This window comes from Wolbachia endosymbiont (group B) of Longitarsus flavicornis (assembly GCF_964028135.1).
In the GTDB taxonomy this organism is placed as follows: Bacteria; Pseudomonadota; Alphaproteobacteria; order Rickettsiales; family Anaplasmataceae; genus Wolbachia.
In genome coordinates this window covers 864846-922516 of the sequence record NZ_OZ034758.1, presented here as the reverse complement: position 1 = coordinate 922516, position 57671 = coordinate 864846, and the positions used below count along the sequence as shown (strand labels likewise).

General features: G+C 33.8%; 49 protein-coding genes, 1 tRNA gene and 10 pseudogenes (2 of these 60 cut by a window edge). 29 read left to right on the top strand and 31 right to left on the bottom strand.

What is annotated here, in order from left to right:
* Positions 1-77 carry the 5' end (the start) of a DUF3857 domain-containing protein gene (locus tag ABWU45_RS04280; RefSeq protein ID WP_353277923.1) on the bottom strand. Its footprint begins 1807 nt before the window's first position, so the window shows 77 of its 1884 coding nt (coding positions 1-77); it begins with the start codon at positions 75-77; the stop codon falls past the left edge of the window.
* 149 nt (positions 78-226) lie between these two features.
* Positions 227-1696 (bottom strand): AAA family ATPase, encoded by a 1470-nt coding sequence (locus tag ABWU45_RS04275; protein WP_353277921.1) that lies wholly within the window; start codon positions 1694-1696, stop codon positions 227-229.
* 251 nt (positions 1697-1947) lie between these two features.
* Between ABWU45_RS04275 and ABWU45_RS04270 the strand changes: the two genes are divergently transcribed.
* The 3 genes from ABWU45_RS04270 to ABWU45_RS04260 all read left to right on the top strand — a co-directional run bounded on the left by ABWU45_RS04270 (position 1948) and on the right by ABWU45_RS04260 (position 5047).
* The gene (locus tag ABWU45_RS04270; protein ID WP_353277920.1) at positions 1948-2688 is read left to right on the top strand and encodes a DsbA family protein; all 741 of its coding nucleotides are present in this window, start codon (positions 1948-1950) and stop codon (positions 2686-2688) included.
* A gap of 353 nt (positions 2689-3041) precedes the next feature.
* Positions 3042-4400 carry a hypothetical protein gene (locus ABWU45_RS04265; protein WP_353277918.1) on the top strand — a complete coding sequence of 453 codons (1359 nt, stop codon included), beginning with the start codon at positions 3042-3044 and terminating at the stop codon, positions 4398-4400.
* Between the two features lie 53 nt (positions 4401-4453).
* On the top strand, positions 4454-5047 hold the full coding sequence (locus ABWU45_RS04260) for a TIGR02217 family protein (protein WP_353277916.1): 594 nt from the start codon (positions 4454-4456) through the stop codon (positions 5045-5047).
* Between the two features lie 73 nt (positions 5048-5120).
* Here the strand turns inward: ABWU45_RS04260 and ABWU45_RS04255 are convergent, their stop codons facing one another.
* Complete coding sequence (locus ABWU45_RS04255; protein WP_353277914.1) at positions 5121-5894, bottom strand: hypothetical protein; 774 nt, start codon at positions 5892-5894, stop codon at positions 5121-5123.
* Positions 5895-6130: 236 nt separating this feature from the next.
* Positions 6131-8788, bottom strand: a complete 2658-nt coding sequence (locus tag ABWU45_RS04250; protein ID WP_353277912.1) for a 2-oxoglutarate dehydrogenase E1 component — start codon at positions 8786-8788, stop codon at positions 6131-6133.
* A gap of 393 nt (positions 8789-9181) precedes the next feature.
* On the opposite strand from ABWU45_RS04250, the gene ABWU45_RS04245 reads away from it, so the two are divergent.
* The gene (locus tag ABWU45_RS04245; RefSeq protein ID WP_264683127.1) at positions 9182-10549 is read left to right on the top strand and encodes a hypothetical protein; all 1368 of its coding nucleotides are present in this window, start codon (positions 9182-9184) and stop codon (positions 10547-10549) included.
* A 7-nt stretch (positions 10550-10556) separates the two neighbouring features.
* Here ABWU45_RS04245 and trpS read toward each other — a convergent pair whose 3' ends face one another.
* The 5 genes from trpS to ABWU45_RS04220 all read right to left on the bottom strand — a co-directional run bounded on the left by trpS (position 10557) and on the right by ABWU45_RS04220 (position 15439).
* Positions 10557-11555: a tryptophan--tRNA ligase gene (trpS, locus tag ABWU45_RS04240; RefSeq protein WP_353277910.1), complete on the bottom strand. Its 999-nt coding sequence runs from the start codon at positions 11553-11555 to the stop codon at positions 10557-10559.
* 15 nt (positions 11556-11570) lie between these two features.
* Entirely contained in the window at positions 11571-12131 is a 561-nt protein-coding gene (locus tag ABWU45_RS04235; protein ID WP_264683123.1) for a nucleotide exchange factor GrpE, read from the bottom strand.
* Positions 12132-12193: 62 nt separating this feature from the next.
* On the bottom strand, positions 12194-13180 hold the full coding sequence (locus ABWU45_RS04230; protein ID WP_353277908.1) for a polyprenyl synthetase family protein: 987 nt from the start codon (positions 13178-13180) through the stop codon (positions 12194-12196).
* A 10-nt stretch (positions 13181-13190) separates the two neighbouring features.
* Positions 13191-13505: a 30S ribosomal protein S16 gene (rpsP, locus tag ABWU45_RS04225; protein WP_006015540.1), complete on the bottom strand. Its 315-nt coding sequence runs from the start codon at positions 13503-13505 to the stop codon at positions 13191-13193.
* Positions 13506-13639: 134 nt separating this feature from the next.
* Complete coding sequence (locus tag ABWU45_RS04220; protein ID WP_353277907.1) at positions 13640-15439, bottom strand: peptidylprolyl isomerase; 1800 nt, start codon at positions 15437-15439, stop codon at positions 13640-13642.
* A 189-nt stretch (positions 15440-15628) separates the two neighbouring features.
* Between ABWU45_RS04220 and ABWU45_RS04215 the strand changes: the two are divergent.
* The 3 genes and pseudogenes from ABWU45_RS04215 to nth all read left to right on the top strand — a co-directional run.
* Positions 15629-16371, top strand: a pseudogene (locus ABWU45_RS04215) (IS5 family transposase); the annotation flags it as partial.
* 15 nt (positions 16372-16386) lie between these two features.
* Positions 16387-16785 carry a hypothetical protein gene (locus tag ABWU45_RS04210; protein WP_353277906.1) on the top strand — a complete coding sequence of 133 codons (399 nt, stop codon included), beginning with the start codon at positions 16387-16389 and terminating at the stop codon, positions 16783-16785.
* 21 nt (positions 16786-16806) lie between these two features.
* Complete coding sequence (gene nth, locus ABWU45_RS04205) at positions 16807-17445, top strand: endonuclease III (RefSeq protein ID WP_108784611.1); 639 nt, start codon at positions 16807-16809, stop codon at positions 17443-17445.
* A 289-nt stretch (positions 17446-17734) separates the two neighbouring features.
* Here the strand turns inward: nth and alaS are convergent, their stop codons facing one another.
* Entirely contained in the window at positions 17735-20308 is a 2574-nt protein-coding gene (gene alaS, locus ABWU45_RS04200) for an alanine--tRNA ligase (protein ID WP_353277904.1), read from the bottom strand.
* Between the two features lie 218 nt (positions 20309-20526).
* Here alaS and ABWU45_RS04195 point away from each other — a divergent pair, with 218 nt between their 5' ends.
* The 8 genes from ABWU45_RS04195 (at position 20527) to ltrA (ending at position 26795) form a co-directional block, all read left to right on the top strand.
* Positions 20527-21483: a hypothetical protein gene (locus ABWU45_RS04195; protein ID WP_353277902.1), complete on the top strand. Its 957-nt coding sequence runs from the start codon at positions 20527-20529 to the stop codon at positions 21481-21483.
* Positions 21484-21772: 289 nt separating this feature from the next.
* Positions 21773-22534 carry a hypothetical protein gene (locus ABWU45_RS04190; RefSeq protein ID WP_353277900.1) on the top strand — a complete coding sequence of 254 codons (762 nt, stop codon included), beginning with the start codon at positions 21773-21775 and terminating at the stop codon, positions 22532-22534.
* Positions 22535-22739: 205 nt separating this feature from the next.
* The gene (locus tag ABWU45_RS04185) at positions 22740-23183 is read left to right on the top strand and encodes a PAS domain-containing protein (RefSeq protein ID WP_108784319.1); all 444 of its coding nucleotides are present in this window, start codon (positions 22740-22742) and stop codon (positions 23181-23183) included.
* Positions 23184-23281: 98 nt separating this feature from the next.
* The gene (gene rpmI, locus ABWU45_RS04180; protein WP_010402777.1) at positions 23282-23488 is read left to right on the top strand and encodes a 50S ribosomal protein L35; all 207 of its coding nucleotides are present in this window, start codon (positions 23282-23284) and stop codon (positions 23486-23488) included.
* A gap of 21 nt (positions 23489-23509) precedes the next feature.
* Positions 23510-23866: a 50S ribosomal protein L20 gene (gene rplT, locus ABWU45_RS04175; protein WP_063630562.1), complete on the top strand. Its 357-nt coding sequence runs from the start codon at positions 23510-23512 to the stop codon at positions 23864-23866.
* 12 nt (positions 23867-23878) lie between these two features.
* Positions 23879-24778: a methionyl-tRNA formyltransferase gene (gene fmt / locus ABWU45_RS04170; protein WP_353277898.1), complete on the top strand. Its 900-nt coding sequence runs from the start codon at positions 23879-23881 to the stop codon at positions 24776-24778.
* A gap of 579 nt (positions 24779-25357) precedes the next feature.
* Entirely contained in the window at positions 25358-25498 is a 141-nt protein-coding gene (locus tag ABWU45_RS04160; RefSeq protein ID WP_019078704.1) for a hypothetical protein, read from the top strand.
* A 52-nt stretch (positions 25499-25550) separates the two neighbouring features.
* Positions 25551-26795, top strand: a complete 1245-nt coding sequence (gene ltrA, locus ABWU45_RS04155; protein ID WP_007302363.1) for a group II intron reverse transcriptase/maturase — start codon at positions 25551-25553, stop codon at positions 26793-26795.
* Positions 26796-26926: 131 nt separating this feature from the next.
* Here ltrA and ABWU45_RS04150 read toward each other — a convergent pair.
* A pseudogene (locus ABWU45_RS04150) lies at positions 26927-27751 on the bottom strand (IS4 family transposase); the annotation flags it as partial.
* 83 nt (positions 27752-27834) lie between these two features.
* On the opposite strand from ABWU45_RS04150, the pseudogene ABWU45_RS04145 reads away from it, so the two are divergent.
* The 3 genes and pseudogenes from ABWU45_RS04145 to ABWU45_RS04135 form a co-directional block, all read left to right on the top strand.
* Positions 27835-28794 (top strand): annotated as a pseudogene (locus ABWU45_RS04145) (IS4 family transposase); the annotation flags it as partial.
* 221 nt (positions 28795-29015) lie between these two features.
* Entirely contained in the window at positions 29016-29960 is a 945-nt protein-coding gene (locus ABWU45_RS04140) for an IS110 family transposase (protein ID WP_353277894.1), read from the top strand.
* A 232-nt stretch (positions 29961-30192) separates the two neighbouring features.
* Positions 30193-30513: pseudogene (locus tag ABWU45_RS04135) on the top strand (IS4 family transposase); the annotation flags it as partial.
* A 197-nt stretch (positions 30514-30710) separates the two neighbouring features.
* Here ABWU45_RS04135 and ABWU45_RS04130 read toward each other — a convergent pair.
* A pseudogene (locus ABWU45_RS04130) lies at positions 30711-31250 on the bottom strand (IS4 family transposase); the annotation flags it as partial.
* Between the two features lie 197 nt (positions 31251-31447).
* On the opposite strand from ABWU45_RS04130, the gene purH reads away from it, so the two are divergent.
* Together purH and ABWU45_RS04120 are read left to right on the top strand one after the other, a co-directional pair.
* Positions 31448-32968, top strand: a complete 1521-nt coding sequence (gene purH, locus ABWU45_RS04125) for a bifunctional phosphoribosylaminoimidazolecarboxamide formyltransferase/IMP cyclohydrolase (RefSeq protein ID WP_006013536.1) — start codon at positions 31448-31450, stop codon at positions 32966-32968.
* Between the two features lie 476 nt (positions 32969-33444).
* A tRNA-Asn gene (locus tag ABWU45_RS04120) sits at positions 33445-33516 on the top strand.
* Between the two features lie 86 nt (positions 33517-33602).
* Here ABWU45_RS04120 and ABWU45_RS04115 read toward each other — a convergent pair.
* The 7 genes and pseudogenes from ABWU45_RS04115 to ABWU45_RS04085 all read right to left on the bottom strand — a co-directional run bounded on the left by ABWU45_RS04115 (position 33603) and on the right by ABWU45_RS04085 (position 38349).
* The gene (locus ABWU45_RS04115) at positions 33603-33749 is read right to left on the bottom strand and encodes a hypothetical protein (protein WP_353277896.1); all 147 of its coding nucleotides are present in this window, start codon (positions 33747-33749) and stop codon (positions 33603-33605) included.
* Between the two features lie 10 nt (positions 33750-33759).
* Positions 33760-34584, bottom strand: a pseudogene (locus ABWU45_RS04110) (IS4 family transposase); the annotation flags it as partial.
* Positions 34585-34762: 178 nt separating this feature from the next.
* Positions 34763-35083: pseudogene (locus tag ABWU45_RS04105) on the bottom strand (IS4 family transposase); the annotation flags it as partial.
* A 232-nt stretch (positions 35084-35315) separates the two neighbouring features.
* Complete coding sequence (locus ABWU45_RS04100; protein ID WP_353277894.1) at positions 35316-36260, bottom strand: IS110 family transposase; 945 nt, start codon at positions 36258-36260, stop codon at positions 35316-35318.
* A 221-nt stretch (positions 36261-36481) separates the two neighbouring features.
* Positions 36482-37441, bottom strand: a pseudogene (locus ABWU45_RS04095) (IS4 family transposase); the annotation flags it as partial.
* A 102-nt stretch (positions 37442-37543) separates the two neighbouring features.
* Positions 37544-38083, bottom strand: a pseudogene (locus tag ABWU45_RS04090) (IS4 family transposase); the annotation flags it as partial.
* Between the two features lie 53 nt (positions 38084-38136).
* The gene (locus tag ABWU45_RS04085) at positions 38137-38349 is read right to left on the bottom strand and encodes a hypothetical protein (RefSeq protein ID WP_353277892.1); all 213 of its coding nucleotides are present in this window, start codon (positions 38347-38349) and stop codon (positions 38137-38139) included.
* A 103-nt stretch (positions 38350-38452) separates the two neighbouring features.
* Here ABWU45_RS04085 and ABWU45_RS04080 point away from each other — a divergent pair, with 103 nt between their 5' ends.
* A complete protein-coding gene (locus ABWU45_RS04080) occupies positions 38453-38974 on the top strand; it encodes a Na+/H+ antiporter subunit E (RefSeq protein ID WP_006015458.1) in 522 nt (173 codons plus the stop codon).
* Here ABWU45_RS04080 and ABWU45_RS04075 read toward each other — a convergent pair.
* Positions 38967-39383 (bottom strand): hypothetical protein, encoded by a 417-nt coding sequence (locus ABWU45_RS04075; RefSeq protein WP_007301944.1) that lies wholly within the window; start codon positions 39381-39383, stop codon positions 38967-38969. The genes ABWU45_RS04080 and ABWU45_RS04075 overlap by 8 nt on opposite strands.
* Before the next feature lie 266 nt (positions 39384-39649).
* Here ABWU45_RS04075 and purN point away from each other — a divergent pair, with 266 nt between their 5' ends.
* Positions 39650-40216, top strand: coding sequence for a phosphoribosylglycinamide formyltransferase (purN, locus tag ABWU45_RS04070; protein WP_353277890.1), 567 nt, complete (start codon positions 39650-39652; stop codon positions 40214-40216).
* On the opposite strand, the gene ABWU45_RS04065 is transcribed toward purN, so the two are convergent.
* The 4 genes from ABWU45_RS04065 to ribF are packed head-to-tail and all read right to left on the bottom strand — an operon-like array spanning position 40210 to position 44260.
* Complete coding sequence (locus tag ABWU45_RS04065) at positions 40210-41532, bottom strand: M16 family metallopeptidase (protein ID WP_353279079.1); 1323 nt, start codon at positions 41530-41532, stop codon at positions 40210-40212. The genes purN and ABWU45_RS04065 overlap by 7 nt on opposite strands.
* A complete protein-coding gene (locus tag ABWU45_RS04060) occupies positions 41519-42850 on the bottom strand; it encodes a M16 family metallopeptidase (protein ID WP_264375689.1) in 1332 nt (443 codons plus the stop codon). Before ABWU45_RS04060 ends, ABWU45_RS04065 begins: the two co-directional genes overlap by 14 nt.
* A gap of 4 nt (positions 42851-42854) precedes the next feature.
* Entirely contained in the window at positions 42855-43331 is a 477-nt protein-coding gene (gene lspA / locus ABWU45_RS04055) for a signal peptidase II (protein WP_007301940.1), read from the bottom strand.
* Complete coding sequence (ribF, locus tag ABWU45_RS04050; RefSeq protein WP_064085258.1) at positions 43328-44260, bottom strand: riboflavin biosynthesis protein RibF; 933 nt, start codon at positions 44258-44260, stop codon at positions 43328-43330. The genes lspA and ribF overlap by 4 nt, the downstream gene beginning before the upstream one ends.
* Before the next feature lie 68 nt (positions 44261-44328).
* Here ribF and ABWU45_RS04045 point away from each other — a divergent pair, with 68 nt between their 5' ends.
* Together ABWU45_RS04045 and ABWU45_RS04040 are read left to right on the top strand one after the other, a co-directional pair.
* Positions 44329-44700: a glutaredoxin gene (locus ABWU45_RS04045; protein WP_006015443.1), complete on the top strand. Its 372-nt coding sequence runs from the start codon at positions 44329-44331 to the stop codon at positions 44698-44700.
* Positions 44701-44795: 95 nt separating this feature from the next.
* Positions 44796-45668, top strand: coding sequence for a hypothetical protein (locus ABWU45_RS04040; RefSeq protein ID WP_007301937.1), 873 nt, complete (start codon positions 44796-44798; stop codon positions 45666-45668).
* A gap of 239 nt (positions 45669-45907) precedes the next feature.
* Here the strand turns inward: ABWU45_RS04040 and lepA are convergent, their stop codons facing one another.
* The 6 genes and pseudogenes from lepA to ABWU45_RS04010 form a co-directional block, all read right to left on the bottom strand.
* On the bottom strand, positions 45908-47704 hold the full coding sequence (lepA, locus tag ABWU45_RS04035) for a translation elongation factor 4 (RefSeq protein WP_353279057.1): 1797 nt from the start codon (positions 47702-47704) through the stop codon (positions 45908-45910).
* Positions 47705-47785: 81 nt separating this feature from the next.
* On the bottom strand, positions 47786-48253 hold the full coding sequence (locus ABWU45_RS04030; RefSeq protein WP_353279056.1) for a hypothetical protein: 468 nt from the start codon (positions 48251-48253) through the stop codon (positions 47786-47788).
* 48 nt (positions 48254-48301) lie between these two features.
* Complete coding sequence (locus ABWU45_RS04025) at positions 48302-48760, bottom strand: hypothetical protein (protein ID WP_353279055.1); 459 nt, start codon at positions 48758-48760, stop codon at positions 48302-48304.
* 91 nt (positions 48761-48851) lie between these two features.
* Positions 48852-49430: pseudogene (locus ABWU45_RS04020) on the bottom strand (malonyl-CoA decarboxylase domain-containing protein); the annotation flags it as partial.
* 1 nt (position 49431) lies between these two features.
* The gene (locus tag ABWU45_RS04015; protein ID WP_353279054.1) at positions 49432-50757 is read right to left on the bottom strand and encodes an IS4 family transposase; all 1326 of its coding nucleotides are present in this window, start codon (positions 50755-50757) and stop codon (positions 49432-49434) included.
* Positions 50758-50822: 65 nt separating this feature from the next.
* Positions 50823-51449, bottom strand: a complete 627-nt coding sequence (locus ABWU45_RS04010; protein ID WP_353279053.1) for a hypothetical protein — start codon at positions 51447-51449, stop codon at positions 50823-50825.
* Positions 51450-51644: 195 nt separating this feature from the next.
* Here ABWU45_RS04010 and gpmI point away from each other — a divergent pair, with 195 nt between their 5' ends.
* Positions 51645-53141, top strand: a complete 1497-nt coding sequence (gene gpmI / locus ABWU45_RS04005; protein WP_353279052.1) for a 2,3-bisphosphoglycerate-independent phosphoglycerate mutase — start codon at positions 51645-51647, stop codon at positions 53139-53141.
* 321 nt (positions 53142-53462) lie between these two features.
* On the opposite strand, the gene fabD is transcribed toward gpmI, so the two are convergent.
* Positions 53463-54440, bottom strand: a complete 978-nt coding sequence (gene fabD / locus ABWU45_RS04000) for an ACP S-malonyltransferase (protein WP_353279077.1) — start codon at positions 54438-54440, stop codon at positions 53463-53465.
* 125 nt (positions 54441-54565) lie between these two features.
* Between fabD and rpmE the strand changes: the two genes are divergently transcribed.
* From rpmE to ABWU45_RS03980, 4 genes are all read left to right on the top strand, one after another.
* Positions 54566-54778: a 50S ribosomal protein L31 gene (gene rpmE / locus ABWU45_RS03995; RefSeq protein ID WP_006013575.1), complete on the top strand. Its 213-nt coding sequence runs from the start codon at positions 54566-54568 to the stop codon at positions 54776-54778.
* A gap of 21 nt (positions 54779-54799) precedes the next feature.
* Positions 54800-55585: an NAD kinase gene (locus tag ABWU45_RS03990; protein WP_010402806.1), complete on the top strand. Its 786-nt coding sequence runs from the start codon at positions 54800-54802 to the stop codon at positions 55583-55585.
* 83 nt (positions 55586-55668) lie between these two features.
* A complete protein-coding gene (locus ABWU45_RS03985; RefSeq protein ID WP_353279051.1) occupies positions 55669-57180 on the top strand; it encodes a hypothetical protein in 1512 nt (503 codons plus the stop codon).
* Positions 57181-57278: 98 nt separating this feature from the next.
* Positions 57279-57671, top strand: partial view of an extracellular solute-binding protein gene (locus ABWU45_RS03980; RefSeq protein WP_353279050.1) — the beginning only. It continues 624 nt past the right edge of the window; only the first 393 of its 1017 coding nucleotides appear in the window; its start codon is at positions 57279-57281; its stop codon lies beyond the right edge, outside the window.

Genomic DNA, 57671 nt, shown 5'->3' with positions numbered 1-57671 from the left:
CTCCACCTTGCTTCAGATGCAGGAGTTACAAAAAATACTAATAATGTTAAGTTAAAAAGAGTTTTTAAAAATTTCATCACAATAACCAGACAAAATACCTACAATCATTTATCCACCATCATTATTAATTTTGGTTTAAAATACTTCTATGCTCATCTGTTATTGTACAAACACTGCAAATTGTAGACAATCGTTATCATACAACCTTTTTAAAATTCAAAGCTACTCAAAACAAATCTTCTAGTGTAATCACATGATGTATCGTATCTTTTAGATATTGATTTTCAGGAGCTCCATTTGCAGCAATTAGTACCCAGAATATCTGTTTCTTTGACTTTGCTCTTTCTCTATAAACCATCTCTTTTCTTTTTAATTGTTCAACAAATTCCTTTGTTACCTGGTAAGGTTTATCGCTATATTTTATTTCACAAAGCATTGTACATCTATCCTCTCTATCGAAAACCAAATCTATTTGTGCACCAAACTCTTTACTATTCTTTTCTGGGTGATGTTGCCAATCCCCACATATGACTCCTATATGTTCTATATCTAGTTTTCTTCTAATTTTATTGGCATGCTTAAAACATACTGCTTCAAATGTTTGCCCTGTCCATGTTAGCCAAGCTGGTTTCTTTATCGCTAACTCCCAATAGTGAGCATCACTTATTATTGCCCTTTTTGTTACTTCTTTAAACGGCTCAATCCATGTCAGATAAAATAATATATATTCATCAACCACCCTATAATATACTCCTCTTTTTCCCTTGTTCAGTGGTAAAAAACCATCAATAAATCCTGCTTCTTCTAAACTCCTTAATTTAGCAGTTAAGCGACCACCTTCCGTCGTTTTAGTTGCTTTTATAAGTTCTTTTCTACTGATTCCTTTTGGCTTTTTTGTAATTGCGCGAATAATGCTTAGATACGCTTCTGGTTCTTCATATAAAGAATGAAATAGCATATCAAACTCATCAAATAATAAACCGTCCTTCTGAAAGCAGATCATATTAATATTTTGTGTTGCTGATAGCCCCTTACTTACTTCTTTGAGATAATGTGGTATTCCTCCCATAGCCATATAGATCTGTAGTATTTGTTGGTGGTTAAGATTAACCCCTAAATATCTCAGATACTCTTTAGCTTCACGTAAGTTAAAAGGCTGCAAAGGTATCCTTGCAGTAATACGATTATGTAATCCCCCCTTACTATAGATTAAGTTTTCCAACATCCAAGAAGCTGCTGAACCACATACAACCAAGATAAGTTTCTTTCGATATGTCCAACGTGTATTCCAAAAATATTCCAATGCTTTGAGAAAACTAGATTTTCTTGCCGCGAGCCATGGCAACTCATCAAAAAATAAAACAACTTGTTCATCTTCATGCGTATTGTGATCAACAGCAAGTGTGAGTTGTTGTAGGGCATCCATCCAGTTTTTAGGCAAAGCCATCCTTGCACCTTTATAAAAAGTATGTGATAACGACTGTGTAAAAATTGTAAGCTGCTCCTGCAGAGTACCATCATTAAGGCCGGTCTGTTCAAATAAAATATCGGCATGCTTACTGAAAAATTGTTTTATTAGATATGTCTTACCCACACGACGCCGACCGTAAATTGCAATAAACTCAGCAGATTGAGAAAGAAGCTTATTTTCTAGAATGGCTATTTCTTCCTCTCTACCAATTATTGGTTCGCTCATATAATTTACCGCCGTGTCTGTCAGCATTATATGCGGCGGTTATAAAATAATCAACTTTTTTACCGCCGCGGTTACAATTGTTATACGTGGCGGTAAGGATTGCTTAAATCTCAAATGCCTTATTATACACACGTTTTCGTTACTTAATATCACCAGATTCTCTGATATAACATATATAAAGTTTGCATTTCTTGATAAAAATGTTTTAACATTGAGCATTTCTTTAATATTTGTATTCTTTAAGTAAGTGTATGTCTAAAATACCATTTTTATTGATTTTTATACTTGCAGTAGCAAGTTTACCAGTAATAAACAATTGGCTTTCACACCGCAGTCAGAACTTAAATGATGATTATATAGGTGAGAGATTGGATAATTACATCAGTAAAAATTTTGATAGAGTTCTAAAAGCTCTCCAGGAAGAGTCAGCTAAAAATAGTTATGCTAATGCAACCAAAAATAAAATTTCTCAGCATAAAAATGAAATATTCGACTCCACTTATCCTTACTCAGGAAATGAAAATAGCAATATCATAGCTGTAGGTTTTTTTGACTATTCTTGTGGATATTGCAAAGCTATAAAGAACGATGTAAAACAATTGATCAATGATGGCAAAATTAAGTATATCTTTAGGGATGCTCCAATACTTGGTAACAATTCTTTAAAGGCAGCAAAAGGTGCTTTAGCAACTTATTTTATCGATAAAGAAAAGTACTTAGATTTTCACTATGCTGCACTAGATCACAGAGGAGAATTTTCAGACGAAACTATATTAGATATAGTAAAAAATATAGGGATCAACGAGAACGATTTTAATAACTCTATGAAAAATAATGCAGACAAAATTGAGCAAATGATAAACAACAGCAAACTTTTAGTAAGGGATCTAGGAGTAGGCGGTACACCTTTTTTGATAATAGGAGATAGTCTTTTTGTAGGAAAAACTGATTTGAATATATTACGCAAAAAAGTGAATGAGTTAAAAGATTAATAAATTTCCTGCTTGACAGCACAAGAGAGTTTAAGTATAGTTAAGATATAGTAAGTAACAATATGTATAGGCTACATATTAGTTCAAGAAAAGTAGGTGATGTTTGCTTGCAACACAGCACGACCTTAAGTAATTAGCCTTCCTAGGCTGATTAATCTATTAAAATACAATCATTATTTTGGAGTTATAACATGAAAAATTTCAACAGAAAACCAATTGCTCTTTTTCGGCAAGCCGAAAAAAGCACAAAATTAAGTAAATTTTTATCTAAGAATCTAAACTCTGTTTATTCTCAAAGGCTAGAAAAACTATTTAAAAAATTTAATGCACAAAAAACAAAAAAAAGTAATTCATTGAATGAGCTAAAGGAAGCTTATCCTAAAAAGCTAAAAATAGGAGCTTCTATATCAGAAGGAGATTGCTTTTTTGACTCCGTGGCTCAAGGATTGAATGAGCTAAATATAAAACCTGGTCATCGTTTTACCGCAAAATCATTAAGAGAAGATTGTGAAAATTATGCTAGAGCAAATGCAAATTCGTGGGTTTATAACAAAATAACAGAAGATGCTGAAGAAGGAGGATATTTTGTAGGTGAAGGAAATTTGGATAGCAAAGTAATAGCGAAGGAAAGAAATAGCGAAGATGAAAAAGGCATATCTGCACAAACAGACTGGTGTAAAGATGAAGAAATAATAACCAAATATACAGAAGAGGAGTTTTTCAGCTGGTTACTAGAGGAATATCGTGAAGATAGAGAAGGGAAGATTTTAGAGATTTTGAAAAGTAGGTATGGCACAGATGATGATTTGTTACTAGACGAATATGAAACAAGTAAAGATAAAGAAGAAGAAATAAGCGAAGATGGAAAAGAAAAAGGAGAAAAAGTTACTATTAAGCCAGATAATTCCAAGTCTTTTTCTAAATATCTAAACAACATTAAAAATATGTCTACAGAAACTAATTCTCTAGCTATATGGGGTCGTCCAGAGATTGAAGGAAAAATGATATGTGAAAAGTACAAAGTGAAAATTGAAGTGATAGCACTAGAAGAAGAACCTATAGGTGGTAGATATATTACTACAGGTGAAGAAGGTGAAGGCGATAAGGTTGTTCGTATAGTGAATTACATGAGGCATTTTGTGCCACTCCTAAGTGAAATTTCTGAAGATATAACAGAAAGTCAACCAGTTTCTAATGAAGAAATCTTTGGTGAGGTGACAGAAGTTCCTGCTTCTGATCAATCAGAGCAAGAAGAACAATATAATATCAGAACTAGCAAATCAGCAATTGTGCAAGATCATGAAACACAAAAAGAGAGAATTGATACCAGCGCTAGTGATCCAATTCATACAGATACAGTAATTACTATTTCTCATCAACAAGGGCAAGAAACACAACAAGAGGCAATAGAAAAGAAATTAATCAATAGTTGTTACAGAAGAGAAGCTATTTATAGCATAGCTGCTGTAATAACAGCTATAGCATTCACAGCATCTGCTATAGCTGCTGTTTTTACTCAACCAATGCCTTTAGCATGTTTTGCTGGAGTGGCTTTAGTTGTTGCATGTATTTGTGCATATCAGTTAACGCAGAGTCATCAAGACATTAACGAACTGAAAGGTAAGGTAGGAGAAAACAACACCTTTACTTTTTTAGAAGAAACGGGATTTAAAATTTATAGCCTGATTGATAAAGCAGCTTCAAAAATTTAAGATCTTTCCTACTTCATCTATATCAACTCAATTTTATTTTTACAGGAGGGCATATGTCATTTACAGAAATTAGATTTCCAGAAAATATATCTTATGGTTCCACTAGAGGACCTGAATTTTCCACTGACGTTGTAACAACTCATAATGGTTGTGAGCAGCGCAATATTAATTGGTCTCGTGCACGTGCCAGGTATAACATAGCTTATGGAGTCAGGTCAAACGAGCAGCTAACAGAACTCATAACATTTTTTCAGGCACGAAAAGGTAAAGCAATAGGATTTCGTTTTAAGGATTGGTCAGACTTTACAGTTATCAATCAAGAAATTGGCATAGGAGACGATAAAAAAACGATCTTTCAACTGATGAAAACTTACATAAGTGGAAAAGACAAGCATATACGAACTATTAAAAAGCCAGTGCATGATACAATAAAAATTTACCTAGATGGTGAAAAGACAGAAAAATATTCAGTGAATTATTCAACTGGAGAAATAGCATTTATGAAACCACCAGCAAAAGGCACAATAATCACCGCAAGCTTCGAATTTGATGTACCAGTACGATTTGATACAGATTACCTAAACGCTTCTATTGATAACTATGGCAGCAATAGCTGGAACAATATTCCCTTGGTGGAAGTGAAATAAAGTTAAAGTATGCTCCATAAAAGTTAAGCGATACTGAGGCTCATATTTAAATGAGCCTTGCACATTTTAAAGTCTATAGCCCATTACAATGTTCCACACTCGAAATTTGAGGAAATTCTAATGTAGTGTTTTCTCTTTCTTGTAAAATAGAAAGTTTTAATAATTCTTTTAGAACTAACTTTACAAGTGTTGTACCATTTTCCTTAAAGAGGTAGTCCATCCTATTGGTTTTCTGTATGTGATTGACAAAATTTCTAGCTTCCTCATTAAAAGCCTCGATTGTGTTGATACAAGATAATACTAAATCCGAGCTATTTATTGCTAAAATTCCATTTACGAAAATATCTAATTTTGTTTTATCTTCAGTCAAATCTTCAGCTAACCTATTTCTAATATCATCATTCTCAAACAAAATGTACTCTAGGTACGAAGCAGACTCAATAAGTATAAAGTCTTCTAAAGGTACTGATTCTAAACATTCGTCAATATAAGTAAGTATTCCAAACTCAGTAATACACCCTTCTTTTCTCACAACATAGCACTTAGGAAGACCACGATACATTGATAGCAAAGAAAAAAGACGTATTATACTTGTACCTCTATCTTTCATTTCCTCGAGAAGCTTTCTATCATTTATTAGTTTGTGCAAAATGTAATCCGTAGCAGGACCTGGTTTACGAAAACGAAACATATTATTTTCTGCAAAAATAGCCTCAGCTAATTCGATAGACTTTTTATCCTCATCTATAAAAGCCTTTTTGTCTCTATTTAACCGTATGATTTTAGCCTTGCTATCGCTGCGTAGTCTAGTTTGCCCTATTAGCCTCTCAAATATTTCTGTCTTCATATATATCTTAATATAGTTAATATTAATATTAACTATATTAACTATTTTAAGAAAAATAAATGAAAATGTTAATAAATATTAAGCTTTTATTAAAAAAGTAAAGTCTTTTTATATTTGTATGAGTATACAAGCAATTTGATTGTTGTGATATATTTTCTATCGCACCCGGCTGCAGTGCCAAATATTAAGAACAATGTTCGCTTTCTAGCTTTCGCTTCAATATCTGTGAGATTGTGCTAGATACCCTGCACAACTTGCTTCAAAATTTCTGCTTGTTGTTGAGCATGGACATTAGCATAACCACATGCAGGAGATGCAGCAGCAGGTCTTGCAATGCACTTAGGTCTTTTTGCTTGAGCATTGAGGCCAGACAATACCTCTTCTATCAATGGGTTGACAAAGAACCATCCTCCCATATTTTTTGGTTCCTCTTGACACCATGTAATTTCAGCGTTCTTATATTTTTCAAGTTCACTGCCTAGTTTATCGGCCGGGAATGGATAAAATTGTTCTAAACGCACTACTGCTATATCGTTTATTTTTTGTGCTTCAAGCATTTCAATTATGTCGTAATAAACTTTACCACTACATATTACAACTTTACGTATTTTATCACTTGCAACTAAACCTTTTCTACACTCTGGAATTACCGTAAGAAATTTTCCTTCAAAGTCAGAAAGGTTAGAAACTGCGCTTTTATGACGCAATAGTGATTTAGGTGTAAACACCACTAAAGGCTTACGAAAATCTCGATTAATTTGTCGGCGTAAAGCATGAAAATAATTCGCAGGAGTAGAGCAATTAACCACCTGCATATTATCCTCTGCACAGAGCTGCAAAAACCTCTCTATACGAGCAGAACTATGCTCAGGCCCCTGCCCTTCATAACCATGAGGCAAAAGTAAAACTAGACCACTTGACCGCAACCACTTTGTTTCTGCAGATGAGATAAATTGGTCGATCATAATTTGCGCGCCATTTGCAAAATCACCGAACTGCCCTTCCCAGAGCACAAGTGAATAAGGAGAATCAAGGCTATATCCATATTCAAAACCCATCACAGCATACTCAGATAGTGCGCTATCTATAACTTCAAAGCGAGCTTGCTTCTCACTTATGTTGTTCAGTGGAATAAACGTTTCTTCTGTTACTTGATCAACAAGTCTTGAATGACGGTGCGAGAAGGTACCGCGACCAGAATCTTGTCCTGACAAGCGCACTCCTATTCCTTCTTTAAGCAATGACGCGAATGCAAGACTTTCAGCAGTTGCCCAGTCTATGTTGCTACCGGAATTTATACTGTCTATTCTGCCATCAAGTATTCTTCTGACTTTATTATTGAGATTAAAACTACTTGGAATATTGCTATTTATGTGTACACCTAATTTTTTTAGCTCATCTGGTGAAACACCAGAGTCCGTATAATATTCACTCAAATCGTTCAACTTTGCTCTCCTGAGTTTTAACCACACTCCATCAAACCAGTCAGCTTTCTTCGGAGTATAAGTCGTTGACTCAGTAAGGCTTTTATCTAATCTTGTTCTAAATTCGCTGCGTAATTTACTTACTTCATCGCTACCTAGCACTTTCTCTGCAGTCAGCTTCTCTTCGTACAGCGTGCCTGGAGTTTTATGCTTTGATATTGCTTTATACATAAGTGGCTGAGTAAAATTTGGCTCATCGCCTTCATTATGGCCATATTTGCGGTAGCATATTATGTCAATCACCACATCCTTTTTAAATTTCTGCACATACTCCATTCCCAAATTCGCGGCAAAACTCACGGCTTCTGGATTATCTCCATTAACATGAAATATTGGAGCTTCTATTGATTTTGCTACATCAGTACAATAAAAAGAAGAGCGTGCACAACTAGGATTTGCAGTAAAACCAACTTGGTTATTAATGACAATATGCACGATACCACCAACTTTATAACCTTCAATGTTGCTCAAAGTCAGGGTTTCAGCAACCACTCCCTGCCCGATAAAAGCCGCATCACCATGAATTGATATGCCAAGCACAGATCTCGTATTTTGTTTTGCTCTTACTCTTCCAGCTAGAACCGGATTTACCGCCTCAAGGTGAGATGGGTTAGGACATAAACTTAAGTGTATTTTTTTACCACCAGCAAGTGCTCGATCAGAAGAGTAACCAAGGTGATATTTGACATCACCAGACACCTCAAGACCACTTGGATATGCAAGGTTGCCTTGAAATTCAGACAGCATTGCCGCATAATCTTTTCCCATCACTTTGGTTAGAACATTAAGCCGTCCTCGGTGGGCCATACCAAGAACTATTTCTTCAATACCAAAAGCTGCAGAATCACTAATAACTCTTTCAATTGCAACAATGGCTGACTCCCCACCTTCGATAGAAAAACGCTTATATCCAGGAAATTTCATATGGAGAAATTGCTCGAACATCTCAGATTCAATCAAGTGCCTTAGTATTTCTTTTTTATCCTGAGGGCTTAGCGTATAGACCTGATTTTCAATTTTCTCCTGCAGCCAAACTCTTTCCTCATAAGAGGAAATATGCATAAATTCAAAACCGATATTCTTGCAGTAAATATCTCTGTAGATTCTAGTGTCACTTGTAGGAGAAAGATTCAAGTATTTTTGATAATCTATTTCCTTATTTACATTCGGTGATAATGGATTTAAGTCTGCAAAAAAGTGACTATAAGATCTGAAAAAATTTGCTAAATCATCAGCATCTACCTTGGCTTCATTCTGTGCTCTGCAGGGTTCTGCTTTATTCATTTCTAAATTGCTTGAAAAAATCCTATTCCAATCCTCCCCGATTGATTTATCGCCCTGCAGATAACGGCTATACATTTCTTCTACAAATTCTGCATTATCACCATAAAGGCAGCTTAGACTTAGCATAATCACTACAAAAGATATCAAATACTTATAAGTATAACTTAAGTTTTTTAAAAAAGAACTCCTTTAGTTTCTAATTATTAAGTTATACAAACACTGTAATCCGAGTTTTCCAGAAAGGGTGTCATTCTAGACTGACATCTAATCTTTCCATAAATGCTGTATTTCAACATAAAACAACTATACTCATCAACTTGTGCTCAATCATAATTCCTAGGTTCCAGTGTTAGCTACTTGTTTTTTGGATTTCTATACTATTGCTGATTGAAGATTATTGAAATTTTTTTGCACATTAAGGAACGCAAGCGTTTATGAGTCAGAGGATAAGTCATATAACATTTACTCGGTCTTAATACTTTGAATTTATATTTAAGTAAACGATAAACAGTAATTGGTATGAGTGATCTATTTAAAAGTGACAATTATGATAAAAATCTCAATTCTTTGATAAGAGTCATAAAGCTGAAGGATACAAAAAAAATTAATGAACAATATGATGAAACACTGAAAGATTTATCTCAAGCTCTGAAGAATTTTACAAACAACGCAAAAGATGTAGCCAAATTTGTTATATATAGCGACTTGAATAATTATGTAGAACCTTTGAGCACAAAGCCACTCGGTTTTATTGGAACATTAAAAGGGATATTAGATAGAGTCTTGGGAAAAGATATTCCAACTAATGATAATGACATAAAAAATTTTGTTGGTGATGAATTATCAGGTTTCACTATAGAAAAAGCAGCCGAATACACAAATATTTTAAGTACAATTAATCTATTCAAGAAAGGACTTAAAGAAATTTTAGATTCGAAACAGAGTGGAAAAGGCAATAAAGCACATAAATCATACGAAGTAAGCACGGAAAATAAAACGACATCAAAGCAGAAGGAAGATACTCCTAAGCTGCAAGAAGGAAAACAGCCGGTAGGAAAATTAGTTATGAAGAGAATAAAACGGCCAACAACAGCACCTCCGCCACCTCCTACTGCCTCAAAAAAGGTACACTTTAAACCAGAAATAGAGAATGTATCTCCTGAAGATTCAGGCTATGAAAGTTCATTAAGTGAAGAGTCTGGACATGAGGAAATATCAAATTATCAAGAGAAAAGTAGTAAATCTTCAACAAAAGATTCGGAAGACTCAAAGTTAGCTAAAAAGGAGCCAACTCACAAAACGAAACCTAAGAAAAATGCAGGAACAAGAAGAGGATATAAAAAGAGACAGGCTCCAGAGCCACCAGCGCTAAACGCTACCAATCAAGAAATTAGGCAAGAAACTAAAGAAGATAAATCTGAAATACTGTCAAATCCTAAAAGGCTAGATATTGTTGATCAACAAGTGAGCACGAAACCAATAATAGTAGAAGTGACTTCGCAAAAATCAGCTGAAAGTAAACCAATCCTGAAAAAATCTGCTGATAAAGCAGCATCAGAAGTAAAAGCGGTTATTATAAAAGAAAAAGTAAATAGCAAGAAGGACGGTAGAGTAAAGTCAATAGTAGGAAAATTTGAGCAAAATCAAGTTGCTAAGAGCAAAGCCACCCCTGCAACACAAGCAGATATCGGTATGAAGAAAGATCCTGCACCATCGCAAGAAACTGCCTCCCAATCTCACTCATTTCCGGTAGGAAATAAAAGATCTAAAATGAACCCCATAACAGCAAAGTCCGATTCTAAACTTCCGGTTAGTAAAAAACCTCTTCTCACTCATGTTAGTGTAAAGAAAATAGCTGCACGATTTGAAAGCCATGGGAAGAAATAGTTGTAACCTATTGAACAAACCCTATAATATCCTTGATCTTTTTTATATTGTTATTTGCAATCTCTGCTGCTTTTTCTGTACCTTCTTTTAATATTTTATGTAAATGGAGCTGATCCTTCAAAAGACCGTTCAACTTCTCACGTATGGGTGATATAACACTGATGATTAAGCCAGCCAACTCTTTTTTAAAGTGTTTCATATCATGTTTATTCACTTCTTCACACACTTTTTCCACATTTAAATCACTAAGCACTGAATAAATGTTTACCAAATTGTTTACTTCTGGACGGCACTTTAAAGTAGCAAAATCAAAGCCTAGAATTGAATCTGTTTTTGCTTTTTCTATTTTCTTGACAATTAAGTCATTTGTATCGTTAAGGTTAATGCATGAATATTCTGAAGGATCAGATTTGCTCATCTTGCTTGCTCCATCTCTTAAGCTCATTATCCTTGATGTACAATCCAAAGTTAAGATTTCAGGTATGATGAAATGACTACATTTATAATGATTGTTAAAAGCTGATGCAATATCACGTGCAAGTTCTAAATGCTGTTTTTGATCATCGCCAACAGGAACATATTTAGTTTGATACAGCAATATATCCGCAGCCATAAGTACTGGGTAGCTATATAACCCAAGAGAAGCTTTTTGTCTATCGCTTCCAGCCTTATCTTTAAATTGAGTCATACGATTAAGCCAACCAATTGGTGTATAGCACCCTAGCAGCCAGCCCAATTCTGCATGACCACTAACTGCGGATTGATTGAAAATAATCGACTTTTCCGGATCTATTCCACATGCAATATAAGTTGCTGCTGCTTTAAAAATATTATTTTTTAATTCATTTGCGGGAAGCTTATTTGCTGTGATTGCATGCAGATCAACAACACAAAAAAGAGATTTATATTTATCCTGTAAGCCTATCCACTGCTTAATTGCACCAAGATAATTGCCCAAGTGTAATACTCCACTTGGCTGAATACCTGAGAAGACAACTTCTTCCATACCTTGAGTGTTTTATTAGTTACTTTCGCAATCAGCAGATTTTTTAGAAAGAATAACCATTGCAGGACGAAGCAACCTATTTTTAATTGTATAACCAGTTTGTAGTACTTCTACAATAGTGCCAGGCTCTTTTTCATTATCTTCTCTTTCCACAACAGCTTGATGTAAATTGCTGTCAAAAGAGTTACCTATTGGATCTATTTCTTCTATTCCATGTTTTTTTAGATCACTCACAATCTTTTGGTGCGCCACTTTTATTCCTTCATGAATAGGATCATCATCTTTCAAGTTTTCCATTGCTTTTTTTAAATTGTCACAAGAGTCGATCATATCACGTGCAAATTTTGTGACTGCATAATCACTTGCATCGCTAATTTGCTTTTGCATTATACGTTTAACGTTTTCATTATCCGCAACAGCGCGACGTAAATGATCTTCAAGCTGAACTGCACGTTCTTTTAATATATTAAGCTCTTCACTTAAATCACCTGTTTGCTGATCTTCTTGATCATCCCCTTTTCGTTTACTGACCATATCTGCAAATTTCTTTTTTTTCTCTCTATTACTATCTGACATATCATTCACCCTTACAAACTTAATAAATATATAACAATCAATCTAAAAATATCAAGCGTTAGCTATCCTTGTCTTTCTATGCTTGCATTTAAAAAGTCAATCAAAGTAGTTTTGTAAAGAGAATCAGAAAAAGTATCAATATTACTTTGCGCCATATTAATATAGTGTTTAGCTTCTTCCATAGAAACATGAATGGCATTATGATGATTAATATATTGTAATGCTTGGTCAAAATTGTGTCTAGCTGAAGAAAAAGATTTCTCCCAGAATTTTTGTTCTGATGGGCTGCCTTTTTCATATGCTATAATAGAAGGTAAAGTAACTTTACCTTCAAAGAAATCTTTTCCAAGTTGCTTTCCTAAAGTGCCTTGATTAGCAGTATAATCTAGCACGTCATCAATTATTTGGAATGCCATACCAAAATTAAACCCGAAATTCCTTAGCCTCTCTGTTTCGTCACTTGTGGCTCCAGATACTACTGATGCAGCCTCGCAGCATGCAGAAAATAAAGATGCTGTCTTTTCTCCAATGATATTAAAATAATTTTTCCTAATTGTGTTAGGGTCAAAACGCGTTGTCATCTGCTTTATCTCACCCTTGACAAGCAAATTAGATGCCTTAGATAAAATAGAGAGAACACTTAAATTCCCACATTCTATAAGCCATCTAAATGCTAAGGTCAATAATAGATCACCAACTAAAATGCTTGATTTATTCCCCCAAATTTTATTTGCTGTTGCAACTCCATGGCGTGCCTTACTTTCATCAAGCACATCATCATGAAGTAAAGTAGCGTTGTGTATAAATTCTACCGATGCAGCAATGTTGATCCTACTCTCTCCAGAGTCATTCAGCATTTTACAAATAATAAAAATGAGCTTAGGCCTTATCTTTTTTCCTCCTGAATTAATAAGATGAGATGTAATATCGGTAGCAAGCTTAATACCTTCATCATTGACATTTTTGAAGATAAAGTCATTCATAGCCAATAAATCAGAAGATACAATATCATCTAATTTACTACTTTTTGTTAAATCAGTGTTTAGCATTTAATAGGACTTATGCTTCTTGCCCTTGTACTTTCTCAACTTTTTTCTTTTCTATTTTTTTCGATTCTGTTTCTAAATCTACTATGCCTTTTTTAATGAACCACATTACCCTTTCAGTTGCTTGCGCTCCTACACTTAGCCAATGTTTTAATCTATCAGCTTTTACCACAACACGATTTTTATTGTCTTTTGGCAACATTGGATCATATTGTCCTATTCTCTCAATAAAGCGCCCATCTCTTGGTGCTCGTGAATCGGCTACAACTATCCTATAAAAAGGACGTTTCTTTGCCCCAAACCTTGCTAACCTTATTTTAACTGCCATGTCAACCTTTATTCATATATTAATTACAATTTAAATACAATAAACAGCTCAAGTCAAACTAATTGTACCTCTTTTACCTAAAAATACAATATAGCCCCCTCCAATCACTCATAAAAGGAAGATAATAAACTTTTTTATATATCATCAATCATAGCATGATTAACTTCTACTCTATACTTTGATTTTAGATAGCTAATTAACTGTTCCTTTAGCGATATCATCACACGTTTTCCGGTATCAAGCATGTTTAATTTACCATTTGATGAATGCATTTCTTTTAGAACGCCTATTATAATTTCATTATTGTATTGAATAGGATCTGTTACCGAATTAGTTGTTTTCATATTGAAAATCTCTTCTATGAAAGAAAAAGGGTAGTTTTGTTCATAGCGTTGTATTTGCTGGCCTTTAACCAATTTTATACCTTGCATTTCTTCCAAATCTGTCTTTTCTCTTAGTTGAACTGCTACTTCTTGTCCCATTTTAAACATTCTTTCTTTTATAAATTCACTACGCCAAAGCTTTATGGCTGATTCCCTACTTTCTTCAAAATTTTGTAATTTAGGAGGAACGATATCACTGATTTTCACACCAACAACAGTATCTCCAACACCCTTAAAATAACTCTTCTGATCTTTCTCGCGTGAAAAAATGAAAGAAATGAAATCACTGGAATTTCCTACTTCATTACCACTTTGGTCTTTCCCACTAGCATCTACTGGACCAATGGTTTGTATAGGTAAATTGTAATTATTGGAGATTTCTTCAATCGTTGCACCATTGTATATCTTATAATTCACTTGATTTATGAAATCATTGACTTTTTCAAAAGACTTTTGATTGGTTAAAACTGACCTTATGTCTTTTTTTAAATCAACCAAGTCTTCATCAGAGATTTGATGTATGCTTTCTACCTTTATTACGTGCCATCCAAAATTGCTTGTTAAAACTTCACTTACTTCACCTGTTTTGAGAGCAAATACCTTTTCTCTCATATTTTCAGGTAAGAAATCCTTAGTTATATTATTTACTCTGGTTTCATCGAGTTTCACTTTATTAAACTCTTCTATTATTTGTTCAAAGCTTGCTTTACTTTCTTCAAGTGCTCTTCTTGCTATTTCAGCTTTTTCTTTGGTAGGAAATATCACATTGAATATGTCTCTTTGATTTTTAAGTTCCTGATGTTCTATTATACTATCAACCTCTTCATCTGAAATTCTGATTTGATCTTCAAAATATTTTTGATCCAGAGAAATGTATTGCGCAGTTCGATACTCAGGGTAATAAAAATTGGACTTATTTCTTTCATAAAAATCAAGTAAGGCTTGATCATCTGGTTCAGGAACGTCTGTAATTGCATTCTCAGTTATTTTAACAATATCAACTACTCTAGTTTGGTAGCGATTTTTGTATATCTGCTCATCAACACTCTCACCAAAAGTTATCGGATAATTATCTTTAAATAACGAAGTCATGAACATCATTGCAGGCAGGATTTTCTCTAGTTTTTCTATATATTCCTTTTCTGTTATATGCAGGCTATTTAGAGTTTGATGGAATTTATTATGGTCAAATTCTCCTTTATCGTCCTGAAAGTACTTGGTATTTTTTATATGGCTTTTGATAGATTCTTCTCCAACTTTTAATCCAAGTTCGCTAATTAGGTTAAACAATAGTTTTTGCTCTATAAGTGCGTTAAGTAAATCATATTTCAGCTTTTTTACTTGTTCTTTACTTACATCAGATCCAGAAATTTGCTTTTCATAATTTTGATATAGTAATTTATATTCATCTGATGTTATAACTTCCTTTCCTACTTTAGCTAATTCTTTCCTTTCATCATCATTTGATAAAAGATTGCCAATCCCCATAAAGATTAATAAGCAAACTAAAAGGAGAACGATTGCCTTGGTAAAAAAATTTCTAATACTCATTGTAAACTCAGTTAACTAACACTTAAATTTAGAATAGCAATAATTTAATATTTGTAAATCTATTAACAAATTAGCTAATATATGTAATATTGTAGTGTATTAAATTGAATGGAAGCTTATATTAACCTAAGAGCCTGTAAGTGATCTCTGAATATGGTAAGATGAGGTATAGTTGACATGAGGTAAAGTATGAGGAATACATATCCAAGTGACATAAGTTGTGAAAAATTCGAAAAGATTAGACTAATTTTAGAAAGCGTGCGAAAGAAAACAAAGCTAAGAAGGTTAGGTTTATATGAGTTATTTTGTGGTGTGCTTTATGTACTAAAAAGTGGCTGTCAATGGCGAATGCTTCCAAAAGAGTTTCCAAGATGGCGAAATTTTTACGATTACTTCAAGAAATGGAGTAAAAAAACGAATGAAGATAGAGAAAGTGTTCTAGAAATTGTCTTAAAAAAAATTGGTTGGAGAGAACAGTGGTCGGAATACCAAAACAAGCTTCTGCATCATTGATGCCCAAAGTGTAAAAAATACCGATACTGCTGAAGAAAAAGGTTATGATGCTGGCAAGAAAATTTCAGTAATAAAGCGTCATATCGCAGTTGATACACAAGGTTTGACACACGCAATTCATATAACAACGGCAGAAATAACTGATCGTAGCAGTGCTTTGACAATGGTTAAAAATGCTAAAGAAAGTCTCTCTGAAGTTAAAAACATACTGGTTGATGCAGGCTACACTGGAGAAAATTTTGCAACACAGATGAAAGTAACTATTGGTGCAACTGTTGAGGTGAAGCACCTTTGCTGTATTGCCAAAAAGATGGGTTGTTGAGAGATCTTCTTTTGCCTGGTTGGAAAAATGTAGGCGACTTTGGAAAAATTGCGAGCGTAAACTTAATACTAGCCTACAAATTTGCTTTTACTTCTTTCCTCCTCAAAAGATTATGAACAGGTTCTTTGATGATAGAGGGTTTATTTCTAATAGTCTTTATGTTGATGTGACAATATTTGGTACTTTATCATTGTTAGCACTGCTAGCTACTGAGATATTTAGTCCTACATTTTCAAAAGGTTGTGAAATATACACTGAAAAACACATGAAAGATTTATTAGAGGAAGATCCAAGAGATAGAGTGCAAAAGGAGACTGATCTGTTAGGACGGTATGATCCACTAAGGCTATTAATGCCGATAATTATGCCTCTTGTTAGAAAGTGTTTTACAGAAGTGGCAAGCGAATTTGCTGAAAGGAATTTTGATGAGGTAAAAACTGATATGTCTGATGTTAATACTGAAGGACTACCTCATCCTCGAGCAATTGAATTTGCACAGCAAACAGTATAGTATAAGCTTTTAGCTCTATGCATGGACTCAAAAAAAGTAGAATTAATATTTGAAAAATTTCAACAGTCAAATCCTGCGCCAAAAATAGAGCTAAATTATACCAATCATTTTACGTTATTAGTTGCAATAGTTCTGTCAGCGCGGACGACCGATATAAGTGTTAATAAAATTACAAAGGAGCTATTTAGTATCGCTGATACGCCAGAAAAAATGTTGAATCTTGGGCAAAGTGAGCTGAGAAAATGCATAAGCAGTATTGGTTTATATAATTCCAAAGCAAAAAATATAATCGGGCTCAGTAAAATATTGATTGAGAGGTACAATAGCAAAGTGCCTACTAATTTCGATGATTTGGTATCTTTACCAGGGGTTGGGAGAAAGAGCGCTAATGTGTTCTTAAATTCAGGGCTTGGTATTCCAACATTGGCAGTTGATACTCACGTTTTTAGAGTGAGCAATAGAGTTGGGCTTGTGAAAGAAAAAGATGTACTTAAAACAGAGCAGTCTCTTTTGAATGTAGTGCCAAAAAAATACCTACTTTATGCTCATCATTGGCTAGTTTTGCATGGTAGATATGTTTGCAAAGCGCAAAAACCTTCGTGTGAAACATGCATAATTCATGATTTATGTGAGTTTGAATGCAAGAGGTATAAAGTCTAGCACAACACCTCGATATTTCTTACTTTTATCATCCAAGTAGCTGATCTCTATGATGGTGTCATCCGAGTAGCTGAAACTGGGATGACAATGAAGCGCTACTTGATGACGCCTCTGTGCACTGCCGTTATAAAGCTGCTACTTTGATGAATAAAATGATGTCATTCCAGAGCATGGAGCTGTAATCCAGTTCTTATTACCTGATATGCTCATTTGACAGTTAAGTCTTCTCTACCCCGATTTGCATAACACCTTCGCTCATGGTTAAAAGATACCGAGGCAGTAGAGTGTATTAGTTTTTGCAAGCTGTTATTTTGCTATGGATTGCTGTAATGGCATCATCTATTTTATTGTTATCACAGCCTGTTTGGGCAAGTTCGGCATTTCCACCGCAATCCCTTCTGGTTACAGTAGATACTAGCTCTTTTGCATTGATCTTATTAGTTAAATCTTTACTTACTTTGACAATCAAAACTGTTTTATCCTTTTCTGTTACCATGAAGGCTATTACAGTTTTCGGTTTTTGTTGCTGTAGAGCAAATTCCCTTATTATACTTCCTGGAACGTTATTGAAAGTGTGGCTTACGAAATTTATTCCATTTATTTCGGTACTTTTTACAGTTTCTACACTGATAAGCTTTTTATAAAGATTTTTTATTTTGACTTCAAATTCTTTGCGCTCCTGGCTTAAAATATTGAGTCGACTTATTATTTCATTTACTGGTGCTTTTACGCATTCTGCAACTTTTTTTAAGCTAATTTCGTTATTGCGTACATAATTAATTGCTTCTTGACCGGTTAAAGCTTCAATTCTTCTTACTCGAGATGCAACGGAACATTCTGCTGCTATCTTAAACAAACCAATTTCTCCGGTACGCTCCACGTGTGTACCACCACATAATTCTTTTGAATCTCCAATTTTTACAACCCTAACATTATCACCATATTTTTCACCAAATAAGGCCATCGCTCCTTCGTCTATTGCCTCATCCATACCTTGAACTTTTGTGGACGTAGAAAGATTTTCTCTGATTAGAGAGTTTACTATATCTTCTACTGAAGACAGCTGATCCTGAGTGACTGGCTTATTGTGACTAAAGTCAAATCTTAGTCTATTTGGTGCGACTAGAGAACCTTTTTGAGTAACGTGATCACCTAAGATTTTTCTGAGTGCAAAGTGTAGAAGATGTGTAGCTGAATGATTTCTTCTTAAGTCTTGTCTTCTTTTTTTGTTAATACTAGCTGTAACTGTGTTACCTTTACAAATTGAGCCGACGCACCTGTGCAAATACAAGTCATTAATCTTGTTGGTATTTTCGACTGTTACCATACTTCCATCAGACTGTATAAGATTTCCAATATCTCCCACTTGTCCACCTGACTCTCCATAAAAAGGTGTTTTATCAAGTATAATAGTTATCTTTTCTCCTTCTTTTGCAGAATCAATTACTTCATTTTTAGAGGAAATTATTGCGAGTACTGTTGCATCCTTTACTTCATCACGTTCATAACCAACAAATTCCGTTTTGCCAAACTGATCGATTAAATTAAACCATACTTGTTCAACAGATTTTTCACCAGATCCAGTCCAATTAGCACGTGCTCTTTCTTTTTGCTCTTTCATTGCATTATCAAAACCTTTTTGGTCAAAATTTATTTTCCTTTCTTTCAAAATATCAAGTGTGATATCCAAAGGAAATCCATAAGTGTCATATAGTTTGAATGCTGATTCTCCAGATAGAGTGTCACCTGATTTTAAATCTGCAGTGAATTTGTCCAAGAGATTAATGCCTTTCATTAAAGTGTCTTTAAAGTTTTCTTCCTCTGATTTTAACGTTGTTTCTATTAAGCTTTTAGCTCTGATTAGCTCTGGATAAGCATCTCCCATATAAGCCAAACTTGTGCCATCTATGAGTGCAGGAAAAACAAGGTTCAATAGAGAATCATTATATCCAAGTAGGTGGATATAACGTACTGCTCTCCTGATCAATCTGCGTAGTACATAATTTCTTCCTTCATTTCCAGGAAGCACTCCTTCTGCGATGAGAAATGCAGCTGCACGAAGGTGATCTGCGATAATCTTATGAGCTACTTTATTTTCCGTATTTCCACAGTACTCTTGCGATTTACTTACCAGAGCAGAAAATAGGTCAATATCATAGTTATCATGAACGTTCTGCATAACAGCTGCTATTCTTTCAAGGCCCATTCCGGTATCGATGCATTTTTTTGGTAATTTTTGTAAATTACCTTCTTCATCTTTATTAAATTCCATGAACACCAGGTTCCAAATTTCAACAATTCTGTCGTCTTCATGTAAAGCGGAATTTCCATGATCGTAAAAGATTTCAGAACATGGGCCACATGGACCAGTATTGCCCATGCTCCAAAAGTTATCATCTGTTGTAATTCTTATGATTTTATCATCTGAAAAGCCACTTATCTTACGCCAAATTTCATATGCTTCATCATCAGTGTGGTAAACAGTTATGGATAGTCTGTTTTTATCAAGAGACAATTCTTCAGTAATAAATTTCCACGCAAATTCTATCGCAGTTTCTTTAAAGTAATCACCAAAGCTAAAATTTCCGAGCATTTCAAAAAATGTGTGATGCCGAGATGTATAGCCAACATTTTCAAGATCATTGTGTTTACCACCTGCTCTGAGACACTTTTGACTTGAGACGGCACGTTTCATTTCAGTTTTTTGCGTGCCGGTAAAGATGTTTTTGAACTGTACCATACCAGCATTTGTAAACATGAGTGTTGGATCATGCTCTGGAATCAAAGGAGAAGAAGGAACTTGCTCGTGATTATTATTTACAAAAAATTTTATAAATCTTTCTCTAATTTCGTTTAGCTTCATCGTTTTTACTGAGGTTATCTATGCATAATAAGTTGTAACAGAAGTAAAATCAATTTATCAATCTAAATATTAATATATATATTACTTAGTATAATAAAAGTAACTTTTACATAAAAATTTTAATAAAAAGATATAGGTTTAAATATTTTATCCACCAACATAGAGAAGTATTTGTTAATTCAAATAATATTTTTGTTAATTAATTTAAGGAGTGTGAAATGCCAAAAAAATTCCAAAACACTAAGAATAGGATGCGAAAGAGAGAAACAACAAATAAGCAGGAGATGAATGGTCCAACAATTAGAATTGTATCTGACTTGGAAAGTATAGAGCAAAACAGAAGGGTAGAATTTTTAATTAAAGGAGAGAATTTAACAGTAAAAGACCTCTCTATATCTTCTAGAGCAGCTGAGATAGGCTTGGTTACAGGAATAGTAAATTCAATAGACATTCCTCAAGCAATTCGTGAATCGACAATAGATGGAATTATTTTAGATCTTAAGAGTGGAGAAATAGAAAAAGGTAAAGAATATAATTATAGAGAATTTAAGAAAATATATCTAAAAAACCTTGTAGATGAATTGGGTAAGGATAGTTCAAAAAAGCTAAAAGAAAGAACTGATGAAAATAGCCAATTGAGAGAATCTACTACTGAAGAAATTGATTATCAGATGCAGGAAGATGTAACTATCGAATCAGCTTCTTTAACAAAACAAGAATTCGATTTTGCATCAAGCAAAGTAACTACTAAAGAGATTAATGACGTAATAAATGAAATAGAAGAATCAAATTCTAGTTATGGAATTACTCCTGAAGATATAAGTAGTGTTTCCCGTTTTGATAGTAATTCACAAGAAGTGTTAGATCATTCTATATTTAATAGCACAGATGTGGAAGGGCCTAAATTACCCGAAATAAATGGAGGACAGTATATAGGAATAGCAGGGATTGCTGGTGGTATATTGGGTGGAGTGCTAGCAGTAGCTTTTGCAGGATTAGGATACTTTGTATGGCATAGAAAAAATAGGGAAGGTAGCTACGATGTTGAAAAAGCGATGAAAAACCTTCCTGAACAAGCTCAACTTGAGCATTCCGGATCTACATCAGAAATAGAATCTTTGCTCAGCAATGCTACATCGGTAGCACATCTATCTTCTCAGATTAGTGTCGAGTAAAATTCCAGAGTTTGATGGCACAACAGTGCCATCAACTTAGCTCTTACAGCACTTATATGCTCTAGAACCAAAGGAGAAGAAATTTTCCTATCTTACAAAAAATTTTATAACTCTTTCTCTAATTTTATATCGTTTTTACTAAGGTATAATAAATTGCAATGAGAAATTCAGATATTAATATATGTATTATTTAGTATAATAAAAATATAAAAATCTTAGTGAAAAGATGTGGACTTAAATAATTTATCTTTTATACATAAGGAAATATTGGTCAGCTTGGGGGTAATATATGTCAAGAAGATTTAAAAATACTGTAGGAAAAAAAAGATCAATCAATAAGGAAAAAAGGAATAGATGGATTAGTATTGAATCAGAATTGCGAGATGTAGAACAAAACAGAACAATATATTTTCTATTGGGAGGAGGTGATTTAAAACTTAAGTATGTATGTATGCTTGACGATACATCTTATCGTATTCTTGTTGCTGAAGGAGAAATAGTGCATGCAGAAAATCCAAAAGTGATGATTGATGATATTGTTTCTGATCTCAAGAGTGGGAAAATAAGAAGTTATAAAAGATATAATGCAAAAGAGTTTTATGAAAAGTATCTCAAAGAGTTTTTGAGTAATGAGAACTTGCAAAAGCTGGAAGCTGGTGATATTGAAAATACAACAACAGAACTACCAAACTTAAAACAAGTAATGGAAGAAATGAAAAAATCAAACGCTAGCAATGGAATTACAGTGCGAAATATAGAAAGTGTTCAAAATACGACGAATATTTTGGGTAATCCTATGATTCATGATACAAACTTGAGAGGGTTTAAATTATTGGAAACACCTTCAAACGAGAAAAATAATATAGTGTTCACAGTAGGTATGTTAGCAGTAGCAGTAGCTTTGGTAGCAGCTATCGCAGCAGCTGTACCATTTAAATGTTGGTTTTATAATAGAAAAAATAAAAGCCATAGTAGTGCTAAGGAAGAAACTCCATCTAGTTATTTATTAAGTGCAATAACTTTAGAAAGTGGAACTAATTCTATTCGTTAGCCAAAATATTGCAAAAATAGAATTTGTTTATTTCACAGTTTCCTCATTTAATAATTTTTATGCTCTAATTATTATACTTAATTTATCATTACCTGTTGCGTAAACAGGATGAGAATCTTCAATAATCTACATCCTTTAGTAAGAAAAAATCAATACATTCACGATAAATTTACCTCATATCTGTGTTTTATATGTGGAATTTCGAATGGAAAATTATGCAGGCAAAGAAAGAAGAATAGTGAATATAGTTACTCAACATTGGAGTGATATAAAAGGATCAGATAGAGAATGGCCAGAAAGACATGAAATAGACACTGCAGAAATCATGGAGTCATGGCAGCATTGTTTTATCATTGAAGTTAAAGATCGAGGTTATATTTGTGAAAATGCAGGAGAAAAAGCTATTGAATTCTATGGTTTTGAAAAAAAGATGTACATCGATGATAAGTATGCAATTGATGCACCATTTTTGCGGCTATATAAAATAGATGCAGTTATTGATAAACTTGAGACTGTAATAGAGAGTAAATGCTCAATTAACGAAGAGGAAGAAAGTGAAAGTGTTAAAATGAGGCAAGTATTGCTACCAATTGGGAATGAAGAAGGTATAACACATATACTGGGTGTGATTACATTCAAGCTGCTTTAAAATACAATTTTAATTTGATTCTTTAATAAAATTATCTATACTCATACTTAATTACTAATAAAGAACTAAATAGTGGTGTTTGTAAATTTGTTTAGAATATGACGAAAATAAAATTAAAAACCAAATCTTCTGTCAAAAAGCGCTTTCACCTTACAGCTAAGGGTAAAGTCATCTCTACTCAATCAGGTAAAAGACATGGTATGGTAAAGAGAAGTAAATCTAATATTCGTAATCAGCGTGGTACGACGATTCTTAGTAAATCTGACTCGCGTATAGTTAAGCTTTATATGCCTTATGGTATTTAACAAAATGGAGGTAAAATAAAAATGGCTCGAGTAAAACGTGGAGTCACTACTCATGCTCGTCATAAAAAAATATTAAAACTAGCAAAGGGTTATAGAGGACGGGCAAAAAATTGTTATAGAATTGCATTACAAAGAGTTGAAAAAGCACTCCAATATGCTTACAGAGACAGAAGAACCTGTAAACGTGATTTTCGTGGTTTGTGGATAATACGTATTAATGCAGCAGTAAGAGAACATGGACTTACTTACGGTAGATTTATGCATGGTCTTAAACTTGCTGAAATTGATTTAAATAGGAAAATTCTTGCTGAGATGGCTGTTAATCATAAGGATGATTTTGCTAAATTAATAGAAATTGTAAATAGTAAGTTAGCTTAAAGCAAAAACACCATGAGAATTATTTTCATGGGGTCGCCGGGGTTTGCTGTTGGTACGTTAAACTTACTATTGAAATTACAGAGTGAAATAGTAGCAGTATATACCAAAGCTCCAAAACCTTCTGGACGTGGGCAGAGGTTAACAAAATCCCCAGTACACATCATTGCTGAAAAAAGTGACATAGAGGTATGTACTCCTGCCTCTTTAAAATCTTCGATAGAGCAAGAAAAGTTTGGAAATTTTAAGCCAGACGTTGCAGTTGTTGCTGCGTATGGATTGATACTTCCAAAAGAAATTTTAAATATTCCCAAATATGGTTGTATTAATATTCATCCATCATTGCTGCCTAGGTGGCGCGGTGCAGCTCCGATACAGCACACAATTTTAGCCGGAGATCAAGAAACCGGAGTTAGCATTATGCAGCTAGATGAAGGATTAGATTCTGGCCCTATTTTAAAACAGAAAAAATTTCTTATTGAAAAAAGCGATAATTATAAGACGTTGTATGATAAATTGTCTGAATTAGGTAGTGATTTACTGCTGAAAGTACTAAACGAAATTGAAAAGCAAGTTCCCTTAAAACAGAGCGATAACGATGCGTGCTATGCTGACAAAGTAAAAGACTATAAAATTTACGCAAGTGACGCCTGTGAAATTGCTTATAGAAAGGTTAAAGCATTTTATCCAAAAGCATTCATTAAGGTAGAGAATAAACGTATCAAGATACTTGATGCTGAATTTGAAGCCTTCACTTCAGGACAAGGTGAGATCATTAATGATAATATGCATATAAGTTTAAAAGGTGGTACTTTAATTCCTAAAGTTGTACAAATGGAAGGAAGAAATCCTTGCGATATTAAAGATTTTGTTCGTGGCTTAAAATCAAGTTTAACAAAAAAATTTATAGAATAGACTACTTTGAAGGGAGGGTGAGGAGAGCTAAAGCAACTTCTACAATTTGGTATTCCGCTGCTTGTTAGCGGAATCTACAACAAGATACCGCGTTTTGGTGTACGAACATTGCAATTTGCAGGTAATTTGAGTAGTAGATGGTGTCATTCCAGTTCTTGACACTGGAATCCAGTTTCTATTGTACAGCCACCTGGTGTGCTCATTTAAAGTGAAGTTTTCTGGATCCCAGTGTCTGGGCACTGGGATGACAGTGCGCCGTAGAAACACGGAAAGTGTTGAAGCTGTGCAGTAGATGAGGGAGGGCCCCTCGGAGCCGGTTTGCAAGAGCAGGCTTCAAACAGCCATAAGCTGCTTTGGTAAAGAGCTAAGGTAGTGAGCGTTATGGAAAAGGCACAATTATGTGTCATGTATGAAATAGAGAGACGAACGCAAGTGAACCACTGATGAAGTGTCGAAAGCGTAGAGACGACGTCAAAACCAGGGGGTAGTCGTTAACCTGGGATGAATCTACTGGGAGCTTGTTTACTGGGTAGGTGGCGTCCGGCATAAAAGTGGCGTGAATCTATTTTAGGCTATTGCATGGAACTACGGGAACCTGTCGTTTCGATGAAAAGGGAGAAGTCCAAAGAGCTGATCTCTGAGGATGAGAGTACCGATGCGAAAAACAGGGGCGGATTAGCTCGTAGTAGCGAAGAAGTTTCTGTAATGGAAATGGAGTGAAGGGGCTAAGTTATTTAGTTTTAATTATTTATCAACCGAAAGGGAGGAGTTAATGAATAAAACAAAGTCTTTTGATATACCGAAGCAACTTATTTGGAGAGCTTATAAACAAGTATCGAAAAATAAAGGTGCAGCAGGTGTAGATGAGGTCTCGATAACAAAGTTTGAAGAAAATCTAAAGGATAATCTATACAAATTATGGAATCGGATGTCATCCGGAAGTTATTTTCCAGAGCCGGTAAAAGCTGTTGCGATACCAAAAGATACAGGAGGGCAAAGAATTTTATGTGTGCCTTCAGTATTCGACAGAATAGCGCAAACAGCAGCTACAATGTATCTTGAGCCGTTAGTAGAACCGAAATTTCACGAAGATTCATATGGTTATAGACCAAATAAGTCTGCGCTGGATGCGGTATACACAGCACGGAAGAGATGTTGGAAAAATGATTGGACGGTAGATCTTGATATATCTGGATTTTTCGACAATCTGGACCACGATTTAGCACTGCAGGCTATCAAGAAACACACAGACTGCAAATGGGTCATACTGTATGTTGAGAGGTGGATGAAAGCCCCCATTCAGCAAGCAGATGGCAGTAGGGTAACAAGGGATAAAGGAGTTCCGCAAGGAGGTTCAATAAGCCCAATCATTTCAAGCATATTTATGCACCATGCGTTTGATATGTGGATGAAACAAAATTATCCAACAGTACCATTTGAAAGATATGTAGATGATGCGATAGTGCACTGCAGAACTAAAAGACAGGCAGGATTTATGAAAGTAATGATTGAAGAAAGATTGGCTAAGTGTAAATTGAAGTTACATCCTGAAAAGACACAGATTGTGTACAGTAAGGATGATGATAGAAAAGAACAATTTCCTAAACAAAGCTTTGATTTTCTAGGTTATACTTTTAGACCTAGAGTAGCAAAGAATAAGATGAGGAATTATTTCATCTCATTTCTACCTGCAATTAGTAACAAAGCCAAGAAGAAGATCAAGAAAACCATAAAGTCATGGAGAATACATCGGATTACATGGACCACACTAGAGGAAATATCGAAGAAAATAGATCCAATAGTCAGAGGCTGGTTTCAGTACTATGGCAGGTTTTATAAATCAGAGATGTATCCATCTCTCAGAAATATAGAGAGATACCTCATAAGATGGGTCAGGACAAAATATAAGAAACTTCGTGATCACGGAAGACTAGCAAAGCAATTTCTAGGAAAAGTGAGAAAGAGGTCTCCAAGTATTTTCTATCATTGGACACTTGGGTTAGGATCAAAAGGCTAAATAATGGGAGCTGTATAAGTCGAGAGGTTTCCGTGCAGTTCTGCGAGAGACTGGTGGGGAAGCTCCGCCGGTCTACTCTCCTCTTTCTTGGTCTCTTGTATCACAATGTTCGTACAGCCATACGCGTCAAGTTAAGAGATTGTGAGCAAATTTAGAGAGGTTAAAGTGGATACTCTAGCCCTTCTACGTTTGTCTTTTAATGAAAATCGCGACCAAGTTATAGTGAGTTTTTTAAGAAATGCTTTTAAACTATTAATTTTGGTTAATACTAAAAATAACTCTCTAACCCGCCTTTTTAGCTCAATAAATGCCTTTGTTAAGCTAAGTTCTGTATTCTTTTTCACTTCTGTGCAACCAACCATGCCGTGAAATATAAGAATTGCGCACAATTTAGCATATAGTTCACATAATACTCTGCATGGCTTTCCTTTTAGCTTATCAAGCCTGATATGGCTTTTATACAATTTAAATAATAACTCAATTTGCCACCTTACTCTGTAAATCGTTAATACTTGCTCAGCACTAATTTTATTTTCTGGAACATTAGTTATAAATATTGACCAGTTCAACAATTTTTGATTTCTTTTAGAGGATGTATATCCCTGCGATCTTGCTAATCTATTAGCTTTCCTTCTTCTGGCCATAGACTGTTCTTCAGTTAGTTTCTGACATATAATTCTTACTCTAATTTTTGCTTCTTTTCCTAACAATACCTCGTTTTCTAAAAATAACTTATCCTCTAAACATTCTAATAACTCCATTTTTTGATTTGTTTCTACATCATATATGTTGGTATCGGATTTATAACGACTTATGAAATAAGCTCCTATTTCATTGATTTGTTTAAAAGAACTTGGCACAAAATAACCGAGATCAGATATTAGCAAATCATTGCTTAATATATTACTTAAATGTTTCCTATATCCCTGGTCTGATCTCACTGCCATTAAGTTAAGGAAAAGTGATGAACTGTATTATAAAATCAGGTAAGATTCACAAATTAAAAGAAGTAATGACATGAGTAAAAAAAAGAATAATCATGTTTATAAAAAATAAATTGATGAGTTTAAACTTTATAAACGCACACAGAGCATCCTCAAAAGACTTCTCACGAAAAAGAAAGCTGCCCTTCGTTAATGTATTTCTCCTGATTTTTAGAAAGAGTGTAAAGTCATTACAAGTGATGCTTAATGAGTTTGTTCTGCATACAAGAAAAGATTATACAATTACGGCAAGTGCATTTACTCAAGCAAGAAAGAAGCTAAAACATACTGCGTTTTCAGAGTTAAATGATGATATAGTTTCCCTATACTACCAAGATCAGGAATTTAAAACCCACCATGGCTTCAGAGTACTTGCATTTGATGCTTCAATACTGATTCTGCCAAAGAGCGACAAAATAATAGGTGAGTTTAGCTCAAGAGCAGTATGGAATGGAATCCAGAGATTTGAAGACTATACAAGTGCAACCTTTGAAGTTTGTTACGATGTGCTAAATAATATTGCAATAAAATCTGTGCTAAGTAGAGGTGACAGCTATGAGGTTGATTTAGCAATCGGTATGCTTGAATCCATAAAATCAGACGATTTGTTAATCTGTGATAGAGGATACGTATCTTATCGATTTCTTGCTGAGCTTACAGGAAGGAAAATCAATTATATAATTCGCTGTTCAAGTTCGTCTTTCAATGAAATAAACGCTATGTTTAAGCCGGAAAGCCCATCTAGTACGGTGGTAGTGTCTACCGCACCTATTAAAGTAGCAAGACAGCTACGAAAGCTAGGATTACCTGATGAGATGAAATTCAGGTTAGTCAAAATAATACTTTCTTCTGGCGAAGTTGAAGTGTTAGTAACATCTCTGTTAGATGAGAAACGTTTTACAGTTGAAGAGTTTGAGAGATTATATTACTTGCGCTGGGGAGTAGAAACATTTTTTTCTAGGCTGAAGGGAAGATTAAATTTAGAGAATTTCACAGGAAAAAGTATTGAAACTATTGTAAGTTAAAAATGTGATATAAAGGAAACAAGAGGGAAGATAACTCTAATCACTATAGGAATAGAGTTATCACGGGTGTGTGCGACCGGTGAAACAATTGGTATTACAACCGTATTGATCAAGGTACACTAGCCCTATCTCTCGATACGTTTGAATAGTTGCGTGGGACATATGTATGCACCCGTTTACAATCTTAAATTAATTAAACTATCGAGGTTATCATGATTACATCTTATCAAAATTTTATAGGCATTGATATCGGAAAATTTAAAAATGTTGTTGCAGTTCACAATCAGAAAAACGCTGTTACATTTAACAATAATACTGCTGGTTGGCAACAATTGTTTAAAGAGTTTTCAAATATCTTACCTGATTCTTTAGTAACTTTGGAGAACACAGGAAAGTACGAACTTGGCTTAGCACATTTTCTTGTTGATAAGAATATTGCTGTACATCGAGCTAATACTCGCAAAGTAAAAAGCTTTACCTTATCTCATGGAACTTTAGCAAAGTCTGATCAATCAGATGCAAAAGCTATTGCTCAATATGGATTTGAACGCTATAGTACTCTACCTCTATTTGTACCTATGTCAAAGGAACAAACAACTTTAGCTGCACTTTGCCAACGTCGTGATGATCTTACGCAAATGAGAACTCAAGAGAAATGCAGATTAGAAGCACCTGAAAACAGCTATGTAAAAGAAAGTTGCCAAAAAACTATTGACTTTTTTAACAGTCAGATAAAGGAGCTCAACGATTCCATACAAAAGATTATCGATGAAAATCCAGAGTTACAGAAGCGCCAAAAAATCCTTAGAACAGTGCCAGGAATAGGTCCAAAATTGTCTCAAGACTTTGTATGTCTAATGCCAGAACTTGGCTACTTAAACAAAAAAGAAGTCGCAAGTCTTGCTGGAGTTGCGCCACATCCAAAGGAAAGTGGAAAAACTATTGGCTATCGAAGAATAACAGGTGGTAGAAGCAATGTTCGTACAAAGCTTTTTACAGCTGCGATGGCTGCTACAAGATCTAAATCTGCACTTGGTACTTTTTACTCTGATCTTATTGGTAGAGGTAAAAAGAAGATGGTGGCTATAACAGCTCTAATGCGAAAGATCATAGTAATTGCCAATGCACGACTTAAAGAAGCAATTAATATGAAATAAAAAAGCTGCATAGAAAATAGGTTAATGAATATGTGCGCCCACACAAACTGAAAGCACATATTCATTAATCATAAGATCTAAGCAGTAACAGCTGTTTGATATAAAATTCTTTTTCTGTAATAAATTAGATTTTTTATTGCCGAAAATACATTTTTTAGTTGAGTAGAAATACAAAATTATAAACAAGAGTTGTAATAAAACTAAACTCAAAAAATTAAAAAAAACATAGTTGATCAAGCAGGATTTTTGGTCAACTATCTTCATCAGTAATCTAGAAAGTATCATGATAGAAGATGATGAAGAGACATTGAGCTCACAGAATAGTAAACTAAAAAAAAGCATCAATAAATCTGTCTCATTTAATGCGATTAAAAACTTAGCCTTTGATATTTTTTCTACAGAGTCAGACATAGACTGCATTATGGATCGACTATCACAGTTATTTTTGATGAACACTTTAGTGGTGAGAAAAGGGAGAAGAGTTGATCGTCATAAGATATCTGATATTCGTTCACTCAACTACCAGAAAAGAGCTAGAAAACATGTGTTTTAAATTCAAGATATCTTTTCAGTATCATTGCATTAGTACATTCTTTGCAAAATAACCTGCAATTATTACTTTTTTAAATAACTTGCACTTTTCAGACTCCCTTTTCTTAAAAATTCACCCTAGTATTTACCATAATTATCAATCACTTCAAATTTTTTGTCCAATCTTAACTTCTCTTTCCCTTAACTTAATGGCAGTGGGTCTGATCTTACCCCCTCCGTTAAATTAAGTTGGTCTATTATCTGATTCATGTAGTCGAAAACTAATTGTAACTTTATTCCATACTTAGTATTGCTTTCATAGCCACTGTAGCTAGTACCATAACCTTTATACATCTCTTCCATACTGTTAGGTAGAGTAATATAGCTACTGTCCAATAATTTAACACTATTAAATTGCTGTAAGATTTTGCAATCAACTTGCAAGATATTTTTAAAGAGAATCACAGATTCATTATACATCCTTTTCATAAATTCCACTGCTTCTTCAGTAAATCTAAAATCCAAACCTTGTTTTGTTATATCTATCGAGTCCTCGTTTAGTAATTGACACATTGTTTCTACGCTACAATTATCAACTCCTATATTACCCAAGACCATGGCTTTTACGAATGATGAACCTTTTAGCTTTCTCTTTCTTTTTATAAACCTTGTTGTAATTGAGATTTTCTCTGCTTTTTCATTAAAAAATTCTTTGAGCTTTTTTGATAAGCTAGTTATTTTATTCATTGGTTCTCTCACTAAAAGTATATCTGGGAGAACTTATACCTTATTATTCTATCTCTTTCATACCTTTATTTCCTTAACTTGACGCGTATGGTTCGTACAGCTATGTGCTTGTTAGCGGAATCTACAACGAGATACCGCAGTGGTATGACGTAGTAGCTATATATAGACAAATTTTCTTTTCTTAGATATAATCTTAAGAAACCTTCCATATGAAAATTAAAAGAGCTTTAATATCAGTATACGATAAGACAAATATAATTGAACTTGCATCGTTTTTGATGCAGCAACAAATAGAAATTCTCTCAACAGGGAATACTTATAAAGTGCTATCAGGTGCGGGAATAAAAACGCAAGAAGTTTCAGATTACACACAATTTCCAGAAATACTAGATGGCAGAGTGAAAACTTTACATCCTAAAATTCATGGAGGAATACTCTGTGATCGAAAAAGGCACGAAAAGGAAATGCAGAATCTAGAAATTAAGCCGATAGATCTGCTTATAACTAACTTATATCCATTTTGGAAAACGGTTAATAGCAACTCAAGTGAGAAGCAAATCATAGAACAAATAGATATAGGTGGAGTAGCATTAATTAGAGCTACAGCAAAAAACTTTCATTTCACTTCAGTGATTTCTAGCATTCAAGATTACGAAACACTGAAAGCTGAGATGATCAAAAATAACAATCAGACAACATTAGAATATAGAAAACATCTAGCAACTAAAGCATTTGCTCTGACTGCACAGTATGATTCTAATATTTACAATTGGTTTTTATCACAGGGTAAAAGCAATGAGTTACCAGAGTTTTTTACTTTATATGGATGTAAAGCACAAGGACTCAGATATGGTGAAAATCCTCATCAAAAAGCTGCTTTTTATAGCAATCAATTTAGCAAGTATCCACTGGAGAAAATACATGGAAAAGAGTTGAGCTATAATAATATAGTCGACATAGAGTCTGCACTTAACATAATTTCTGAGTTTCAAGAACCTGCAGCAGTGATAATAAAGCACAATAATCCATGTGGCGCTGCTGTTAGTGATAGTGCTTTAAAAGCATATGAAAAAGCTCTATCATGTGATGAAATAAGCAGTTTTGGTGGAATAGTTGCTTTCAATCGGGAGATAGATTTAAAGCTAGCAGAGAAATTAAACGAGATATTTTTGGAAGTGGTGATAGCACCATCGGTAAACAATGAGGCACTAAAAATTTTACAAAAAAAGAAAAATTTAAGAGTGATTATTCATCAATCTCTTCAGCAAAATGCAAAATATCAAATCAAAAATGTTGTTGGCGGGTTCTTAGTGCAAGAAAATAATAACCATACAGTAAAAGTAGAAGAAATAAACCGAGTGACAGAATGCACTACAACAAAAAAAGAGAAGGAAGATCTTATTTTTGCTTGGAAAATATGTAAACATGTAAAATCCAATGCAATAGTGATAGCAAAAGACGGTTGTGCTATTGGCATCGGTGCAGGACAAACAAGCAGAATAGATAGTGTGAATATTGCAGTAAAAAAAGCAGGTGAAAAATGTAAAGGCGCAGCGCTTGCTTCAGATGCATTTTTTCCATTTCCAGATAGTATAGTAGAAAGTGCAAAGCATGGAATTACAGCTATAATTCAGCCAGGTGGCTCATTGAAAGATCAAGACGTGATAGCAGCTGCAAATGAGAATAAAATTGCCATGTTTTTCACTGATGTTCGTAACTTTCTCCATTAAGCTTTGTATCCTGTCAAAATTATACTCACACAGGGCTTTGTTGCATAGCAGCTTATAGGTATGAAAATTGTAGTAAATTTATGTAGTTACTTTAAACTCAACTATACCTATCTGTAATTGTAAGCTGTACTCTTGAGCTCCTGATGCGATTTATAGCAAATCCTAAAATGCCTTGCTGTTTTTCCTTATAGACATTCAGCTTACCTTGTACATTAGTCTATCTGGATGACATTTTACTTTTTCTAGAATATAATAATTCCCTAGAAATTACCCTACTCAATTCTATTGTACCTTGTTTAACATTGAAACATGAGTCTGGAATCTAGAAATTTTTTAAGAACAAAAGTTATTCTAAGTTTTTGTTGGTAAGAAAGACTGGATTACAGCTCCATGCACTGGAATGATATCTAGGTCTAAAGTCTACATAAAAATCGTTTACAATCGGCGTTCAATGTGATAAGTTGAAAGCAGTTTATTCCTCGGTAGCTCAGTGGTAGAGCAGTTGGCTGTTAACCAATTGGTCGCTGGTTCGAATCCGGCCCGGGGAGCACTATTTTATACAATCTGTACATTTCACTTTTAGCCCAAAATTCACTACCTTTTTTTGTCTCTTAAACAGACAAAACATGTGAAGTTATATAGGTTTAAAGCCTTTACTGTCAAAATGCAAAGATGTCTGCGCTTCACTTAGCTTGCTATCCGGCTCCTCTCCTATTTTTCTTTTATTACACCTCTTTTTTAATGAAGGAAGGACATTTTTTGGCAATGTTTCATCAATCATACGCGTCAAGTTAAGAGATTGTGAGCAAATTTAGAGAGGTTAAAGTGGATACTCTAGCCCTTCTACGTTTGTCTTTTAATGAAAATCGCGACCAAGTTATAGTGAGTTTTTTAAGAAATGCTTTTAAACTATTAATTTTGGTTAATACTAAAAATAACTCTCTAACCCGCCTTTTTAGCTCAATAAATGCCTTTGTTAAGCTAAGTTCTGTATTCTTTTTCACTTCTGTGCAACCAACCATGCCGTGAAATATAAGAATTGCGCACAATTTAGCATATAGTTCACATAATACTCTGCATGGCTTTCCTTTTAGCTTATCAAGCCTGATATGGCTTTTATACAATTTAAATAATAACTCAATTTGCCACCTTACTCTGTAAATCGTTAATACTTGCTCAGCACTAATTTTATTTTCTGGAACATTAGTTATAAATATTGACCAGTTCAACAATTTTTGATTTCTTTTAGAGGATGTATATCCCTGCGATCTTGCTAATCTATTAGCTTTCCTTCTTCTGGCCATAGACTGTTCTTCAGTTAGTTTCTGACATATAATTCTTACTCTAATTTTTGCTTCTTTTCCTAACAATACCTCGTTTTCTAAAAATAACTTATCCTCTAAACATTCTAATAACTCCATTTTTTGATTTGTTTCTACATCATATATGTTGGTATCGGATTTATAACGACTTATGAAATAAGCTCCTATTTCATTGATTTGTTTAAAAGAACTTGGCACAAAATAACCGAGATCAGATATTAGCAAATCATTGCTTAATATATTACTTAAATGTTTCCTATATCCCTGGTCTGATCTCACTGCCATTAAGTTAAGGGAAAGAGAAGTTAAGATTGGACAAAAAATTTGAAGTGATTGATAATTATGGTAAATACTAGGGTGAATTTTTAAGAAAAGGGAGTCTGAAAAGTGCAAGTTATTTAAAAAAGTAATAATTGCAGGTTATTTTGCAAAGAATGTACTAATGCAATGATACTGAAAAGATATCTTGAATTTAAAACACATGTTTTCTAGCTCTTTTCTGGTAGTTGAGTGAACGAATATCAGATATCTTATGACGATCAACTCTTCTCCCTTTTCTCACCACTAAAGTGTTCATCAAAAATAACTGTGATAGTCGATCCATAATGCAGTCTATGTCTGACTCTGTAGAAAAAATATCAAAGGCTAAGTTTTTAATCGCATTAAATGAGACAGATTTATTGATGCTTTTTTTTAGTTTACTATTCTGTGAGCTCAATGTCTCTTCATCATCTTCTATCATGATACTTTCTAGATTACTGATGAAGATAGTTGACCAAAAATCCTGCTTGATCAACTATGTTTTTTTTAATTTTTTGAGTTTAGTTTTATTACAACTCTTGTTTATAATTTTGTATTTCTACTCAACTAAAAAATGTATTTTCGGCAATAAAAAATCTAATTTATTACAGAAAAAGAATTTTATATCAAACAGCTGTTACTGCTTAGATCTTATGATTAATGAATATGTGCTTTCAGTTTGTGTGGGCGCACATATTCATTAACCTATTTTCTATGCAGCTTTTTTATTTCATATTAATTGCTTCTTTAAGTCGTGCATTGGCAATTACTATGATCTTTCGCATTAGAGCTGTTATAGCCACCATCTTCTTTTTACCTCTACCAATAAGATCAGAGTAAAAAGTACCAAGTGCAGATTTAGATCTTGTAGCAGCCATCGCAGCTGTAAAAAGCTTTGTACGAACATTGCTTCTACCACCTGTTATTCTTCGATAGCCAATAGTTTTTCCACTTTCCTTTGGATGTGGCGCAACTCCAGCAAGACTTGCGACTTCTTTTTTGTTTAAGTAGCCAAGTTCTGGCATTAGACATACAAAGTCTTGAGACAATTTTGGACCTATTCCTGGCACTGTTCTAAGGATTTTTTGGCGCTTCTGTAACTCTGGATTTTCATCGATAATCTTTTGTATGGAATCGTTGAGCTCCTTTATCTGACTGTTAAAAAAGTCAATAGTTTTTTGGCAACTTTCTTTTACATAGCTGTTTTCAGGTGCTTCTAATCTGCATTTCTCTTGAGTTCTCATTTGCGTAAGATCATCACGACGTTGGCAAAGTGCAGCTAAAGTTGTTTGTTCCTTTGACATAGGTACAAATAGAGGTAGAGTACTATAGCGTTCAAATCCATATTGAGCAATAGCTTTTGCATCTGATTGATCAGACTTTGCTAAAGTTCCATGAGATAAGGTAAAGCTTTTTACTTTGCGAGTATTAGCTCGATGTACAGCAATATTCTTATCAACAAGAAAATGTGCTAAGCCAAGTTCGTACTTTCCTGTGTTCTCCAAAGTTACTAAAGAATCAGGTAAGATATTTGAAAACTCTTTAAACAATTGTTGCCAACCAGCAGTATTATTGTTAAATGTAACAGCGTTTTTCTGATTGTGAACTGCAACAACATTTTTAAATTTTCCGATATCAATGCCTATAAAATTTTGATAAGATGTAATCATGATAACCTCGATAGTTTAATTAATTTAAGATTGTAAACGGGTGCATACATATGTCCCACGCAACTATTCAAACGTATCGAGAGATAGGGCTAGTGTACCTTGATCAATACGGTTGTAATACCAATTGTTTCACCGGTCGCACACACCCGTGATAACTCTATTCCTATAGTGATTAGAGTTATCTTCCCTCTTGTTTCCTTTATATCACATTTTTAACTTACAATAGTTTCAATACTTTTTCCTGTGAAATTCTCTAAATTTAATCTTCCCTTCAGCCTAGAAAAAAATGTTTCTACTCCCCAGCGCAAGTAATATAATCTCTCAAACTCTTCAACTGTAAAACGTTTCTCATCTAACAGAGATGTTACTAACACTTCAACTTCGCCAGAAGAAAGTATTATTTTGACTAACCTGAATTTCATCTCATCAGGTAATCCTAGCTTTCGTAGCTGTCTTGCTACTTTAATAGGTGCGGTAGACACTACCACCGTACTAGATGGGCTTTCCGGCTTAAACATAGCGTTTATTTCATTGAAAGACGAACTTGAACAGCGAATTATATAATTGATTTTCCTTCCTGTAAGCTCAGCAAGAAATCGATAAGATACGTATCCTCTATCACAGATTAACAAATCGTCTGATTTTATGGATTCAAGCATACCGATTGCTAAATCAACCTCATAGCTGTCACCTCTACTTAGCACAGATTTTATTGCAATATTATTTAGCACATCGTAACAAACTTCAAAGGTTGCACTTGTATAGTCTTCAAATCTCTGGATTCCATTCCATACTGCTCTTGAGCTAAACTCACCTATTATTTTGTCGCTCTTTGGCAGAATCAGTATTGAAGCATCAAATGCAAGTACTCTGAAGCCATGGTGGGTTTTAAATTCCTGATCTTGGTAGTATAGGGAAACTATATCATCATTTAACTCTGAAAACGCAGTATGTTTTAGCTTCTTTCTTGCTTGAGTAAATGCACTTGCCGTAATTGTATAATCTTTTCTTGTATGCAGAACAAACTCATTAAGCATCACTTGTAATGACTTTACACTCTTTCTAAAAATCAGGAGAAATACATTAACGAAGGGCAGCTTTCTTTTTCGTGAGAAGTCTTTTGAGGATGCTCTGTGTGCGTTTATAAAGTTTAAACTCATCAATTTATTTTTTATAAACATGATTATTCTTTTTTTTACTCATGTCATTACTTCTTTTAATTTGTGAATCTTACCTGATTTTATAATACAGTTCATCACTTTTCCTTAACTTAATGGCAGTGGGTCTGATCTTACCCCCTCCGTTAAATTAAGTTGGTCTATTATCTGATTCATGTAGTCGAAAACTAATTGTAACTTTATTCCATACTTAGTATTGCTTTCATAGCCACTGTAGCTAGTACCATAACCTTTATACATCTCTTCCATACTGTTAGGTAGAGTAATATAGCTACTGTCCAATAATTTAACACTATTAAATTGCTGTAAGATTTTGCAATCAACTTGCAAGATATTTTTAAAGAGAATCACAGATTCATTATACATCCTTTTCATAAATTCCACTGCTTCTTCAGTAAATCTAAAATCCAAACCTTGTTTTGTTATATCTATCGAGTCCTCGTTTAGTAATTGACACATTGTTTCTACGCTACAATTATCAACTCCTATATTACCCAAGACCATGGCTTTTACGAATGATGAACCTTTTAGCTTTCTCTTTCTTTTTATAAACCTTGTTGTAATTGAGATTTTCTCTGCTTTTTCATTAAAAAATTCTTTGAGCTTTTTTGATAAGCTAGTTATTTTATTCATTGGTTCTCTCACTAAAAGTATATCTGGGAGAACTTATACCTTATTATTCTATCTCTTTCATACCTTTATTTCCTTAACTTGACGCGTATGGTAGTTTCTACAGGATCTAGATCACTATGTGTAGTGAATATATGATTGATATTAAATCCACTATCTTCCCACCTCCGTAAATCAATTCTTTCTAATTTTATTTTTATTCGTTCAACTATGTTGTTCTTGCTTAAACCTGAAGTATCATTTATTTCTTCAAGCATTTTTAGAAAATCATCAAGCGTCATAATCTCCACTACTTATTAAAATAACTTGGTTATTATGTTCTTTGACACAAAAATCAAGAACTTTTTATTTTCCTAAAAAATCATTTAAGTTATACTCCAAATCATGAAAGTCAGGCAAAATATTAAGTTTTTTTCTCTATCATTTGTGATTTTGTCTTCTCTATGGATTACATTGTCTGGTTATTTTGAGCCTTTTTTTATTCTCTGTGGAGTATTTTCTTCTGTGTTCACATTGATTATCTTTAAAAGGTTAATTGATGCTGAAAGTGCCCTTAGTCAAATTCTAAATGATAGTGGTAGGCTGTCACTTTATCAGCTTATAAGTTATATACCTTGGCTAATTTACCAAATTATTTTTTCAAGTATTTATGTAACAAAAAAGGTGCTACGATTCAAATCTACAGTTGAGCCAATTGTTATTGTAAGAGAATGCATAGGACATAATGATAAGACCATTGCATTATTTGCTAACTCGGTTACGATTACTCCTGGAACTTTAACTATCAATGTTGAAAAGAAGCAGAAAACATATTTATCTACCATATGTTTGATAGATAAAGATCTTGAAAGTGGCATTTCTGAAATAGAAGGTAAAGTCTTAAAAATGCTACACCTAGTTAAGTAATTGCTTTAAATAAGTTAACAGCGTCTCTGTATTCTCTTCTTAGGCTTTCAAGCATTTCTTTTGGAAGGCTATCAATAACAGTAGAACATAAATAATTGTACAAATCTTCTAGCCTTGATATGTTATTTTTCTTCTTGCTGTTGAATTTGTACGGAAAAATGCCCTCCATAATTTCAATATCAACAACCTTATTTAAAAATGCATTTTCACTTGTTATGCTTATTCTTGTAAGTATAGTATTAATTTCAGGTTCATTACTCGTATAAATATCTGATAATTCTGCCATTTTAATGACGTATAAAGTTACTACTTTTGATAAACAATTATCAGAATATTCACAATTTTTTATTACCTCCCACTGAGTAACCTGAGACTTGCTTGTTTTTGCATTGCTTGGTAATTTATTCATTGAATTTTCTCCATTTAATTCAGTGTAGTAAATTATACTAATACTTTGTTAAATAAATAATAACGCAGCCATAAAAATATGCATTTATTTACCATAAATTGTATAATATTCCTAAAATTAAATGTTAAAGTTACTTCAAACTGAATGATTTCTTTAATTCCATGTTATCCAGCAGTGTAAAATATTGCTACACAATAGTATTTATTCTAAAATAAACTTTCCTTTTGAGCTATTTTATTAATATCCATTCTTACGGCTGCACTAAAATGAAAAAGATAAAACTCGGAATACTAATTTCAGGTAGAGGATCAAACATGCAGGCTTTAATAGAAGCATGTCAAGATCAGAATTTCCCTGCTGAAACTATGTATGTTATCACAAATAATAGTGAAGCTGGAGGCCTTAAAATAGCAAAGCAAGCAGGAGTTTCAGCGTTTGTTGTTGAAGATAAGCCACTTGATACTGATAAAATTCATGAAATACTTGTTCAACATAAGGTTGATTTAATTTGCCTTGCAGGGTTTATGAGAATTCTAAAGGCCAATTTCCTGAATAAATGGCATAACAAAGTTATAAATATTCATCCCTCTTTACTTCCGTCATTTAAGGGCCTAAATGCTCAGGAGCAAGCTCTGAAAGCGGGTGTAAAAATTACAGGATGTACTGTGCATTATGTTACTCCTGAAATTGATGCTGGAGCCATAATCGCTCAAGCTACTGTTCCAGTGTTACCAAATGATGATGTTCACAGTCTCTCAGAGCGCATTCTAGCTGAAGAGCATAAGTGTTATGTAAAAGCAGTAAGATCAATAGCAGAAGGTATTAACTATTGACCTTGAGCGTTTCTTCCAACTTCAACAAAAAATAAATTTTCAGGATTCAGTAAAGAACTTGCCAGCTTGTTTACTTTTTCCAATTGAACATCATTAATGATATTTGCATAATTATTTATATGGTTAATATCACGATCATCTATCTGCATACTATCCAGTAACGTTGCTGTATTCGCATTATTGGATAGAAAAGAGAAGATAAGGTTATTTACTAAACTGGTTTTTGCATCCTTGAATAATTGTTCGTCAATTCCTTCCTTTTTTATTCTGCTAAATGTATCTTTTACTGCTGAGATAGCTCTGCTAGCAGTAGAGCTATCTGTGCTCATAAACCCAAGTATAACATTTCCATGTTTATTGGTAACATTACTTGCACTAATACCATAAGTAATACCTAGATTTTGTCTCAACTCTTTCATTAGTATTGAGTTTAGACTCATGCCACCAAGCGCATTAATCAAAACACTGGCATTATAGTAATTAGGGTCTTCATATGCTATGCCTTTTTGAGCAAAAAGTATTACACTCTGTGGTATATTCATAAAAACGCTCTTACTTTCTGCAGGCCCAAATTCATTTTTTACAGATATCTTCCTAACTTTCGATCTTTTTGATGGTAACTTAGATAAATATTTATCGAGCAGCATACTAACTTCTTCTTTTGTTGCACAACCAACAACACTAATGACGATATTATCCTTAGTAAAACTACGCTTTATGTATGTTAAAACATCGTCTCTAGTAATGCTCATTATAGTGTCTAGAGTTCCATATGGATCTCTTGAGTAAGGATGTTTTTTGAACAACAACGTATCCAACTCTTTTGCAGCAATAAAATAAGGATCTTTTTCAAAATTATTAAAGTTTACTTTGACTTTTTCGAATACTCTATTTAACCCCTCAGGATCAACTTTAGGGCGCATTATAGCATCACTCAGTAGTGAAATTGCATCCTCTAGATTCTCAGATAAAGTGTTTAATGAAACCCTAAATGCTTCTAAACCAGCAGTAAAATTTAAACTAATTCCTTTATCCTCAAGCTTTTTCGCAAAATCTTTGGCATCATTTTTTCCTGCTCCTTCTTGAATTACAAGAGAAGTAAACCAAGCAAGCCCCTGCTTTTCTGCACTTTCATACACACAACCTGCATCTTTGAATGATATATTAAGTGAAACTTTTGGTAGATCATGGTTTTCAACAAATAAAAACTTAAATCCTTTATTAGTAGTAACCTCCTCTATATTTAAGTGACTGCTTGCTTGCAAATTAAAGCCTAGACAGAAAAAAAATAGAAATACAAATTTACTTATTCTTATCATTATTAACTCCTTTTGGTAGTAAACGACCGACTAATTTATTAGTAGAAAAAATAGTACGAATTTTGTGATTTACATCTTCCAGATTGACATCATTAATTTTGCTATATGAAATGTCTATTTCATCAAGTGGAATACCTAGTGCTAGACGTGGTATATAAAACATTGCTATATTAGTTAAATCAGATAGATTATCAAGCTGTGCTGCTTTGTATTTAGACTTTGTACTTTGCAACTCTTCACTTGTTATTCCTTCAGAGTTAAAGTGATTAATAGAATTTTCTAACTCTCTTGCAACAGCATCCAAATTTACCCCGCTTTTTGGAGTTACCCGAATCTCAATGTAACCATTACTAAAAGCTAAGCTATTATAATAAGCAAACACTTCTACTGCTACATTCTTATCTAGAACTAAATCTTTATATAGCTTACTAGACTTGCCATTCCCCAAAACATCAACTGCCAAATCAACAGGAAAAGTTTCACTTATTTGCTCAAATAAAGGAACACTATAGCGAAAGTATAAAACTGGCTCTTTTACTTCAGTGCTTTCTAAAATTACCGATATATCTGCATTATGTATTGAATCTTGGTTCGGATAATGCTTAACTACAGGCTCAGCTTTAATTGCACCATATTTTTCCTTTGCTAATCCCGCTACTTCTTCAAATTCTACATCACCAACAACGAGCAGTATAGCATTACCTGGATGATAATAGTTATCATGAAACCTTGTTATGTCATCTTGATTGTAAGTTTTAATATCGCTCTCCCAACCAATAACAGACCTACCATAGCCATTACGATAAAATGCACTGTTCATTTCCTCCCATAGTAAAGCTTCAGGATTATTATCAAATCTCATCTTTCTTTCTTCTAATACGATATTTTTTTCTCTATCTATTTTGTCTTGAGTAACATCAAAATTGCCCATTCTATCTGCTTCAATTTCCATTGCTAGTGGTAAATCTTTTTTGAGAACTAATTCGTAGTAGCAGGTGTATTCTTTAGTGGTAAAAGCATTAAATTGGGCCCCAATGCTGCCCAAAGTGGATTCTATGTCTTTAAATTTTCCTGTAGTTTCAAACATTAAGTGTTCAAAGTAGTGAGCCAAGCCTGCTTTGCCAATTGGGTCATCCATTCCCCCAACTTTATATATTATTGCATGAAAAACAGCTGGAATTCGGTGATTAGGTACTACATAAACATCCAATCCGTTACTGAGCTTAGCATGCTTTATGATTTCAGCTTCCAAAGAAATCGGACAAATGAAAAAAAACACAGATAGTATAAAAAAACTAAAGAATTTGCGAAGCATTATTTCATTCCTCATTTTGCTTAGAGATAGACCTATCATATATATACCACTTATATAACAATGTACACATTCCACAAACTATAGATAGATCTGCTAAATTAAAGGCTGGCCAATACCAATCATTGATATGAAAATATATGAAGTCATATACAGCTCCCCAATAGATTCTATCAATTACATTTCCGATCGCTCCACCAATCATCAGAGAAAAACTAAGGTAAATTGACTTATCATTAGATTTATATATCAAGTATGCAAGTATACCAATTATTAATATTGAACATGCTGAAAAAAAGAAGCTGCCATGCGGCAGAGTACTACACATTCCAAAGCTAATTCCTGAATTCCAAACTTCAACTAATTTCATAAAACTAGTAATCTCGATTGACTCCCCCTCATCAATCAAAGAGTTTATATACAATTTACTTGTTTGATCGAATGATACTATAATCAATATAATAACTAAACATATCCTTTTCATAAATTTATCTTTAACTGGTAAGCCTTCATTATATCACGATCTATCTGTTTTGTTAACTCGTTAATACTATGGAATTTTTTTTCTGCCCTAATAAATTTTAAAAGTTGTATATCAACCTTAAAATTGTATACATTTTCGTTGAAGTCAAATATATGCATTTCTACTATAGGTTTTTTTAAGTCCTTAAATGTAGGTCTCATACCAATGTTGACTACTCCATATAGCCAACTTGAACTATTTTCAGAAAATGCAACTTTGGCGTAATATGTACCAAACTTAGGTTTTATCATGTAATCTTCTATCGGAATGTTTATGGTTGGAAACCCTATTTCTCTACCTCTACATGCACCTTTTGTTACAATACCAGAAACTTGATAAGACCTACCAAGCAATTTATTAGCAATTTCTATTTCTCCTTTTTGTAAACACTCCCTGATTGAGGAAGAAGAGCAAATTTTTCTATCGATTATCAATGGCTCTAATTTAGTTAAAGAATATTCATACATCTGAGAATATTTTTCTAGAGTTAATATGTTACCCAATCGTTTGTGACCAAAAGTACAACTTTCTCCAACAGTTATATGTTTAGCACCATACTTCTTTACCAAAATCTTACCAATAAAGTCATCGCAGCTAACCTCAGAAAAACCTCTACTAAAATTAATAATATACAAGTAATCTATACCATAGCTGCTGATTAGTTCCTTTTTTTGTTCTTGATCTATTAACCTAAAATTGTTCCTACTAAATAAAACAGTTGATGGGTGAGGCTCAAAAGTTAAAACTGCAGAGGGTAATCCTCTTTCTTGTGCTACATTCTTTAGATTGGAAATTGCAAACTTATGTCCTAAATGAACGCCATCGAAATTTCCGAAAGTTAGTGCCACATTATCTTTTATCCCTTGCTCACAGTTGTAAATAATTTTCATACAATTTGATATTTTATATATATTTTTTATATATAATAGTTGTATTTTATAAACTATGGAGATAAATCATGAAAAACACTAAAGGAAAAGTTGTAATATATGTGAAGAAGTACTGCCCATTCTGCAAGAAAGCAAAAGAGTTATTGGATGAAAAAGGTGTGAAATACGAAGAAATTGATGTACTTAGAAACTCGGATTTGTTTGACGGTATAAAATCAAAATATAACGTCAGGACAGTTCCACAAATTTTTATTACTGATGAAAATGGTGATTATGTACATCATATTGCTGGATGTGACAAATTGATGGATCTTGAAAAAGAAGGAAAGTTGGATAATATGTTAAATAACAATGAAGATAGCATTAATGCAACAGCTTACACAAGCGGCAGTGATGAACACGAGGGATGTAATATAATACATAATGAAGATTTTATGTGATTTTTTTGTCTTACTGTTGCTGGCATACCCACTTTAAACAATTTTTAATGAATTAAAAATACAATTCATCTAGTGAGTTTTTTTAGTGGGAAAAAATGATAAAAAATATTATAATTGTTAGCAAAAACTTAATTAGTATTGAATTAATTAACAAACAAGATTTAGAGAGTTTCATCAAGATTTTCACAGTGCTTGATAAGCATATAGCAGCTAAAACTCTTTTTACAGAAGAAGTGACAATAGAGTATAAACAACACAATTGCATAGAAGTTGTTGAATTGATAAAAGATACAGGTTTTACATATCATGATGTTGAGAATGTGTTAAATCACCTAAGTAATCATGGAATGAAAGTACCAAGTAGCGTTATAGCAAGCACCCTTTCTTCTTCATACAATCACGCACTTGAATCTAAGGATGTAGCATTTGCCTGTTCTAAAGGGTTGCCACAATTTTACATCAGGGTAAATAAGAATACCTTTATAATGACTCCTATAAGTGAAGAGAATCTGGAATTGAATTCGCAAAATAGCAAAATGCTTATAGAGTCATTAAAGAGCGAAAAAAGCACTTATGATTGCATAGTGGAAGAAAATATCATCAAAGTTATAGTGCATTCTGAAATACATCAGGCTATAAACTCGATTATAAAATCACTGATAAAGTCTTGCCTTTTAGCAAGAGATGAAGAAGAAAAATTCAAAGAGAAATTGAGACAACTTGCTTTTAAAGATCAAGCTTTCGTTGAGTATTCTAGCATCAAAACCATTCATAGATATCCGAATAACCATCCTCTGAGAAAGCATGAAAGTGTTATTAAAGATATAGAAAATATTTTATGTGATTTCATAATAAATGAGAACAGCGGGTTTGCTATAGAGCGGTTAAATAGACTGGGCTCAGAAGTCTCTCCAAATACTCCAAGAATCATCACTAAAACTATAGATAAGCTTGTTAAGTTTCACTAAAATGTTGTTGGAATGGTTTTAGCCAATGTCTACATATATCTGATTTTTACTGATTGAGTGGAGCAATTGAGCTGCTCTCTGTCATCCCAGCGTTTAACACTGGGATGATTTCGTTGTATGGTATCTTATATAGTGTTTTACAAATTCACATAGCTATTTCAAATTTACCCATATCAATGTCAGTAAATTTATTGAGAAAATATCACTTAGTTCTTTAAATTTATGTTTTTGGATATATATTAATCATTTATTTTCAAAGCCTCAATAAAAGCATTTTGTGGGATGTTTATGTTTCCTACAGAATGCAATCTTTTCTTACCTTTCCTCTGCTTTTCAAGCAGCTTCATCCTTCGTGTGACGTCTCCACCATAGAGCTTGGCTGTTACATCTTTTCTATACGGGTTAATCGTTTCTCTAGCAATAATTTTTCCGCCTACTGCCGCTTGAATCGCGATTTTATATTGCTGGCGTGGTATCAAGTCTTTCAAACGTGCACATATTTCACGGCCTCTTTTTTCTGCCCTGCTTTTATGAACAATGCAGGCTAACGCATCCACAGGTTCTCCATTAACTAAAAAACTTAATTTATCTATCTGACTTTCCTGATAATCGGATATTTCCCAATCTAAACTTGCATATCCCTTGGAAATTGATTTTAGTCTATCGTAAAAATCAAAAACAACCTCAGACAGCGGTAATTTATACTTCAGTAGTGCTGTTGTCGTATTACCAACATAAGATAAATCCTGCTGTTCTCCTCTCCTCTCTTCACACAGAGATAGAATCTCTCCTAAATATTGATCAGGTACCATTATAGTTGCAGTGATCCACGGTTCTTCCACTATTTCAATTTTTGTAGGGTCTGGCATATCGCTTGGGTTATGGATATTTAAAACTTTACCATTTTGTGTTGCAACTTTATATATAACACTCGGTGCAGTTGCTGTTAGATCTAAATCAAATTCTCTTTCGAGTCTTTCTTGAATGACTTCAAGATGTAGCATTCCTAAGAAACCGCAACGAAATCCATAACCTAGGGCATTTGACGTTTCAGCATCAAATGTAAAACTAGCATCATTTAAATGTAATTTTTCTAGTGCTTCCCTTAAATATTTAAAATCATCTGTGTTATTGGGAAAAATACTGCAAAATACTACAGGATGTACTTCTTTAAAGCCAGGTAATGCCTTGCTGCACGGCCTTTTCTCTTCAGTAATAGTGTCTCCTACTTTGCAGTCTGCTACTTCTTTCATTGAAGCAGTTATAAAACCAACTTCACCTGCTGAAAGTTCACCAGTCATAACTTTTTTAGGAGTGAAAATACCGATATTATCGACCTGATATGTAGCATTATTAGACATCATAACGATTCTCATGCCTTTTTTTAGTACTCCATTTTTAACTCGCACTAAAATTACTACTCCTAGGTAAGGATCATACCAACTATCAACTAAAATTGCTTGCAGTGGAGCATTTGTATCACCTTGAGGAGCGGGAAGTTTTGTCACTATAGCTTCAAGTACATCCTTTATCCCAAGACCAGTTTTTGCCGATATCAAAATTGACTCACTTGCATCAATACCAATTACTTCTTCAATCTGAAGCTTTATCCTTTCTGGATCTGCAGCAGGAAGATCGACTTTATTAAGCACAACTATTATCTCATGATTATTGTCAATTGCCTTGTACACATTTGCCAGAGTCTGAGCTTCAACTCCTTGGCTGCTGTCCACCACTAAAAGTGAGCCTTCACATGCAGCTAAGCTTCGGCTGACTTCATATGAAAAGTCAACATGACCTGGTGTGTCCATGAGGTTGAGGCAATATTTATTACCATTATTTGCAGTGTAATTGAGTCTTACCGTTTGTGCTTTGATTGTGATTCCGCGTTCACGCTCTATATCCATTGAGTCAAGTACCTGATTGGTCATTTCCCTTGTCTCAAGACCGTTACATTCTTCTATCAAACGATCAGCAAGAGTTGACTTCCCATGATCTATATGTGCTATTATTGCAAAATTTCTTATATTGTTCATAGATCTACTTATTTAAGTAGATCTATTTTACATTTTAAGTATTACAAGAGCAATTACTTATCTTCCTTTTTGCTGAAAACATTAAGCTGGCGTCTGTACTGGTCGGAAGTATTCAGTAGTTGATGGTTGACTCAGTTTGCTACTTTCCTCATTCTTTTCCTGCTTGCATGTTTTTACTGCATCAGCAAGGCTTAGGTAATCATTACCAACTTTAATTCTTACATCTTTATTTTCTTCTAAATCTTTATCATCTGGCTTATCACTTGCTATTTTAATAGTGCCATCGCTATTAGCACTTAATATAATGATAAATTCCCTTTCATCTATATACCAATTAAACTTTATTCCATATTGAGCTGCAGTACCTAAATTATAACACCTCACTCCATTTTTATCTACAAAGCCACAGACAACTTCTTCTTGATCGCCATTTAAAATACGAATTTCATGAATATTGTTTTTTTTACGAAAATCATTATTTAAAAACTCGCTTATCTCAATATTTATGCTTTTACTGTTGTCTTTTAGATTGATTACTGCATCACACAAACTACAATTATCATATTTTTCAATTGATACTGCATCAATAGTGCCGTTTTATATATACTTTCTAAACTTTTCTTCAATTTTCTTTTCTAATTCTTTTTGCCTTTCTGCACTTTGTTGTTGCATTTTTTCTAACTCTTCTTTCATTTTTTTCTGAAGTGATGTAATTTGATTAAGTTCTTCTTCACTCCGGTTAACACTATTAAGCAACTTTAAAGCTTCTACTATTATACTTAAATTTTCATAAGCTACTACAACATCATACTTGTCACTTAAAGGCTCATTATTAGCTAAAGAGTGTTTAAAGCTATCCCAACACTCGTGTTGAACAATAAAACCTGCTCCTATAAGCTTTTCTTTTATGTTTTTCTCTTGATCAGGATGTTTTTTAATTAGCTCCAGGCTTTCTTTAATATCATTAACTAAATTATCAGATACAGGCGACTTTACTATCGACTTGCTCTGTATTGACTCATCTAGTTCTTTTATGATATCTTGAAGCTTTTCCAAAACCATACATTTTACCTCATAAAACTATTCAATATTATATACATAAACATTAGGGAATGTTAGCACTTTCTATATGCTTGCGCACTTCCTATTATTCCTTTAACATAGCTGACACTTTTTTTGAATGAGAAATCACTTTATTAATCATATAATTCTCATGATTGTTATCTATTTTAGGCAGCTCATACAGATAATTCACCATTATTCCGGCTGACTGACTAATGCCTTTTTCAGAAGTATCAGCCATCCAGTTGATTTGTTTGATTGATGCACCATTGCTTAAATGAAAGTGTGCTACTGGATCATAAGCACCTCCACCACTGCTTTTAACCTTTAGCAAATAGTGTGCACAAAGTTTCAGTAGGGACTGTTTTTCGCATTCAATGTTAGTTTTTATGCTTTCTAAAATTTCTGTACCTGATTGTTTTATATTAAGCTTACCTAATAAAGCTACGTCTTGATTTTTTAGCCATTTTGTAAATCCAGGAACTGGAGAAAGAGTTGCATACACTTTTACGCTTTTAAATTCTTGCGATAGTTTTTCTACGACTCTCTTTATTAAAAAGTTACCGAGGCTAATTCCAGATAAACCAGTTTGAGTGTTTGATATTGAATAGAATATAGCAGTACTTGCACTGCTTGGGTCACTTGAAGGAACCATACGCGTCAAGTTAAGAGATTGTGAGCAAATTTAGAGAGGTTAAAGTGGATACTCTAGCCCTTCTACGTTTGTCTTTTAATGAAAATCGCGACCAAGTTATAGTGAGTTTTTTAAGAAATGCTTTTAAACTATTAATTTTGGTTAATACTAAAAATAACTCTCTAACCCGCCTTTTTAGCTCAATAAATGCCTTTGTTAAGCTAAGTTCTGTATTCTTTTTCACTTCTGTGCAACCAACCATGCCGTGAAATATAAGAATTGCGCACAATTTAGCATATAGTTCACATAATACTCTGCATGGCTTTCCTTTTAGCTTATCAAGCCTGATATGGCTTTTATACAATTTAAATAATAACTCAATTTGCCACCTTACTCTGTAAATCGTTAATACTTGCTCAGCACTAATTTTATTTTCTGGAACATTAGTTATAAATATTGACCAGTTCAACAATTTTTGATTTCTTTTAGAGGATGTATATCCCTGCGATCTTGCTAATCTATTAGCTTTCCTTCTTCTGGCCATAGACTGTTCTTCAGTTAGTTTCTGACATATAATTCTTACTCTAATTTTTGCTTCTTTTCCTAACAATACCTCGTTTTCTAAAAATAACTTATCCTCTAAACATTCTAATAACTCCATTTTTTGATTTGTTTCTACATCATATATGTTGGTATCGGATTTATAACGACTTATGAAATAAGCTCCTATTTCATTGATTTGTTTAAAAGAACTTGGCACAAAATAACCGAGATCAGATATTAGCAAATCATTGCTTAATATATTACTTAAATGTTTCCTATATCCCTGGTCTGATCTTACCCCCTCCGTTAAATTAAGTTGGTCTATTATCTGATTCATGTAGTCGAAAACTAATTGTAACTTTATTCCATACTTAGTATTGCTTTCATAGCCACTGTAGCTAGTACCATAACCTTTATACATCTCTTCCATACTGTTAGGTAGAGTAATATAGCTACTGTCCAATAATTTAACACTATTAAATTGCTGTAAGATTTTGCAATCAACTTGCAAGATATTTTTAAAGAGAATCACAGATTCATTATACATCCTTTTCATAAATTCCACTGCTTCTTCAGTAAATCTAAAATCCAAACCTTGTTTTGTTATATCTATCGAGTCCTCGTTTAGTAATTGACACATTGTTTCTACGCTACAATTATCAACTCCTATATTACCCAAGACCATGGCTTTTACGAATGATGAACCTTTTAGCTTTCTCTTTCTTTTTATAAACCTTGTTGTAATTGAGATTTTCTCTGCTTTTTCATTAAAAAATTCTTTGAGCTTTTTTGATAAGCTAGTTATTTTATTCATTGGTTCTCTCACTAAAAGTATATCTGGGAGAACTTATACCTTATTATTCTATCTCTTTCATACCTTTATTTCCTTAACTTGACGCGTATGGTTTCATCAATACTGCAATAATTGTAAATGAGCGAAGTAAGACGCACCAAATTTCCACTCGCCAAAGTCTGTACATCTCTGTAATTAATGCTGTTATCATATACTTTAAGTGTAATAAGATTTTTAAGATTTCCACTTGCTAAAGCCTCTGCACCTTCATTACTGATTTCATTCCATCCTAAACTCAGTAAAGTAAGCTTTTTAAGGTTTCCACTTGCTAAAGCTTTTGCCCCCCTATCGCCAATTTTATTATCATATAATTTAAGCTCAGTAAGACTTGTAAGATTTCCACTGGCTAAAGCCTCTACACCTTCATCACCAATTTCGTTTCCTCCTAAATCAAGCGAAGTAAGATTTATAAGATTCCCGCTTGCTAAAATCTTTGCACCTTCTGTACCAACATAACTGCAACTTAGATCAAGTGAAGTAAGATGAGAAAGCTGAGCTAATTCTTTTATAACCTCATAATTAATTTTTGAACATCGTAAAATAAGTCTTGTAATGTTTGTATTGCTTTTTAAAAAGTTTACTAATCTATCAACATTAATTATAGCACCTGATGTTGCTAAAGTATTATCCTTTACATATTGACTATAACTCATTTGACCTCACTATTAAAGCTATGCAAGTGTTTTAGTAAACACTTCAGCAACTGTCAATCACTTTAATAAAATATTTTATGAAAAACTTCATATACCATTGCCTCCAAGCAGCTTTTTCTATCTCTTATTTTAACACAAAAGTTGTGAGAAGAGTTTGTTTTTGGTACCATTGAGGGTTTCGATGTTAACTTTTATATGAACTTTAAATCAGTCGTTTTATGTATACTAGATGGCTGGGGTAATGGAATAGAAAATAGTAAATACAATGCTATTAGCAATTCAAATCCACCTTGTTGGCAACATATTAGCTCTAATTATCCAAAGTGCAGTTTATCTGCCTGTGGAACTGATGTTGGATTACCAGAAGGCCAAATAGGCAATTCAGAAGTTGGTCACATGAATATTGGTAGCGGTAGAGTGGTAATGCAAAGCCTTCAGCGTATTAATCAAGCAATCGAAACGATAGAAAATAATGCAAATCTACAGAATTTTATTAATGATCTAAAAAGTAAGAATGGCATATGCCATATAATGGGATTGATATCAGATGGCGGTGTTCATTCGCATCAAAAGCACATTTCAGCTTTAGCAAACAAGATATCACAGCGCGGAATTAAAGTTGTAATACACGCATTTTTAGATGGCAGAGACACACTGCTAAATTCAGGGAAAAGATGCATTCAAGAATTTACAGAAAGCATAAAGGAAAATGATATAAGAATCGCCACTGTCTCTGGGCGTTATTATGCTATGGACCGTGATAATAGGTGGGAAAGAACAATTGAAGCTTATGAAGCCATCGCATTTGCAAAGGCGCCTCGTTATGATGATGCAGTATCGCTTATTGATGAAAATTATCAAAATAATATAACCGATGAATTTATCAGGCCCGCAATAATAGGAGATTATCAAGGTATAAAACCAGAAGATGGATTGCTATTGGCTAACTTTCGTGCTGATCGAATGATACAATTGGCAAGTATTTGTCTTGGTAAAGAAGGCTATACTGAAGTGGCAAAATTCTCTTCAATTTTAAGTATGATGCAATATAAAGCGAATTTAAAAATCCCTTATCTCTTTCCTCCTGAATCTTTTGCCAACACTTTGGGACAGATAATAGAAGACAATAAATTACGGCAACTGCGCATTGCAGAAACTGAGAAATATGCGCATGTGACTTTCTTTTTTAATTGTGGAAGAGAAGAACCTTTTTCTGGTGAAGAAAGAATACTCATTCCTTCACCAAAAGTTAAAACTTATGACCTGCAGCCTGAAATGTCAGCCTTTGAGCTCACAGAAGAGCTTGTAAAAAAAATTCATTCTCAAGAATTTGCGCTGATAGTTGTAAACTATGCTAATCCTGATATGGTAGGACACACAGGTGATATAAAAGCAGCTGAGAAAGCAGTACTTGCTGTAGACGATTGCCTTGCAAAAGTTCTGAGTGCTGCTGAAGAAGTTGGTAACACCGCACTCATTATTACAGCAGACCATGGTAATGTGGAATGTATGTTCGATGAAGAAAATAATACACCTCACACAGCTCACACTTTAAATAAAGTGCCATTTATTATATCTTGTGACAATTTAAAACTAAGAGATGGAAAATTATCTGATATTGCTCCTACTATTTTACAGCTACTTGGACTCAAAAAGCCAAATGAAATGACAGGTAGTTCGTTGATTGTATAATTTTTCGCATTACTCTCTATTCACAACTGTTGTAGTTTGAAACATCGTAAGGGTGTCACTCAAAGTAGTCCCGGTGTTATTTCAGTAGCCCCTTCAGTGTCATCCCAGTGCTGGGATCCCATTCTTCTTGACTCCTGGATTCCAGCGTCACGAGAAAGTAGCAGATTTATGACGGCAGTGCCCAGAGGTGTCATTCAGTAGCACCTTGTCGTTCCAGTAGCTCTTTCGGTATTATTCAAGTAGCCTATTCGGTGTCATCCCAGTGCCAAGCACTGGGATGACACCATCATAAAGGAACTAGTGTTAGCTACTTGAATGATATTACATAGATATGCTTCTTAACCCAACTTTTAAATTTTTCGCTGTTAGTACTAATGATTCATCAAAGAAGCTATTAATATCACCAATACTATCTATATTTTTCACACTGATAGATTGGTCAATTCTTTTAACTAGATTAGATAAAACTTTGTTAGGGCCAACTTCAACAAACTTATTAGTGCCATGGCTTGTCATATATAAAACCATCTCTCTCCATCTTACTCTACTTACAACTTGCTTAGCGAGCAAAGCTCTTATGATCTCTGGATCACTTTCTTCCTTAGCTGTAACGTTTGATACAAAAGGAATCGAAGGGCGAGTTATGTTGATGCTTTTTAAAAATTCCAGAAGTTTTTCATCAGCAGGTTTCATAAAAGATGAATGAAAAGGCCCACTAACTTGTAATTTTATCATTTTCTTGACACTTGAGTTTTTGAATAAATCAGGTAAGACCTCAAGAGCCTCTGCAGTACCACTCACCACTACCTGCCCACCACCATTATCGTTTGCAATTTCACAATCAATTTGAGCTGATTTTAATATACCTTCTACTTCACTTATTTCTGCTCCAAGTAGAGCAAACATTCCACCTTTGCATTTTAGTGAAGCTTCATGCATTGCTTCGCTACGAACTTTTAGCAATTTGACTGCAGACTCAAGCGTCAATGCCCCTGCAGCACACAGCGCTGTATACTCGCCAACTGAATGCCCACAAACATACTGAACGCTGTAAAGAGATTCACCAAATACGTGCTTCATAACACGTAGCGTTGCAATTGACACCGCCATTATAGCTGGCTGAGCGTTTTCCGTGATGGTTAATTTCTCAATAGGGCCATTGAAAATCAAATGAGACAGCTTTCTACCCAATATGTCATCTACTTCATCAAATACGTTCCTTGCAACTGAAAATTCATCATATAAGCTCTTTCCCATTCCTACAAATTGGGAGCCCTGACCAGGAAAAGCAAAAATCATAAAAAATTTTTCATTCTTCATTGAGAATACTACTTTATTTATTTTTTGTCAATATTTCACAATAATGATTGACCAAATGAACCAGATTCACTAAAATCTTAGCTGGTAAGAAATTTGTAAGAACAATGGCAGAAATCGATTATCACAAAGTTACTATAGTTATGACAGATGGTCAAGAGTTTGAAACTTATTCCACTTATGGAAAAGAAGGTCAAAGAATAAAGCTTGATAGAGATCCTCTTACTCATCCTGCATGGACTGGAAGTTTGACAAGCGGTTCAGGGGAGAAGGATAGTAAAATAGCTAAGTTTAATGATAAATACGGGAGTCTTTTTTAGTTCCTCCCCTCTTTATTTAACATGTATAAATATAAAAATGTAGGCTATATTGCTTCTTCGCTACCCAAGTCTCAGGAAGTATCTAAACTACTACAGAAACTCAATTTTATCAATATAGCAGAAGCAGGTAAGCATGAAGTTGATCTGCTGATAGTTGTTGGTGGCGATGGTTTTATGCTACGCACCCTACACAACTACGTCATAGGAAATAAAGATATACATGTGTATGGAATAAATACCGGTAACGTCGGATTTTTGATGAATAAATGCTTTGAAGATCTAATTGATCATATAGAACATGCAGTTCCTACTCAGCTAACTTTACTAAAAATGGAAGCCACAGACATAAGTGGCAAAAAACACCATTACATCGCAGTAAATGAAGTGTATGTCTTTAGAAATGCAAATCAAATAGTGGAGATGAATATTACCATTAATGATAAGCTAAAAGTAGAAAAATTCAGAGGAGATGGAATTATATTGTCTACCCCAACAGGTAGCACTGCATATAACTTCTCTGCCGGTGGGCCAATCTTACCACTTAATTCAAATTTACTTGCACTGACTTCCATTAATAGCTACTACCCAAGGCGTTGGAATGGAGCGCTAATCTCAAATGATACAATAGTGCAAATTGATATCAATGATGTGAAAAATCGTCCAGCACTTGTAGTATCAGATTACAAGGAATTTCACGACATATCGCAGGTAAAAATACAGAAAGATCACGAAAATACAGTCACTCTACTTTTTGACAAAGATTGCCCTTTGAATGAAAGGATCTTTGATCAGCAGTTCTTATACTAATATTTATTCTTAAATTAGTATTCACTATATCTTAATAACTATAGCGTAATCAACATAACATTGTAATTAATTTTGGAGCGAATATGCCTGGATCAGGAAATAAAGATAACGTCACACTGGTTTCTCATACAACGGTGAGTGAAAATAGTGCAGCAACTTCACCAACACCAACTCCCAGAACAAGTGCTCCAAAACAAGATGGCAAAAACACAAATCCATTTGAAGAAGCAGGAGAAGCTACCTCGAATAAGCCATCACCTATTCTACCAACTAATCAAGCTTCACAACTTGATGAAACACCACCTACTGTTCCGCCAAAACATCGAGCTTTACGAGATGGAAATTCATTTGATCTTGATACTCAAATACCACTACCCTCTTCTTCTCAAGGAAAAGATGAGCCAACTCATTATACTGAATTGGATTTACCTACTTCAAGTGAGTCAGTTCGAGGTAAATCAGAAAAACCTGCTTATGCAGTTATAGATAAAAGTAAAAAAACTCCCAAAAAGAGTCCTGATAATCAAACAGATAGTCAACATCCAACTCTAAGCAGATCACCTTCTCAAGAAACAGTATTTGACGAACCTTGGGATAGGGATGAAAGTGAGAAAAATCTTCTTGAAGAGCTCAGTCAGCATAGCGATACACCCCCAAGTCTTCCGCCATCATATAAGACAGACGGCTCTGAAAATTCTTTGTCTACAAATAGTAAACTTAAACCGCAAAAAAACAGATTCTGGCCCAAAGCGCAGTATGCCATGCAGCAGAAAGGCGTTGTAATTTTTGGTGCGGCCGCTATCGTGCTTGGCACATCTACAGCTTTAGTATATTTACAAGATAAAGCAAAATTTATTGCGTTTTTTGCAAATAGCCCACTCTATACTATTATACCAGTTATTGCAGTTGCTTCATTGCTCACAATTAGTCCAATATTTCTTGGAATAAAACAGTTTGTAAATACCAAAGAATATAAAACTCAAGTAAAAAATGCAGATAAAGTTTTAGATAATGTTTTGATGGACCAGCCAGAAGGTAAAGTTATAAAGTCTGTAAGACTGAAATATAGCAATGGCACTCATTCAAATTTTGTATTTAATGCTTGGGAATCTAAAAAAGGCTTCGTCAATATTGATGAAAAAGTAATCAGTAAAACTAATAAAATAGAGTCCGTAATTAATAATAGGCCACTATTTACTGCATTATTAACTGGTGTAGTTGCTGCAAATATAGCGCTCCCTTTATTGCTTTATGCAGAAGGTGGTGTTAATAATATACAAAAATTTTACCAAAACCCTTTGACCAATAATATAAGATTATTACCACTTACAGGCTTAGGTATATTTGTATTACTAGCTGTATATCTTGGCGTGCATTACTATAGAAAAACAAATTGCACTAATCTTGTATATTCTGAAGAAAAGATTGATCCTAAAAATGTTAATCGGAAATTCATTGAGGAAATAAAGCGAGAAAGAACAAATGTTCTTGGAGAAAATCATAACAAAGACGCTAAATGCATCAGTTTAACGCTTGAGCAGGTTATAGTTAAAACTCACAATGATAAGGATGCTATCTATAGTATAGGTGAATGAAATAAATCTCCTACAATGTCCATTGATTGGAATTTTTACACTTGCTAAAACCTTGCTATTTTGATAGCTTGAGATGATGACAAGGAAGGGGTTTGTTTATGAAAAAAGGTTTAATATTTATATCTTTAGTAGCGGCTTTATTGATAGTCGTTAATTTTTTATATAAAAATAGCGGAATTGATGATTCACAAGTAGTAAACGTTTATTCATCTCGTAAAGAAGAATTAGTACATAGTTTGTTTGATGATTTTACAAAAACCACTGGCATCAAGGTACGTTATATCATTGACGATTATTCCCAATTGCTTTCACGTATGGAAAATGGCGGTGAAGCTGATTTGTTTTTAACTGCAGATGCAGTGAATTTGATTTTAGCCAAAAAAAGAGGGCTCTTATCTCAAGTGGATTCAGAGACTCTAAAAAATGCCATACCTGCAAAATTTAGAGATAATGAAGATTATTGGTTTGGTCTCACAAAAAGAGCTAGAATA

Coding starts and splice junctions, on each gene's coding strand:
- trpS (WP_353277910.1), bottom strand. CDS start 11,555: ATGGAAGAAGTTGTCTTCTCAGGTATTCAGCCAAGTGGAGTATTACAC.
- fabD (WP_353279077.1), bottom strand. CDS start 54,440: ATGATTTTTGCTTTTCCTGGTCAGGGCTCCCAATTTGTAGGAATGGGA.
- lepA (WP_353279057.1), bottom strand. CDS start 47,704: ATGAACAATATAAGAAATTTTGCAATAATAGCACATATAGATCATGGG.
- purH (WP_006013536.1), top strand. CDS start 31,448: ATGAAAATTAAAAGAGCTTTAATATCAGTATACGATAAGACAAATATA.
- gpmI (WP_353279052.1), top strand. CDS start 51,645: ATGAACTTTAAATCAGTCGTTTTATGTATACTAGATGGCTGGGGTAAT.
- ABWU45_RS04260 (WP_353277916.1), top strand. CDS start 4,454: ATGTCATTTACAGAAATTAGATTTCCAGAAAATATATCTTATGGTTCC.
- alaS (WP_353277904.1), bottom strand. CDS start 20,308: ATGAAGCTAAACGAAATTAGAGAAAGATTTATAAAATTTTTTGTAAAT.
- rpmI (WP_010402777.1), top strand. CDS start 23,282: ATGACGAAAATAAAATTAAAAACCAAATCTTCTGTCAAAAAGCGCTTT.
- lspA (WP_007301940.1), bottom strand. CDS start 43,331: ATGAAAAGGATATGTTTAGTTATTATATTGATTATAGTATCATTCGAT.
- ABWU45_RS03985 (WP_353279051.1), top strand. CDS start 55,669: ATGCCTGGATCAGGAAATAAAGATAACGTCACACTGGTTTCTCATACA.
- ABWU45_RS04190 (WP_353277900.1), top strand. CDS start 21,773: ATGTCAAGAAGATTTAAAAATACTGTAGGAAAAAAAAGATCAATCAAT.
- ABWU45_RS04080 (WP_006015458.1), top strand. CDS start 38,453: ATGAAAGTCAGGCAAAATATTAAGTTTTTTTCTCTATCATTTGTGATT.
- rpmE (WP_006013575.1), top strand. CDS start 54,566: ATGGCAGAAATCGATTATCACAAAGTTACTATAGTTATGACAGATGGT.
- ABWU45_RS04040 (WP_007301937.1), top strand. CDS start 44,796: ATGATAAAAAATATTATAATTGTTAGCAAAAACTTAATTAGTATTGAA.
- ABWU45_RS04160 (WP_019078704.1), top strand. CDS start 25,358: ATGGAACTACGGGAACCTGTCGTTTCGATGAAAAGGGAGAAGTCCAAA.
- ABWU45_RS04210 (WP_353277906.1), top strand. CDS start 16,387: ATGAACAGGTTCTTTGATGATAGAGGGTTTATTTCTAATAGTCTTTAT.
- ABWU45_RS04220 (WP_353277907.1), bottom strand. CDS start 15,439: ATGAGTATTAGAAATTTTTTTACCAAGGCAATCGTTCTCCTTTTAGTT.
- ABWU45_RS04085 (WP_353277892.1), bottom strand. CDS start 38,349: ATGACGCTTGATGATTTTCTAAAAATGCTTGAAGAAATAAATGATACT.
- ABWU45_RS04235 (WP_264683123.1), bottom strand. CDS start 12,131: ATGTCAGATAGTAATAGAGAGAAAAAAAAGAAATTTGCAGATATGGTC.
- ABWU45_RS04230 (WP_353277908.1), bottom strand. CDS start 13,180: ATGCTAAACACTGATTTAACAAAAAGTAGTAAATTAGATGATATTGTA.
- rpsP (WP_006015540.1), bottom strand. CDS start 13,505: ATGGCAGTTAAAATAAGGTTAGCAAGGTTTGGGGCAAAGAAACGTCCT.
- ABWU45_RS04045 (WP_006015443.1), top strand. CDS start 44,329: ATGAAAAACACTAAAGGAAAAGTTGTAATATATGTGAAGAAGTACTGC.
- fmt (WP_353277898.1), top strand. CDS start 23,879: ATGAGAATTATTTTCATGGGGTCGCCGGGGTTTGCTGTTGGTACGTTA.
- ABWU45_RS04270 (WP_353277920.1), top strand. CDS start 1,948: ATGTCTAAAATACCATTTTTATTGATTTTTATACTTGCAGTAGCAAGT.
- ABWU45_RS04075 (WP_007301944.1), bottom strand. CDS start 39,383: ATGAATAAATTACCAAGCAATGCAAAAACAAGCAAGTCTCAGGTTACT.
- ABWU45_RS04060 (WP_264375689.1), bottom strand. CDS start 42,850: ATGCTTCGCAAATTCTTTAGTTTTTTTATACTATCTGTGTTTTTTTTC.
- ABWU45_RS04010 (WP_353279053.1), bottom strand. CDS start 51,449: ATGAGTTATAGTCAATATGTAAAGGATAATACTTTAGCAACATCAGGT.
- ABWU45_RS04115 (WP_353277896.1), bottom strand. CDS start 33,749: ATGATTGATGAAACATTGCCAAAAAATGTCCTTCCTTCATTAAAAAAG.
- ABWU45_RS04140 (WP_353277894.1), top strand. CDS start 29,016: ATGATTACATCTTATCAAAATTTTATAGGCATTGATATCGGAAAATTT.
- ABWU45_RS04275 (WP_353277921.1), bottom strand. CDS start 1,696: ATGAGCGAACCAATAATTGGTAGAGAGGAAGAAATAGCCATTCTAGAA.
- purN (WP_353277890.1), top strand. CDS start 39,650: ATGAAAAAGATAAAACTCGGAATACTAATTTCAGGTAGAGGATCAAAC.
- ABWU45_RS04185 (WP_108784319.1), top strand. CDS start 22,740: ATGGAAAATTATGCAGGCAAAGAAAGAAGAATAGTGAATATAGTTACT.
- ABWU45_RS04100 (WP_353277894.1), bottom strand. CDS start 36,260: ATGATTACATCTTATCAAAATTTTATAGGCATTGATATCGGAAAATTT.
- ribF (WP_064085258.1), bottom strand. CDS start 44,260: ATGAAAATTATTTACAACTGTGAGCAAGGGATAAAAGATAATGTGGCA.
- ABWU45_RS04245 (WP_264683127.1), top strand. CDS start 9,182: ATGAGTGATCTATTTAAAAGTGACAATTATGATAAAAATCTCAATTCT.
- rplT (WP_063630562.1), top strand. CDS start 23,510: ATGGCTCGAGTAAAACGTGGAGTCACTACTCATGCTCGTCATAAAAAA.
- nth (WP_108784611.1), top strand. CDS start 16,807: ATGGACTCAAAAAAAGTAGAATTAATATTTGAAAAATTTCAACAGTCA.
- ABWU45_RS03990 (WP_010402806.1), top strand. CDS start 54,800: ATGTATAAATATAAAAATGTAGGCTATATTGCTTCTTCGCTACCCAAG.
- ABWU45_RS04015 (WP_353279054.1), bottom strand. CDS start 50,757: ATGAATAAAATAACTAGCTTATCAAAAAAGCTCAAAGAATTTTTTAAT.
- ABWU45_RS04255 (WP_353277914.1), bottom strand. CDS start 5,894: ATGAAGACAGAAATATTTGAGAGGCTAATAGGGCAAACTAGACTACGC.
- ABWU45_RS04195 (WP_353277902.1), top strand. CDS start 20,527: ATGCCAAAAAAATTCCAAAACACTAAGAATAGGATGCGAAAGAGAGAA.
- ltrA (WP_007302363.1), top strand. CDS start 25,551: ATGAATAAAACAAAGTCTTTTGATATACCGAAGCAACTTATTTGGAGA.
- ABWU45_RS04250 (WP_353277912.1), bottom strand. CDS start 8,788: ATGCTAAGTCTAAGCTGCCTTTATGGTGATAATGCAGAATTTGTAGAA.